This window comes from Kutzneria sp. NPDC052558, assembly GCF_044547355.1.
Lineage (GTDB): Bacteria > Actinomycetota > Actinomycetes > Mycobacteriales > Pseudonocardiaceae > Kutzneria.
This window is the reverse complement of the sequence record NZ_JBIUAG010000007.1, coordinates 1-56,175: the sequence shown is the minus strand read 5'-3', so window position 1 is coordinate 56,175 and position 56,175 is coordinate 1. Positions and strand designations below refer to the sequence as shown.

Here is a 56,175-nt window from a genome sequence, read left to right as displayed (position 1 = left end):
ATGCCGAGGACTTCTCCCCGCCTCAAGGTGAACGACACGTCGTCGACGGCGGTGACGGCGCCGTAGTTCACCTTGAGGTTGCGGACTTCGAGGATGACATCGGTGCTGTCCGCCGTGAACGGCGCGCCCGCCGGCCGTGGCGGCCGAGCCTGGGCCCGCCTGACCCGCTTGGTGCGTTTGCGGGACACCTGCGCCCGCTGCGCCTTCACCGTGGCGATGCCGGCCTGGCGCAGCCGGGGGTTGATGAACTCGTCGATACCGAAGTTGACCAGCGACAGCGCGGTGCCGATGAGCGCGATGGCCAGCCCGGCCGGCACGAACCACCACCAGGAGCCGGTCAGCAGCGCGCTGTCGGCCTGCGCCCAGTACAGGATCGTGCCCCACGACCACTGGGTGACGTCGGTCAGCCCGAGGAACGCCAGGCTGGCCTGGGTGAGGATGGCCGCGGTGACCGTGCCCAGGAAGGCCGCGGCGATCACGGCCAGCTGGTTGGGCAGGATGTCCCGCAGGATGATCTTCGACGTGCGCTCGCCGGTGGCCCGCGCCGCCTCCACGAAGTCCCGCTTGCGCAAGGAGAGCGTCTGCGCCCGCAGCACCCGGGCGCCCCAGGCCCAGCCGGTCAGGGAGATCACCAGGATGATGCCCAGCGACCCGCTGTGCGGCAGGTAGGCGGCCAGGATGATGGTCAGCGGCAGGCCCGGCAGCACCAGGAACACGTTGGCCAGCAAGGACAACAGCTCGTCGCTGGTGCCGCCCAGGTAGCCGGCGGTCACGCCGACCAGCACTGAGAGGACGGTGGTGATCACCGCCGAGCCCAGGCCGACCAGCATTGAGGCCTGCGCCCCGTAGAGCATCTGGGACAGGATGTCCTGGCCGTTCTGGGTGGTGCCCAGCCAGTGCTCGAACGACGGCGCGGCGGTGGCGGCGTCGCTGACCGCGGACGGGTCGTAGGGCGCGATCCACGGCCCGATCACCGCCAGCACAGCAAAAACCAGGGTGATGATGACGCCGGTGAGGGTCAGCGGCCGGCGCAGCGCGCGCAGCCACAGGCGGCCGGACTCCGGCTCGGCCGGCTCGGTCTCGGCGAGGACCGCGGGTTGGATGGCCATCCTCAGCTCTCCCTCGTCCTCGGGTCGAGGAACACGTAGACGACGTCCGCCAGCAGGTTGGCCACCAGCACCATGACGGTGATCAGCAGGAAGATGGCCGACATCAGCGGGTAGTCCGCGGCCTGCGCGGCCTTGAACAGCGTCGTGCCCAGGCCCGGGTAGTTGAACACCACCTCGGTGACGATCGAGCCGCCGATCACGAAGCCCAGCGACATCGCGAAACCCGACAGCGAGGGCAGCATCGCGTTGCGCGCCGCGTACTTGTACATGATCCGCCGCCGCGACAGCCCCTTGGCCTCGGCCAGCCGGACGTAGTCCTCGGACAGCGTGGTCACCATCATGTTGCGCATGCTGATCAGCCAGCCGCCGACCGAGGTGATCACGATCGTCGCCGCCGGCAGCACCGCGTAGTACAGGGCGCTGGCGATGAAGTCGCCGGTGAAGCCGATGGTGGTGTCGACCGAGTAGCCGCCGGACAGCGGGAACCAGTTCAGCGTGATGGCGAAGACCAGCACGATGATGATGGCGAACCAGAAGTACGGGATGGACGACAGGAAGGTGGTCACCGGTATCAGCGAGTCCAGCCAGGTGCCGCGTTTCCAGCCGGCCAGGATGCCCAGGCCGGTGCCGATCACGAAGCCCAGCACCGTGCACGCGGTGATCAGGCCCAGCGTCCAGTACATGCTCTGGCCCAGCACGGTGCCCACGTCGGCCGGGTAGTAGGCGTAGGAGATGCCGAAGTCGCCGGTCAGGATGCTGTGCCAGTAGTTGAGGTACTGGGTCCACAGGCTGGCGTCCGGCTGTCCGAACAGGACCCGCAGCGCCTGGATGGCCGCCGGGCTGAGCTTGCCGTGGAACTGGTTGATCAGGTGCGACGCCGGGTCGCCGGGCATGATCCGCGGGATCAGGAAGTTCAGGCTGATCGCGACCCACGCGGTGAGCAGGTAGAAGCCGAGCTTCCTGAGCACGGTGCGCATGGCTCGGCTCCCTTCACGCCCTGACGGACGACGTACCAGTTGCAGACCACGGCATACCAGAGTGGTCAGGCGGAACGCTACTGTCTAGCGGCCGAACAGAGTAGTGACGGTGCGGAAACGTGATGCGACCATCGTGGGCGGCGATCAGGGGTGCGGCAGGTCACCAATCCACCGCATACCACTTCAAACCACTCGGAGACGAGCATGAGACTCAGCCAGCTGGTCGGCCCACGCACCTCGAAGGTCGTCTCGCTGCCCGATCCCGTGCCGGCCCCGGACCAGGTGCTGGTCGAGGTGCTGGCCTGCGGGGTCTGCACCTCCGACCTGTCGGCCTGGCGACGCCACGACCCCGGGGCCGAACCCCTGCGCCTCGGCCACGAGATCGCCGGCCGGGTCGTCGCCGTCGGCGCCCACGCCACCCGCTGGGCCGTCGGCGACCTCGTCACCGGCCTCGGCGGCGAGGGATTCGCCGACCTGGCCGTCATGGACGCGAACGCGGTTCTCCCCGTCCCCACGGGCATCGAGCCCGCGCATGCCCTCGGCGAGCCCGTCGCCGTGCTGGAGGAAGCGCTTTCCCGATCGCCCGTCGCGACCGGTCTTCGGGTCGCCGTGGTCGGCCTCGGCTTCATGGGCCTCGGGCTCGTGCAGCTGGTCAACCGGCACGCCCCGGCCCGGCTGCTCGGCGTCGATCCCGACCCGGCGCGGCGTCGGAGAGCGCTCTCCCTGGGCCTCGACGAGGCTGTGGCCCCGGACGGGCTGCCGGCCGAGTACCAGGGCGACGGCCGCATGGATCTCGTGCTCGAGGCCACCGGTGTCACCCCGGGCCTGGCCACCGCCGGTTCCCTGGTCCGGCCCTTCGGCACGCTCAACGTGATCGGCTATCACCATGCCGGCGAGGCCAAGATGGACATGGACCTCTGGTACAAGGGCGTCACCGTGGTCAACGGCTTCTGCCCGGACCGCACGCGGGTCGTGGCGGCCATGGTCACCACGCTCGACCTCATTGCCCAGCGCCGATTCAGCTACGCCCCGCTGGTCACCCACCGGTACACCCTGGACCAGGTCGACGAGGCCTTCGCGTCGATGGAGGACGCCGGACCGGACTTCGTCAAGGGCGTGCTGGTGGCGTGAAGGCCGGTCAGGGATGGGCGCGGCTGAACGAGGTGCGCAGGCGGTAGCGCTCGCCGGCGTAGCGGATCGTCGACATGAACAGCGGGGACTGGTTCTGGTCGAGGGCGAGCTGGTGCATCACCAGCAGCGGCTCGCCCGGGTCGACCTCGAGGTGGCGGGCCGTGCGGTCGTCGGCCTTGGTGGCCTCGATGGTGGAGTCGGCCCGTGCCGGCTCGACGCCGGCCTCGGCCAGCGTGGCGTACAGAGAGCGCTCTCCGAAGTCGAGTTCCCCGATGCCCGGCACCAGGCCGAGGGGCACGCGGGTGAGGTCCAGCCCGATGGGCACGTCGTTGAGCAGGCGGACCCGTTCCAGCGTGTACAGCATCGTGCCGGGGGCGATGCCCAGCCGCTCGGCCTGGTCGATGGTCGCCGGGTCGACCCGGTTCTGGAGCACCTCCGACCGTGGCGTCAGGCCCATCCGCGCGGCCGTCTCGCTGAACGACTCCAGCGTGTTCGGCCATTCCTTGCGTGGTTGCGCCGCCTTGCTGACGTACCAGCCCCGGCCGCGGGACGCGCTCAGCACGCCTTCCTCGACCAGGTGGCCCAGGGCTCGGCGCAGCGTCACCCGGCTGATGCCGAGTTGCTGGCACAGCTCGCGTTCCGGGGCCAGGCGCATGCCCGGCTTCAGCACCCCGCGCTCGATCTCGCCCCGCACCAGCGCGACCGCCTGGATCCACAGCGGGTCCGGGTAGCCCGGCAGGACGGCGGACGAGTCGCTCATGCTTGGGGACCCCATGGTCGGCGGCGGAAACTGCGGGCGCTCCAGGATAGCGGCGGCTCCCGGGCCCTTCCAGCAGGCGCGCGGGTGGGCGGCGGTGGTTAGAGTCGGCCCGGTGACCATGATCTACGGCTGTATGGGGCTGGGCGGCGCCTGGGACGACACGCCGGTGACCGCGGCGGACATCGACCGGGCCGAGCGGGCGGTGCACGCGGCGGTGGAGATCGGCGTGACCTGGTTCGACCACGCCGACATCTACACCCGTGGCAAGGCCGAGCAGGTGTTCGGCGAGGTGCTGCGCCGCGACCCCGGGCTGCGCGACCGGGTGCGGCTCCAGACCAAGTGCGGGATCCGGCTGGGGGAGAGCGCTCTCCAGGCCTACTACGACCTGTCCAGGGCCGCGATCCTGGAGCGGGCCGACGCCAGCCTGGAGCGGCTCGGCGTGGACCGGGTCGACATCCTGCTGCTGCACCGGCCCGACCCCCTGATGGATCCGGCCGAGGTCGCCGACGCGTACGGCGAGCTCCACGCCGCCGGCAAGGTCGGCGCGCTGGGCGTGTCCAACATGTCCGCCGCCCAGATGTCCTTGCTGCAACGGCATCTCGACGAGCCGCTGGTCGCCAACCAGCTGGAGATGAGCCTGCACCGGCGGGACTGGCTGGAGTCCGGCGTGCTGGTCAACCACCCCGAGGGCAGCGGGCTCAGCTTCCCCGAGGGCACCGTCGAGTACTGCCGGGCCAACGACATCCGCATCCAGGCCTGGGGCTCCCTGGCCCAGGGCGTCTACAGCGGCGCCCCACGCACCGAGGCCGACAACGCCGCCTACGACCTGGTCGACGCCATGGCCAAGGAGAAGGACACCACCGCCGAGGCCATCGTGCTCGGCTGGCTGATGCGCCACCCGGCCCGGATCGAGCCGGTCATCGGCACCGCCAACCCCGACCGCATCCGCGCCTGCGCCGACGCCGAAGCCCAGGCCGCCGCCATGACCAACGTCGAGTGGTACGCGCTGTGGACCGCCGCCCGGGGAAAGCCCGTGCCGTAGCGGGCGGCGGCGTCATGATGGGGCCCTTCCTGACGTTGGACGGGAGGATCGGTCCCTTGATCTTGGGGAGGGTGACCGCCGCTCGGGGGAAGGCGAGGCCATAACGCTCCTCCCGGGCGGCCGGAGCTGGTAGCACAGGGGAGTGGACTTCGAGACGGTGCGGGGCAGGTTGCGGGCGCTGGGGCGGCCGGCGGGGTTTCGGGGTGGGGACCTGCTGTGCGTGGCCGGCGAGGACAGCGACGAGGTGCTGCTGATCGAGTCGGGTTCGGTGAAGGTGGTGCTGCCGGGCCTGAACGGAGCGGACTCGATTGTGGGCTTCTACGGCCCGGGAGCGGTGCTGGGGGAGATGGGGGTGCTGTCGGGCAGCCGGCGGTCGGCGACGATCGTGGCGCGGTCCAGCGGCCTCGCGGTGCATGTGGACGGCCCGAGGTTTCTGGCGCTGGCGAAGGAGAATCCGGAGGTGCTGAGGTTCGTCACGGACCTGCTGCGGCAGCGGCTGTCGCTGGCGGACCGGCGGCAGGAGTACCGGGCGTCGATGGACGTGCCGGCGCGGCTGGCGAGGCAGCTGCTGGATCTGGCCCACGAGCTGGGGGAGCGGGTGGGCCCGGGGTTCGTGGTGCGCGGGGTGACGCAGGCGGAGCTGGCGCAGTTGGTGACGGCGTCGCCGAAGTCGGTGGAGCACGCGGTGTCCCTGCTGCGCCAGGACGGGGTGCTGGTCACCGACCGGCGCTATTACCAGATCGTCGACGCCGATGCCTTGGAGCGCAAGCTGGCCGACCCGGGCTGGCGGCCCGGCACCCCTTAGACTCGGGCCGTTCCGCTGATGCTGACGGGAGTCCCGAATGCCCTACGTCGCCGATGGCGCGCGCTATGCCGCCATGCCCTACCGCCGCGCCGGTCGCAGCGGCCTGAAGCTGCCGGCCGTGTCCCTGGGCCTGTGGCACAACTTCGGTGACGTGAACCGGATCGACACCCAGCGGGCGGTGCTGCGCCGGGCCTTCGACCTGGGCGTCACCCACTTCGACCTGGCCAACAACTACGGCCCGCCGCCCGGCTCGGCCGAGCAGAACTTCGGCCGGCTGTTCGCCGAGGACCTCAAGCCCTACCGGGACGAGATCCTGGTGTCCACAAAGGCCGGTTACCTGATGTGGGACGGCCCGTACGGCGAGTGGGGCTCCCGCAAGCACCTGGTGTCCAGTGTGGACGCCAGCCTGCGCCGCATGGGCCTGGACCACGTGGACGTGTTCTACCACCATCGGCCGGACCCGGACACGCCGCTGGATGAGACGATGGGTGCGCTGCACTCCATTGTACAGCAAGGAAAGGCCCTCTACGTCGGCCTGTCCAACTACTCGGCCGAGCAGACCCGTGAGGCGGCGGCGGCGCTGAAGAGCCTGGGCACGCCGCTGCTGATCCACCAGCCGTCGTACTCGATGGTGAACCGCTGGGTGGAGGGCGGCCTGCTGGACGTGCTCGACGAGGTCGGCGCGGGCTCGATCGCGTTCTCCCCGCTGGCCCAGGGCCTGCTGACCGGCCGCTACCTCAACGGCATCCCGGAGGACTCGCGGGCGGCCGGCGACAGCCCGTTCCTGACCAGCGAAGGCGTTGCGGCGCAACTGGACCGGGTGCGGGCGCTGAACGAGGTGGCGCAGGGGCGCGGACAGACCCTGGCCCAGATGGCGATCGCCTGGGTGCTGCGCGGCGGGCGCGTCACCTCGGCGTTGGTCGGCGCGAGCAGCGTCCGGCAGATCGAGGACAGCGTCGGCGCGGCCGCCAACCTCGACTTCAGCGATGACGAGCTGGCGCTGATCGAGAAGCTGTTGGCCTAGCCCGGAATTGGGGCGTCTGGCCCATTCGCGGCGGCCCGGCGCCCCCTAGGCTGGCCATCATGGCGACCGTTCGGGATGTCACGCGCGAGCTGTTCCGGCACTGGGGAACCACGGTGGTCTTCGGCAATCCGGGCTCCACCGAGCTGCCCTTCCTCGCCGACTGGCCGGACGACTTCCGTTACGTGCTGGGCCTGCAGGAAGCCGCCGTGGTCTCGATGGCCGACGCCTACGCGCAGTACACCGGCAACGCGGCGGTGGTGAGCCTGCATTCGGCCGGCGGGCTGGGGCATGCGCTGGGCAGCCTGGTCACCGCCTACCACAACCGTTCGCCGCTGATCGTGATCGCCGGGCAGCAGTCCCGGCCGCTGCTGACCGGAGTGCCGTTCCTCGGCGCCGTCGACGCGGCGAACTTCCCACGCCCCTATGTGAAGTGGGCGGCCGAGCCGGCCAGCGCGGCGGAAGTCCCGGCGGCGCTGGCCCGCGCCTACCACACCGCCACGCAGCCACCGTACGGGCCGACCTACCTGTCGGTGCCGGCCGACGACTGGAATGCCGCAGCCACACCGATTCCGCTGCGTCCGCGGGTTCGCGCCGAGCACCCGCTCACCGCGGCGGCGGTCGCCGAGATCGCCGGCGCGCTGGACGCCAGCCAACGACCGGCGTTGGTGGTGGGGGCCGCGGTCGACGCCGACGGCGCGGTGGATTCCGTCATCGAGCTGGCCGAGCGCTGCCGGGCGGCGGTGTTCGCGAGTCCGATGTCGGGGCGGTGTTCCTTCCCGGAGGACCATCCGCTCTTCGCCGGCTTCCTGATCCCGTCCCGGCAGAAGGTCGCCGAGGCGCTGGCCCAACATGACCTCGTTGTCGTGCTGGGCGCGCCGGCGTTCACTTATCACGTGCACACGGAAGATCCCGGGCCCGCGCTGCCGGTGTTGTATCTCGTGCACGAGGACGAGACCACGCTGGCGTGGGCGCCGGAGGGCATCGGATTCCGTGCCACACCACGATTGGCGATCCGGCAGCTGACCGACGCCGTCGGGCGGACGCAGCGGGAGTTCCCGCGCCCGCTGGTCCGGCCGCAGCGGCCGGCCGCGTCGGAACCGATGTCCGGATCCTTTGTGATGCACACGATTTCGACGGTGTTGCCGGTGGATGCCGTGCTGGTGGAGGAGGCGCCGGGCAGCCGCAAGGACCTGCACGAGTTCCTGCCGATCCGGTCTCGCAGCGGCGGATTTCTCACGATGTCCAGCGGTGTGCTCGGATTCGGCCTGCCGGCGGCGATCGGCGTGGCGCTGGCCCAGCCCGGGCGTCCCGTGGTGGCGGTGGTCGGCGACGGGTCCAGCATGTACACGATCTCCGCTTTGTGGACCGCGGCCCAGGAACAGACTCCGGTCGTGTTCGTGATCCTCGACAACGGACAGTACGCGGCGGTGCGCGCGCATGCCGCCGGGGACGGCGTGAGCAAGTCGCCGGGCTGGAAGCTCGGCGGGCTGGACTTCGTCGCGCTGGCCACCGGAATGGGCTGCGCCGCGCGACGGGTGGAACGGCCGGAGGACCTCGAACCGGCACTGCTGGCCGCCCTCGCCGCCGATGTCCCGACGGTGCTGCACGTCAAGATCGACCCGTACTTCGAATACCCCTACTGAACCCGGCACAGCAGCCGGGCCACGTCCGATCGCAGGTGCACGAAGGCATCGCTGGCCCGGGTGGTGATCTGCTCACGGTCCCGGGGCAGGCCCACCTTGATGTCGTCCACGACGATCGCCGGCGAGGCCGACAGCACCAGCACCCGGTCGCTGAGGTAGACGCTCTCGTCGATGTCGTGTGTGACAAGCACGATCGTCATGTCGTGCTCGGCCCGCACCTGCAACAACAGGTCCTCCAGGTCGGCCCGGGTCTGGGCGTCGACCGAGGCGAACGGCTCGTCCATCAGCATCAGGGCGGGCCGGTAGGCCAGGGCACGGGCGATGGCCACGCGTTGCTGCATGCCGCCGGACAGCTGCCATGGGTACTTGTCGGCCACGTGGGAAAGTCCGACCGAGGCCAGCGCTCGTTCGACCCGTTCGCGCCGCGCCGACCTGTTCCGTTCGCGACTGTGCAGAGGAAAGCTTACATTGCCGGCAACGGTCTTCCAGGCGAGCAGCGAACGGCTGTAGTCCTGGAACACCACGGCGAGTTCGGCCGGCACGGAGTCGACGGCCTGGCCGCGCAGCCACACCGATCCCGAGGACGGGCGCTGCAGTCCGGCCATGCACCGCAACAGGGTCGACTTCCCGCAGCCGGACGGCCCGACGACGCACACGAGTTCGCCGGGATCGACCCGGAACGACACGTTCTCCAGCGCGACGCCGTCCCGGTAGCGATGACCGAGATCGACAACCTCCAGCATGTCAGCCTCCCTGGTGCCAAGCCAGCAGCCGACCCTGCGCGGCCACGAGCATCCGGTTGAGCGTGTACCCGAGCAGGCTGATCAACAGGATCCAGGCCCACGCGTCGGGCAGGTCGAAGTCGCCCTGGGCGGACACCAGCTGGTAGCCGATGCCGCTGGTGCTGCCGACGAGTTCGGAGACCACCATCAGGATGAGCGCGATCGACAGGCTCACCCGCAGGCCGGCGAAGATCTTGGGCGCCGCCGCCGGCAGCACCACGCCGAGCAGCCAGCGCCCGCGGCCGACGCCGAACACCCGGGCGGTGTGGATCAGCGTGGTGTCGATGGACCTGGCCCCGTCGATGGTGTTGAGCAGAACCGGCCACACCGCCCCGAAAATGACGGCGGCCACCTCCATCTGGTAGCCGATCCCGAACACCACCAGGAACACCGGGACGAGCAGCGGCGGCGGAATCGCCCGGGCCACCGACAGAACCAGGCCCAGGTAGTCGGCGACCACGGCCGACCGGCCGATCGCCACGCCCAGCGCGACGCCGATCACCACGGCGCACGCCCAGCCCGCGAGCAGCCGGGCCAGACTGGGCAGGATGTCCGTGGCGATCGCGTCGCTGAGGAACAGCCGCGAGGGCGGACCGGACAGCCACAGCTGTCGCGCGGCGTCGAGGATCTCCAGTGGTGGCGGGAAATACGGGTTCGCCGCCGCCTGTGCGGCCAGCTGCCACCCGACGAGGCAACTGACCACGAGGGCGACCCGCGAGAGCAGTCGGGTCATGTCGATCCCTCCGGGGGCGACCACGGCATCCACCGGCGTTGCACACCGAGCAGGGTGGCGTTGGCCAGTGCGCCGAACAGGCCGATGAACAGGGTGCCGGCCAGCACCACGTCCATCCGGCCGCCGGTGGTCCCGGAGACGTAGACGAACTGGCCGACGCCGATGCCGCCGCCGGTCAGGAATTCCGTGCTCACCAACACGATCAGCGTGACCGAGGCGGAGAACCGGATGCCGGTGAGCACGAACGGCGCGATCGAGGGCAGCACGACGCCGGACAGCAGCCGCCAGCCGGACACCTGGTGCGCGCGGGCCGCCGCGACCACCTGGGGGTCCACCTCGCCGAGGGCGTAGCTGGTGTTGACCATGATCGGCCAGGTGGCTGCGAACACCGCCAACGTGATCTTCGCCTGGGAATCGCTGCCCAGCAAGGAGATCACCAGCGGAATGAGGGCCACGCTGGGCAGCGGCCGCAGGAACTCCACGACCGGGCCGGCGACCGTGCGCAGCCCCGGCACACCCCCCAGCACCAGGCCGGTGAGCAGGCCGAGCGCGGAGGCGAGGCCGAGCGCGATGGCCCAGGACAACAGGGTCGACACCACGTCGGCGAGAAACTCCCTGTCGCCCGCCAACATCGCCAGTCGACTCAGCACGAGGGACGGCGGCGGCACGTAGCGGGCGTCGACCAGCCCCAGCCGGCTCGCGGCCTCCCACAACAGCAGGCAGGCCGCGAGACCGGCGAGACCTCGGGTGGTGCGCCGCACGGCCGCGTTAGCTGCTCGGCGTCGGCACGAGCAGATCCTTGGCCTGCAAGGGGGCCGTGAATCCGCCGTAGGTCTTCATCAGGGTGATCACGCGTTGCAGGCGGGTCGCGTCGACCGAGGTCGGGAAGACGCCGAGGTTGAGCAGCGACACGCTCTGCTTGTCCACGCCGGTCAGCTCGGGCAGCACCTGGGCCAGCATGGTGCGGTCGGCGGCGTCCTTCTGGGCCTTGATCATCGCCCGCTGGAAGGCGGCGATGGTCTTCGGGTTCTCGGCCGCGAACTTGGAGGTGGCGATGTAGCCGCTCAACGGGATGTCCGCGGTGGAGCCGGTGATCAGCTTGATCGCCGGCTGGGCGCCGACCTGCTGTTCGGCCTGGGTGATGTAGGGCTCGGTCTCGACGCCGGCGTCGATCTGGCTGCTGGCCAGCGCGGCCGGGATGTCCGGGAAGTGAACCTCCACTTCGGACACCGAGTCCGGGCTGACGCCGTTGTCCTGCAACGTGGCCTTCAGCAGCAGTTCGGCCACGGATCCCTTCTGGTGCACCGACACCTTCTTGCCGGCCAGGTCCTTGGCGCTCTTGATGCCGGAGCTGGGCTTGGCCAGCACCACGAAGGCGCTCGGGCTGCCCTGGTAGGCGTCGGCGATCACCTTGGCGTCGATGGTCTTCTTGGCCTCGGCCTGGTAGAAGCTGACGTAGTTGGCCAGTGAGACGTCGAGGTCGCCGCTGGCCAGCGCGGGCAGCGCCTGCGGGCCGGCCTGGAAGACCTTGACCTGGACGTTGAGCCCCTCCTGTTTGAAGTAGCCCAGCTTCTCGGCCAGCTTGACCGGCGCGAAGTCGATGTTGGCGATGATGCCGATCCGGATCGTGGGCTTCTCCACCGAGACCGCCGTGCCGGCGGCCGCCGTGTCCTGCGGGCCGGAGCCGTTCAGCAGGCTGCAGCCCCCGGTCAGCAGCGCGACCGCGGCCGTGGCGGCGAGCAGCGCCGAGGGCCGCCGGGAAGTGGGCGAGTGCGTGCCGTGGCGTCGTGCCATATCAGTGGCTCTCCTGGGCGAAGAAGACATAACGAGGTGACTGCCAACGGATCGGCAATGAGAACGGGCAGATCGAACACCCGGCGTCACCACAGTGTCAAGAAGCGTCCAGGCGTTTCACAGGAAAAGCATTTCACTCGACGTTCACGTCAATGTCGCGGTGAACACGAGGCCCCACAAGGGACCTTGGTCCCATCGCGGTCACGGGGGGCGGCCGTGAGAGCGTGACCACGAGGTTTGACCCGTGCTGGCGACTTTCGTATTAACTTGTTTTACGCCGATGGGTGTCATCAACAGCGGCCGCCTGGCGGTCATTTCCCGGCGGCGTTTCCTCCAGAATCGGCTGCTGGCGATTCGGGGTTAATTCCCCTCTCGACTTGTGGGGAGTGTGCCGAGGGTGCGGGAAGTGCACAGCCAGCCAGCCGGATCAGACGCGCCACCAGCCGGAGCCGACACGGGCACACACCGGGGCGCGCCGCCCCCACGACACAGACGCCGGCCGCGGCTCATTCGCAACTGGCGCCTGCGCACCAAGCTGTTGGTGGTGCTGATCGTGCCGACGCTGGCGATGCTGACGCTGGGGGCGCTGCGACTGAGCGGACAACTCCAGGACGCGGCGCAGCTGGGCAAGGTTCAGCGCGCGCTGGCGGTCAACGCCGCGGCCACCAAGGCCGTGGACGACCTCCAGCGGGAGCGCAGCGCCGTCATCTCCTATCTGGCCAGCGATCGCAAGGACGGACTTGCCGCGCTGGCCCCGACTTTCACCGCGGTGGACAATGATGTGAGCGCCTTCACCGACACGGTGAACGCGCCGGACATCATGGACGAGTCCGTGTCGACGTCAGCCCGCAAAGGGCTGGAGGCGCTGGGCGGCCTCGGGCCGCTGCGCAACAGCGCCCAATCCACGCAGTATCCCGATTCCGCGGCGTTCACGGCGTACACCCAGATCATCGGCGTGCTGTTGCAGGCCTGCCGGGTCGCGGCCAGCGGCGTGAGCGATCCTCAGATCGGCCCGGTGGCCGGCGCGGCGCAGGCGCTCAATGACGCAAAGGAGCAGCTGGCCCAACAGAATTCGCTGCTGATGTCGGCGGCCGAGCACCGCGCTTTCCCGCCGGGCGGCGAGGATTCGATGCGTTCGGCCCGGTCCGGATTCGACTCGGCCCTCACCGACTTCGAGACCATCGCCGGCCCGGACGACCGGCAGTTCTTCGCCGACACGGTCAGCGGCCCACCGGTCGACGAGCGCAACCGACTGGTGAACCTGTCCCTCGTGCAGGCGGACGCGGACCGGCCGGTCGAGATCGCGGCCGCGGACGTGGGACCGATCGCCGACCAGACCGACAAGCTGGTGCTCCAGGTCATGACCAGGCTGTCCGACCGGTCCGCGGCCGACGCGGCCGACCTTGCCGACACCGCGCGGCAGGCGGCGTTCCGCGACGGCGCGCTGGTGCTGGCCGCGCTGCTGGCGGCGCTGGCGCTGATGACGCTGGTGGCCGGCTCGATCCTGGCCCCGCTGCGGGTGCTCCGGGAGAACGCGCTGGACATGGCCCGGGTCCGGCTGCCGGAGGCGATCAGGAAGATCCTCACCACGGCTGACCCGATCGCCGCCGCGACCGACGCGGTGCCCCCGGTTCCGGTGCACACCACCGAGGAGGTCGGCCAGCTGGCCCGGGCCTTCGACGTGGTGAACCAGCAGGCGGTGCGGCTGGCGGCCGAGCAGGCGGCCCTGCGCGGCACCATCAACGACATGTTCGTCAACCTGTCCCGCCGCATCCAGGGGCTGGTGGAACGGCAGCTCGGCGTCATCGACAAGCTGGAGAAGGACGAGGAGGATCCCGACCAGCTGGCGCACCTGTTCGAGCTGGACCACCTGGCCACCCAGATGCGGCGCAACAGCGAGAACCTGTTGGTGTTGTCGGGAACCGGGCTGGTGCGGCGAATGGCCCGGTCGGTGCCGGTGTCGGACGTGCTGGGCGCGGCAGTGTCCGAAGTGGAGAAGTACGCCCGGGTCCAGGTGGTTCGTGCGCCGGATCTCGCGGTGCAGGGCACGATCGTCAACGACCTTGTGCACCTGGTGGCCGAGTTGCTGGACAACGCGACAGCGTTCTCCGCACCGTCCACAAAGGTCGCTGTGCGCAGCGCTCGCAACCGTGAGGGCGAGTTGGCCATCGAGATTCGCGACGTCGGCGTGGGCATGAAGGAGCACGAGGTCGCCCGGGCCAACGAGCGACTGTCCAACCCGCCGGACGTGGATGTGGCGGTGTCGCGGCAGATGGGCCTGTACGTGGTGGCGCGGCTGGCCAAGCGACACCACATCAAGGTGCGGCTGCGCAACAACGACGACATCGACGGCGGCACCACCGCGCATGTGCTCGTGCCCAAGAACTTGGTGTTGGAGCTCGAAGTCGGGGCGGACACCGTGATCGAGACCGCGTCGTTGGCCGCCGGCCGGCCCAGCGCCCGGCCGGCCCTGACCGCGCCGCCGGCATCGGCCGACCTGTTCGCGGAACGGCCGGGCAAGAAGCAGACGGCCGACGCGGCCGGCGACTACGAGCCGCCCGCGCTCCGCCCGGGCAAGGCCGCGAAGCCGCCGACTCCGCGACTGGAGCAGACCGAGGAGTTGGAGCTGCCGCGGTGGTTCCGTCCCGCCGAAGGCAGCGAACCCCTGGGGGAGAAGGCAACGCTGCCCGGCCGCACGCCGGCCAAGCCGGCCAAGGAGTTCGGGCCCGGCCGTCCGCGCGACGTCGACGCCCGGCCGCGGGCGGTCGCCGACTGGGAGTCGGCCGGCGATTCCGGTTGGCAGGCGGCGAAAGCGGCCGTGACCACCACGGCCGATGACGACGTCACCTCGGCCGGTCTGCCCAAACGGGTGCCCAAGGCGCGGCTGCTGCCGGGCTCGGCCGCGCCCCGGCCGCAGAAGCAGCAGGCGGTTTCCCATGGGGGACAACGCCGTTCCGCCGACCACACGCGCAGTCGGCTGTCCACGTACCAGCATGGTGTCCAGGTGGGACGCAAGTCCGACGCGGACATGCTGTCCGGTGAACTTCCGGTCCTTCCGGCCGGGACCGGCAAGGAGGAGCAGGAGTGACCAGCGAGACCACGATAGAGGATTTCAGTTGGCTGCTCGACGACTTCGTCGACCGCGTCGCCGGTGTCGCGCACGCGATCGTGGTGTCCACCGACGGCCTGCTGCTGGCCAGTTCGGCCGGCCTGCCCAGGGATCGCGCCGAGCAGCTGTCGGCCGTGTCCTCCGGGCTGGTCAGCCTGACGCTGGGCGCCGCCCGCTGTTTCGAGGCGGGTGAGGTGCGGCAGAACATCGTGGAGATGGAGCGCGGCTACCTGTTCGTGATGGCCATCGGGGACGGCTCCTGCCTGACCGTGCTGACCTCGCCGTACTGCGAGATCGGGTTGGTGGGCTACGCCATGACCAGGCTGGTCGAGCGGGTCGGCGAGGAGCTGACCCCGGCGGTGCGGGCGCAGCTGCACAGTCGGGTGGCCTCGCGTTGACGGGCCGTGGGCCGTCGAAGGTCTCGGCGAAGATCGTGGTGGCCGGTGGCTTCGGGGTCGGCAAGACGACTTTTGTCGGGTCGGTGTCCGAGATCGTGCCGTTGACGACCGAGGCGGTGATGACCGAGGCCAGCCTAGGGGTGGACGATCTGTCGGCCACGCCGAACAAGGTCACCACCACGGTGGCGATGGACTTCGGTCGGGTGTCGCTGGACAGCGATCTGATCCTCTATCTGTTCGGCACGCCCGGCCAGCACCGGTTCTGGTTCATGTGGGACGACCTGGTGCGGGGCGCGATCGGCGCGGTGGTGCTGGTCGACACCAGACGCCTGAGCGACGCGTTCGCCTCGATCGACTTCTTCGACGACCGGCAGCTGCCCTACGTGGTGGCGGTCAACTGCTTCGACGGCATGTTGCACCACCGGATCGACGACGTGCGCGAGGCGCTGACCATCGACGAGTCGGTGCCGATCATGCCGTGTGACGCCCGCAACCGGCAGTCGACCAAGCACACGTTGATCAAGCTGACCGAGCACGCCCTGCGCCAGCACGCCGCCGCGGTCAGGTGAACCGGACGCCGCTGATGTCGATCGACACCATCACCGGGTCCAGCAACGGCTTCCCGTCGGCGGCGCGCGAGTAGGCGCGCCGCCGCCAAGTCGTTCATGTCGGTAGATATGACCGGTCGTCTCAGAGGTCGACGGTGAGCGAGAGGGGCGGGGCTGGAGCGGAGGGGTGGTGATGGGATGAGGTGGTGAATGCGGGGGTTGGCGCGGGGGACGGGATGGGGGAGTGCGCATCTCGGTGCGCGTGTCGGATCGGGAAGTGCGCGTCTCGGTGTGTGTCCACGGACCGGGAGGCTTGCCCGTTCGCTCTCAGGGGTGAACCGCGGTGATCGGCTGGGGCCGGGTCACGATTGCTGAGCGTAGTAGCCGGCCAGGGCGAACAGGCCCTGCCTGCGCAAACGGGAGACGGGGGCGTTGACGGCGCTCACGGCGCGGTCGACGGAGCGCACGCCGTTGATTCCCCGAGTATATGAGCGCTGCTCGTCATATTCGGCGCGGCCGGCGGCGCCGGAGAGGGATCCGGGGCGGATGCGGAAAGCGGCGAGGCTTTCCGGTTGGCCGTGGAAGTCGCCGTGGTCGAGCAGCCGCAGCCACAGGTCCAGATCCATCGGGAAACGCAGGCGGTGGTCGAAGCCGCCGACCGCGTCGAAGTGCTCCCGGCGGAACAGCACCGAGCCGGCCTCGCCGACCGGATTTCCGCCGTCCCGCACGACCCGGCGGGCCACGGCGGTCCGATCGTGCGTGCCGATCAGTCCGCGCAGGCCCCGGCCGGCGACCAGCCGGCGACCGGCGTCGTCGACGAAATCACGCCGGCTGGCGGTCAGTGCGAGATCGGGCCGGCCGATCAGGGCCTGATGTTGCAACCGCAAACAATCGGGCCGCAGCAGGTCGTCGGCGCACAGAAGTTTCACCAGCGGAGCCCGGCTGTAATGCACGGCCAGGTTCCAGTTCTCGGCGAGCGGGAGCACCCGTGAGTTGCGTATCACCCGAATGCGGTAATCGTCGAAAGAACGTGCGACATGTTCGGTGTGATCGGTCGAAGCGTTGTCGAGAACGATCAGCTCGAGGTCCTCGAAATTCTGTGCCAACACGCTCCGCATCGTGCTACCCAGGAAGCGTTCCGCCTGGTAGGCGGGCACGCAGACCGACACCGCCGGCATCGCGGCCCTCATCGCGCCCTCACATCCGCCCTATCGGCTTCCTGGCTCAGACGTTACCCCGATCGATGTCATCCATGGCGTGAACAGGGTCACAACCACTGACAGTGTGCCCGAAAACCGGGCAGAGCTGCGGGTTCATTCATCGTTCACACGTTCGGGTGGTGTGTTACTTAACGTCACCTCTGGACGACACGTTCACTCGTCAGCATTATTCGGGACATGCCGAGCGAATCCACTTCGTCGAGGTTGGTTACGACATCATGACCCGTAGCGAACGCCCCACCGTGAGCATCGTCGTCCCGGCCCGCAACGAGGCCCGCAACCTGGAGGCGGTGCTGCCCGAGTTACCACCCGTGCACGAGGTCGTGCTGGTCGACGGGGACTCCGTCGACGACACCGTGGCCACCGCCCGTCGCCTGCTGCCGGGCGTGCGCGTGGTGCGCCAGACCCGTCGCGGCAAGGGCAACGCGCTGGCCTGCGGCTTCCTCGCGGCCAGCGGCGACGTGATCGTCATGTTCGACGCGGACGGCTCGGCCGACCCGGCGGAGATACCGGACTTCGTGGCCGCGCTGACCGCGGGCGCGGACTTCGCCAAGGGCACCCGCTACGGCGCGGCCGGCGGCAGCGAGGACATCACGCCGCTGCGCAACCTCGGCAACGCCGGCCTCAACGGCATGTCCAACGCGCTGTTCCGGACCCGGTTCTCCGACCTGTGCTACGGCTACAACGCCTTCTGGCGCGACATCGTGCCGGTGCTGGACCTGCCGGCGATCGAGCGCGTGGCGCCGGACGGCGGCCTGCTGTGGGGCGACGGCTTCGAGATCGAGACGGTGATCAGCTGCCGGGTCGTCGCGGCCGGGCTGCGGGTCACCGAGGTGCCGAGCGTGGAGCGGCGGCGGATCCACGGCGAGAGCAACCTGCGGACCTTCAGCGACGGCTTCCGGGTGCTCAAGACCCTGATCGCCGAGCGGAGACGGGCGACGCTGCTGGGCCGGGCCCGCAGAGCGGGCATCACCACCCTGCGGCCGCACCTGCCGGCGCCCCGGTTCGACCTGGCCGAAGACCGCGCGTCGTGACGGTCACGGTTGTCGTCTGCGCCTACACCGAGCGGCGTTGGCCCGACCTGGTCGCGGCCGTCGAATCCGTTGCCGCGCAGACAGTCCCGGTCGACCAGCTGCTGCTGGTGATCGATCACAACCCGGCGCTGGCCGAGCGGGCCGTCGCCGAGATCCCCGGCGTGACCGTGCTGGCCAACGAGAATCGGCGCGGACTGTCCGGCGCGCGCAACACCGCGCTGGCCCACGCCACCGGCGACATCGTGGTGTTCCTGGACGACGACGCGTCGGCCGCCGGCCCCGACTGGCTGTCGTCGCTGCTGGCGCCGTACGAAGATCCGCTGGTCATGGCGGTCGGCGGCGCGGCGACGCCGTTGTGGCCGGGCGAGCGGCCGGTGACTCTGCCGGTCGGGCCCGGGGAGGCGGCGCGCGGCGAGCTGGACTGGGTCGTGGGCTGCACTTACACCGGGCAGCCGGTTCGGCTGGCCGAGGTCCGCAACCTCATGGGCTGCAACATGTCCTTCCGCCGCAAGGTGTTCGACGAGGTCGGCGGCTTCACCGAGGACATGGGCCGGGTCGGCGCCGTGCCGGTCGGGTGCGAGGAGACCGAGCTGTGCATCCGGTTGCGGGGGCACGATCCGTTGGCGCGCATCGTGTTCGAGCCACGGGCCTTGGTGCGGCACCGGGTCAGCTCGGACCGGCTGACCTGGTCGTACCTGCGTCGGCGGTCGTGGGGCGAGGGCATTTCCAAGGCCGCCGTGTCCCGGCTGGTCGGGGCCGAGGCGGCGTTGTCGACCGAGCGGGCTTACACGTCGCGGATCATTCCCGCGGCGTTTTTCCGTGAGCTGCTGCGGTTGCACGTCGCCGGGGCGGCGGCGCTGGTCGTGTCGGTGCTGTTCGCGGCGGCCGGATACGCGCGGGGGAAGTTCGTGCGCACCACCCAGGAGCTTGGGCAGGTGTCGGTGGGGGAGTGGGATCGGTCCACTGAGGACCCTCCTCGGTTCCCTTACCCAGCACGGGTCTTGATTCGCGACGGGCTGACGGTGATCGGCGAGGTGATGGTGGCCGCCGGTGCGGAGCCGGACGAGCTGGCGGATGTGCCGGCCACGGAAGAAGAACGCCGGCTGACGCCGTCGGTGACGGTGGTCGTGCCCAGCGCCGGGCGGCCGGAGTTGGTGGCTCGGTGCGTGCGGTCGGTGCTGGCCACGCAGTATCCGCGGCTCGAGGTCATCGTCGTGGACAACCGGCCGGAATCGCCGGCCCTGCGGGAACTTGAGGCCTTGGACGCCCGCGTGCGCTATGTGCCGGAACCGGTGCGGGGGCTGAGCAACGCCCGCAACCGGGGCGCGGCCGAGGCCTCGGGGGAGATCGTCGCGTTCACCGATGACGACGCCGTGGTGGACCGGCTGTGGCTGGACCGGCTGGTCGCCGAGTTCGCCGATCCGGCCGTGGACTGCGTGACCGGTCTGGTGCTGCCGTACGCGCTGCAGACGCCGGCGCAGCAGTGGTTCGAGCAGTGGGGCGGGTTCGGCAAGGGCTTCCGCCGCACGCGGTTCGACGCCCGCGGCGCGTCCGGTTCGGACGATGTGCGCACCGGGCCGCTCTATCCGTTCGCCGCCGGGCTTTTCGGCTCCGGCAACAGCATGGCCTGGCGGGCCATGTCCTATCGGGAGCTCGGTGGCTGCGATCCGCTGCTGGGGGCCGGCAGCGCCACCAAGTCCGGCGAGGACCTGGAGCTGTTCATCCGGCTGGTGCGCAGCGGCGGCGTGCTCGTCTACACGCCGCATGCCGTGGTGCGTCACGAACATCGACGCTCCTTCGACGACCTTATCGGCCAGATGCGCGGCTACGGCAACGGTTTGCTGCCCCTGTTCGCCGTCTACGTGGGGCGGCGGCCCAAGGAGCTGCTCGCCGTGGCGCGGCGGGCTCGGGGCGGGCTTCGGCACCTGTTGGCCGGTGACTCGGCGCGCAACCGCAACCGGGCCAACGACTTTCCCCCGGAACTGGCCAAGGCGGAGCTTCGGGGCGTGCTGTCCGGGCCGTTCTCCTTGCTGCGGGGGCTGTTCACCGCGCCTCGGCGTCGCCTCGGTCTGCCGGAGCCGCTGGCGACCGCGGCGGTGCGCGAGGCTGAGGTGAAGGCCCCGACGCCCCTGAAGTTGTTGCGGGGTGGGCGATGACCGACCTCATCCTTCGCCGGCGGACCGCCTCGGTGATGCTGGTGGTGGCGGCGTGCACCGCGCTGTCGGTGCTCGTCGGCGTGGGCGGGACCTGGCGGCTGGTGCTGACGGTGGCGTTCGCCTTGGTGGTGCCAGGATGGGCGGTGGCCGCCTATGTCCGCCCGTGGCGGCAGTCGTTCGTCTGGACCGTGGCCGTGGCGGTGAGCCTGGCGTTGTCGATCCTGTTGAGCCAGGCGATGTTGACGCTGGGCTACTGGCACCCGGAGCGGGCGCTGCTGGTGTTCGCGTTGGTGAGCATGGTTCCGCTGACGCATCACCTGCTGCGAGGTGCGCGATGACGGCGGTGGCGGCGGACAACCGCATGGTGCGGGATGGTCTGGCGCTGTCGGCCGGGGCGGCCTTCACGTCGGTGGCTGGACTGCTGGGCTGGGTGATCTCGGCCCGCCTGGTGCCGACGGCCGAAGTCGGCCTGACCGCGGCCTTCACGAGCGGTTTCCTTCTGGTGTCAGGGGTGACGCAGGTCAGCCTCGGCCCGGCGGTGCTGCGGTGGCTGCCGCGGGCGGGCGGCCGCAGCGGCGCCTTGCTGCTCCGCACGTACGCGGTGGTGATGGCCGGGGCGGTGCTGGGATCGTTGGTGTTCCTGGCTTTCCCGTCCGGCCGACAGGCCGCGGCGGCGGTGCCGGGCTGGGGCGCGCCGCTGTTCGTGGTGGTGACGCTGGCCTGGGCGGTGTTGCAGTTCCAGGACCCGGTGCTGACCGGCCTGGACCGGGCCGGCGCGGTGCTGGTGAAGAACCTGGGCTTCGGCATCGGCCGGATCGGGGTGCTGCTGCTGGCGGCGTCCCTTGGCGCGCTGGGCATTCTGCTGTCGTGGGCGGTGCCGACGATCTTGGCGGTGCTGGGGGCGACGGTGGTGGTCGTGACGGCCTCGCGCCGCCGGGACCGGACGCTGCCCGGCGGTGTGCTGCCGGATCGGCGTGAGGTGGTGGGCCTGCTGGGCCCGACCTATCTGGCGTCGATCGGCCAGTCGCTGATGTACTACCTGGTGCCGCTGATCGTCACGGCCCGGTTCGGCCCGGCGCCGGGGGCCGTGTTCTTCGTGGTGTGGACGGCGGTCAACGCCGTGGACGTGGCGGCCACCGGGTTCGTCAACTCGCTGGTGGTCCGGATCGCCGGCGAACCGCACCGGGCCAAGGAGCTCGCGAAGCTGGCCGGCAACCGGCTGGTCGTCCTGTTCGGACCGATGATCGTCGTCGGCGCGCTGCTGGCGCACCCGTTGCTGACGATCTTCGGCAGCGACTACGCGGAGCTGGGCAGCACGGCGTTGGTGCTGGTGCTCATCGCTTTCGCGCCGCGCCTGCTGATCCTGCTGGCGGTGGGCGTGTTCCAGGCCGACGGCCGGGGCGTGCCGGTCGCGGCGTTCCAGCTGGCCGGCGCGGCGGTGATGCTGCCGGTGGCGGCGCTGCTGCCGACCGGTTCGCTGGCGCCGATCGCCGTCGGATTCCTTGTTGTGCAACTGGCGGTGGCCGCTGTCGCCGCCGTGACGCTACGCCAACGACTTGCGCGTCAGGAGAGCGCTGCGTGACCCAAACCACTCTTGAACAACGTCCGGTGGAGATCCAGGCGGAACGGTCCACAAGGGACTGGTGGCCGCTCGCGCTGACCGGCGCGGCGGTGCTGTGCTGGCTGCTCGGCTTCCGCCAGATCGACCCGACGACGCTGGGCAGCCTGGGGATCCTGCCGGCGCTGTCGCCGCTGCTGCTCCTGGCCTATCCGCTGCTGGTGGCGGCCTTCGTCACCGAGCTGTCCCGCAACCGACGCACCGCGGTGCTGACGGCGATCACCGTGGTCGCGGTGTTCGCGGTGTACGGATTGCAGCCGGCGGCGGAGCCGGTGGCCCGACTGCCGGTGGCGTGGCTGCACTCCGGGTTCGCCAACTACATCGGCGCGCACGGCGACGTGCTGCACGACTTCGACACCAGGTTCAGCTGGCCCGGTTTCTTCGCCCTGCTGGCGTTTCTGACCGAGGCCAGCGGCCTGCACGACACCTCGGTGCTGCTGAACTGGGCCCCGGTGTTGCTCTCCGGCCTGGCGGTGCTCGGCGTCCGCGCGATCGCGGTGGCCATCGTGGGCCCGGGCCGGGCGTCCTGGCTCGCGGCGTGGATCTTCCTGGTGGCCAACTGGACCGAGCAGGACTACGCGTCGCCGCAGGGAACGACGTTCGTGCTGCTGTTGGCCGCGCTGGCGATCACGTTCCAGCATCTGGTCGCCCCGAGCCCGTTGGCGGCCCGCCGGGCCGACGTCCGGCGACCGCCGGCCCCGAACAACTCGGCCGGCGACCGGCTGCGGGCCGAGGGACTTGTCGTCCTGTTGGCGATGGCACTCGCGCCGACCCACCAGCTGACCCCGTACCTGTTGGGCGGCCTGCTGATCGTGCTGGTGCTGTGGGGCCGGCTGTGGGCGCGGTGGCTGCCGGTCGTGGTGCTGGCCCTGGCCGTCGGCTGGTTCGTGTTGGCAGCGCGGGAGTTCTGGATCGGGCAGCTGAGCGTGATCACCGGGTCGCTGGGGGACCTCAGCTCCTCGGTGGACCAGGGCATCGGGCAGCGCTTCGTCGGCAACACCGGCCGACAGGCGATTCTGTTGGCCCGTATGGGCATCACCGGCGCGGTGGCGGTGTTGGCCGGCTGCGGGGTGCTCGTGCTGCGTCGGCGCGGCAGCAAGTCCTTGGTGCTGGTGGCGCTGGCGGCGGCCTCGTTCGGGCTGGCGGTGTTGCAGCCGTACGGCGGGGAGATCTTCATCCGCTGCTACCTGTTCGCGCTGCCGTTCTTCGCGGTGCTCGGCGGCATCGCCCTGAACGCGCTCACGAAACGCTTCTACCTCACGGGATTCGTGCTGGGGCTGGCCATACTGGCGACCGTCACGGTCCGCGGCGGCAACGACGCCTACGTGGCGTTCACCAAGGCCGACATCACTGTCGTGCAGAAGGCCTACGATCTCGCCAAGGACGGCCAGAGCATCGGCACCGTCGTGTCCTACGCCCCGCTGGAATGGCAACGGGTCGGGGACGTGCGCCAAGTGTCCGCGGAGGACAGTTGCGCCGTGTTCCCGAACACCGAATCCTGTGTGCTCAAGGCCAACCTGGACTACCTGGTGATCAACCACGCCCAGGACTCCTACGGCGCCGTCTACTTCGGAGCGCCACCGGGCTGGACCTCCCGACTGGCCGACCAGCTGGTCGCCGACGGCCGCTACGAGCGCGTGTTCACCGAGGACGGCAGCCAACTCCTGGCCCGGAAGGGGGCGCGATGAGCCTGGCCCGCCGACTGCTGCGCGAGGCCCGCATCGACCTGTGGGCGGCGACCCTGGGCGTGCTGGTGAACACCGTGCTCGGCAGCAACGTGGTGCCGAGGCCGCTGCGCTGGTTGGGGTACAAGGCTTTCGGGGCCCGGATCGCAACCCCGAACATCTTCCCCGGGGCCAAGCTGCTCGGGCCGATGCGGCACGTCCGGATCGGCCCCGGCACGTTCGCCAACCGCGAGCTCTACCTGGAGGCGGTGGCCCCGATCGAGATCGGCCGCGACTGCCAGCTCGGCCCACAGGTGATGATCGTGACCTCGCACCACGACCGCACGCCCGACGGCGGCGTGTCCAAGGCGCCGCGCGGTCGGGCCGTGCGCATCGGCGACCGGGCGTGGATCGGCGCGCGGGCGATGATCCTGCCCGGGGTGACCGTCGGCGACGACGTGGTGATCGGGGCCGGTAGTGTCGTGACTCGCGACTGCCTCGAACCCGGCGTCTACGTCGGGTCGCCGGCACGGAAGGTGGGGCCATGACGGAAGCGACTTTCGTGGTGTTGGCCGCGATCCTCGGCCCGATCTGGCTGGCGGTCATCGTCGTCCGGACGGTGCTGGCCGAGCGGGCGGCCGAGCCGGGCGCGCCGTTGGTCCGGCCCCGCCCGGTGCGGTTGCTGGACCTGGCCGGCCTGGTGCTCGGGGCCGTGCTGTTCGCGGTGCTGATGGGCCGGATGATCGCCGCCCTGGGATGATCCGGCTGCTGGTGGCGCTGATGCTGCTCGGGTCGACGCTGCCGCCGGCCTCGGGCTGGCAGCTCGTGGCCCGCGACGACTTCGACGGGCCGCTGCCGGCGCACTGGTCGGCGTACGACGGCGATCCGACCTGTTGCGCCGCCACGTTCTGGCGGCCCGGCCAGGTGACGACCGAGGGCGGCGACCTCAAGGTCACCTCCAGCCGGCAGGCCGACGGCAGCTGGCTCAGCGGCGGCCTCAGCGCCGCCGGCTGGCCGGATGCCGTCCGCACCTACGGCCGCTACGAGGCGCGGATTCGGCTCGACCGGGGCACCGGTGTCAGCGGCGTCGCCCTGCTGTGGCCGGTGGCCGACCACTGGCCGCCGGAGATCGACTACTTCGAGGTGTGGGGCAAGGATCCCGGCCGTGGCACCGACACCATGACCACGCACCGCGCCGGCGACAACGTCCAACAGGCCGACGTCTATCACGGCGATCTCAGCGGCTGGCACACGATCGCCGTCGACTGGCTGCCGACCTCCATCCAGTACGAAATGGACGGTGCCGTCGTCGGCACCGTCACCGACCGCTCGCTCATCCCCACCGAGCCGATGTGGCCGGCGTTCCAGACCCACGTCGAGCTGTGCCGGGACGTGTGCCCGAACGCCAGCACGCCGTCGTCGGTGAGCCTCTGGGTCGACTGGATCGCCATCTATCGCCCGATCGGGTCCCCTTCGACCAGCACGACCACACCGCCCCCGACCACGACAACACCGCCGCAGACCACGACCGGACCACCCACGACCACCCCGTCGACCAGCGTGCCGACCTCGCCGCCGCCGGTCGTCGCCGCGCCGCCGCCGAGCCCCGACTGGGTGCCGCCCTTCCTCGGCCTGATCGCCGCGAGCGCCGCCGGCGGGCTGCTCGTGCTGTGGCTTCGCCGGCGACGCTTATGATCTGTTGTCGTGGCAACGGCTTCGACGTGCGAATGCGGTCATGCGCTGGCAGCGCACGAGCACTACCGGCCGGGAAGCGACTGCGCGCTATGCGACTGCCGGCGCTTCCGTGACGCCGACCAGACCCACGACACGTGGCTGACCCGCCTGGCCAAGGTTTTCCGCCGCTAGCCCCGACACCTCTCCGCCAAGATCAAGGGACCGGTCCTGGCATGAGGGGGCGCTAGCCGCAGACGGCGGCTTCGGCCCGGCGGATGTCCCAGGCGGCCCCGAATCCCCGGTACAGGTCGAGGCAGGTGGCCAGCACGTCCTCGGCCTCGTCCCGACGGCCGGCGGCGGCGAGCAGGATGGCCCGTTCCTCCAGGGTCTGGGCCAGCTCGAACACACGGCCCACGGCCCGGTAGTGCGCGGCCACGGGAACGAGGGCGTCGGCGTCACGGTTGATGACGGCCCGGCAGCGCGCGGCGGCGGCGTCGGCGCGGGCGGCGGTGGTCTCACGGTGGGCCTCGGCCTCGCACGCGGCGGCGGCGTCGCGCGCGGTGGCCATGTCCCCGTTGTCGATGGCCATGCGCACCAGCTCGGGCAGCCACTGGTGCCGCAGCATCATGCCCTCGTACCGGGGGTCGAGGATGATGCCCAGCTCGGCGATGGCGTCGGACAGCCGCCCGGCCCGCGCGGCGGCCATCGCCTTGGCCGCCACCAGGAAGTCGCAGTTCTCCCGGTCGGCCTCGCTGACCACGGGCAGGTTCAGCCCCGCGTCCAGGTGCCGGTCCAGCCGCACGACGTCGTCACGGTGCGCGGCGATCAACGCCCCGACGCCGTGCAGCAGCAGCACGGGACCGCCCTCGCGCAGCCCGTAGCCGGTGAAGTCGGGGGAGTCGCCGAGCGCGGCGGCCAGGTCCCGCTGCGCCTCGTCCCACTGCCCCAGCCAGTACCGGTGCACCGCGCCGGCGACGTGCAGGCCGGCCAGCGGCGTGCTGTGTCCGGCGAGCTCGAACGCCATGCGCAGGTCCTCGCCGGCCTCGTCGAGGCGGTCCAGGCACTGGAGCGTGAACATGCGGTTGTCCAGCAGGACCAGCCGCAGGTCGGTGAGGCTGATGTCGGTGCCGACGATGTCCATGGCACGGTTGAGGAATTCGACCCCACGGGCGTAGTCCCGCCGCACGGCCTCGACCTGCCACAGCACCTCCAGCGACTGCCCCACGGTGAAGGCGTCGCCGACCTCCTCGCCCAGATCGACGGCCCGCTGCGCCGTCACCTGCGCGATCTGCATCTCGCCCACGCCCGCGCGCTGCACCAGCGCCAGCAGCGACATGAGCCGGGCCCGCCACAGCTGCGGCAGCCCCGTGTCGGCGAGCGCCTCCTCCAGCATCGCCAGCGCGCGTTCGGGCTGCGACGCCCGATACGGCACGTAGGCCAGCACCCAGCGGATCTCCGCCGCGAGGTCCGCGTTCTTGAGGTGCGGCAACGCCTTTCGGCCCCACTGCTCGGCGTCGACGTCACGGCCGAGCCGGAACAGCACTCTCGACAGGTGCGCCATCAGCGGCGCCCGCCGCGCGTCGTCGATGGACACGGTCTCCAGCACGCGCTGGAGCAGCTCGACCACAACCAGCGGCGCACGGTGGTGCAGCACCGGGGCGGCCTGCGCGAGCCACTTCGCCGCCCACGGCCCCATGCCGGCCTCGGCGGCCAGCAGCTGCTCGGCGACGTGCTCCTCGGGCACGCCGGCGTCGGCCAGCGCCTGCGCCGCCTGGTAGTGCAGGGCCACGCGCAGCGCCGACGGCGTGCCCTCGTACAGGGACTGCCTGATCAGCGGATGCCGGAACGCCAGCCGCAGGCCGGCGTCGCGCAGCACCCCGGCGGCGATCGCCTCCTCGAACGGCTGCACCAGCGAGGACACCGGCTTGCCCACCACCACCGACAGGTCGACCACGCCGAACTCGCCGCCGAGCAGCGCCGCCCACCGCAGCACCTCACGCGTGGCCTCGGACAGGAAGCCGAGCCGGCCGGTCACCGCCGACACCAGCGATCCCGGCACCCGCTCGAACGCCTCCGCCGGCACCTCCGCGGTGTCGGCCTCGACCCGCACGACCCGCTCCCGCATGAGGGCGTCGGCGATCTCCCGCACGTACAGGGGATTGCCGCCGGCCCGGCCGGCGATCTCCCGCAGTCTCGGCCCCGGCGGCGCGCCGATCAGCTTGCCGACCATGCCGGCCACGGCGTCCAGGTCCAACGGGGTCAGCCTCAGCACAGCGCCGCCGAGGCTCTCCGTGTCGCGGCGCAGCTGGTCCACCTCGGGACGCTGGTGCGCCGGCCGCGTCACGCCGACCAGCAGCAGCGGCAGCTTGTCGGTCAGCTGGCACAGCCGGTGCCACACCTCGAGACTGGACTCGTCGGCCCACTGCACGTCGTCGAGTCCGACCGCGAGCGGGCCGCCGGCGCACAGCTCCTCGACCAGCGCCACCAGTCGGTCGATGGTGCTGAAGATGCTGTTGCCGCCGCCGACGATGGACTGACTGGCCTCGCCCTCACGCAGCGAATGGGCCAGCGCCACGCGGCGCGGATCCGTGGACTGCGGCGTCACGTCCAGGCAGTCGAGCATCGCTCGCAGCGGGAAACGTTGCCCCAGCGTGTCAGCGACGGCGTGCAGCACCTGGCAGCCGGCCCACTGGGCGTGCGCGAGACCGGCGGCGAGCAGGGCGGACTTGCCGATGCCCATCTCACCCTCGATCCACACGGTCCGCCCGCGGCCGGCGCTGACCTCTGCGACGGCCGTGCGCAGCGTGTCCATCTCGGCGTCGCGGCCGACAAGAGCGGGCGTCGGGGGAGGCGTGGTGGGCGTCGGCACGCGCACGGAGATCGCCGGGGCGTCGTCCAGTTGCAGCGACGGATCGTTGGCGAGGATGCGTTCGTGCAGCTCCTGGAGCTCCCGCCCCGGCTCCACGCCCAGCTCGTCGATGAGCACCTGCCGGGCGTCACGGAACGCCGCGAGCGCCTCGGCCTGGCGGCCGCAGCGGTACAGCGCCAGCATCAGCAGCGAGCGCGGCCGCTCACGGATCGGGTACTCGTGCACCAGCGCCGCGATGTCGGCCACGGCGGTCGTGTGCTGGCCCGTGGCCAGCGCCGCTTCCGAGCGCAGCTCACGCGCCACCACCCGCAGCTCCGCGAGGCGGCTGCGCTGCGCGAGGGCGTACGGACCGGTCACGCCCGACAGCGCCTCGCCCTGCCACAGCGACAGCGCCTCGTCCACCGAGCGCAGCGCGCCGGCCGGGTCACCGCCGGCCAGCTGGTTCTCGGACCGCTGCCGCAGCCGATCGAACCGCACCACGTCCAGGTTGTCCGGCGCGAGCTGCAACCGGTAGCCCGCGCCCTCCGACGCCAGCAGCCCCGAGGAGTCGCGGCGGCCGCGGTCGGGTTCCAGGGCCTTGCGCAGCGACGAGACATACGTGTAGAGACTGCCCTCGACGGTCGCCGGCGGGTTCTCACCCCACACGCCGTCGATCAACTCCTCCCGGGACACGACCGTCGACGTGCGCATGGCCAGCATCGCGATGACCGCCCGGGGCAGCGGCGACCCGAGGGTGACTTCCCTGGTCCCGGCCCACAGCCGCACCGGCCCGAGCAGCTTGGCCCGCAGCTCGGGTGTCGGTTGACTCGTCATCAGGAATCACTCCGCCGGCTCGCCTGTCACGATCACCGCACAGTGTCACTTATCGGGCACCGCACGTGCCACAACCGGTTCTGGAGACGGTGTTGAGAACGTTTGAAGACCGGTCCTCAACCCTGTCCAGGTGGGTGGATGTGGATTGTGCGTTGAGGTGGGCGGCGGGGTGGACGACTCCGGCGCGTGGCGGTCGGACGGGCACGCATTTGTGACCGCCCGTACGACGCTCGGGGACGTGGTGGGCTTCTCCACCGCCTGCTTCACGCCGTCCGAGTTCACGGTCGCGGCCCTGGCCTGCCAGGCCTACGGAGGCAACGCCGTGGAGATCGAGTGCGGGGAGTCGGCGTGGACCGACGCGCTGGTGCACGCATGTGAACAGCTTCGGGTCCACGGGCTGCGGGCCTCGCTGCGCGCGCGGTGCGCGGTCGAGCCGTTGCTGCGGCTGGCCGTGCCGGTGACCGTGGCCGCCGACCTGCCACTGGGCGACGCCCCGCTGAGCCATCTGGTGCAGCTGCGCAACACCGCCGACGCCGACCTCGTGGAGAAGGCGCTCGACGCGCACCCCGAGACGTCGTTCTGCCTGGACGCTTCGCTGGCCTTCGCGCACGGCGGCTTCACGCGGCTGCGGGCGTTGGCCGGAGACCACGCCGACCGGCTCACGCAGGTCGCCGTCGGCGCCGTGGACGACGACCCGCACCTCCATGACCTCGTGCAGGCCTGCTTCGACGCCGCCGGCCGGGCCGTTCCGGTGCTGGTGGAACGGCCCGGGCCGATCTGGTCGAGCACCCTGTCCGACGAGATCGGCCGCCTGCGGGCGCTGTCGCGACGCTTCCTCACGCCGTACCGGTGACGGCCTTTCGGGCGCGCAGCACGTACGTGTCCAGGGCCAGCGGGATCGTCGCCGTGAGCTCGAAGCCGGCCGCCGCCAACAGCTCGCGGTAGTGCGACTCGGTGCGCTCCCGGCCGCCGACGTTGCACAGCATGTGGATGTCCCACGGCACCGCGAGCGACTCGGTGTCGTGCCCGGCCGGCAGCAGCCGCTCGATCACCATCAGCTCGGCGTGCTCGGGCATGTCCGCCGCCAGGTTGGCCAGGATGCCGTGGCACTGCTCGTCGTCCCAGTCGTGCAGGATGCGGGACAGCAGGTAGGCGTCGCCGGTCGAGGGCACGCCCTCGGTGAAGTCGCCGGGCGTGAGCGTGCAGCGGTCGGCCACGGGGGCCAGGGTCGACTCGGCAGCCGCCAGCGCGTGCGGACGTTCCAGCAGCACGCCGTGCGTGTTCGGATTGGCGGCCAGCACGCGGCCCAGCAGCTCGCCGTTGCCGCCGGCCACGTCGACGACCGTCTGCATCTCGGTGAAGTCGACGACGCGCACCAGGTCCGCGAACACCGCGTTGCTGGCCGCCATGGACTGGTGGAACAGCTCCGCCAGCTCGGGGTCGGCGGCCATGTGGCGGAAGTGGTGCTGGCCGAAGACCTTCGCGTACGACTCCTCGCCGGTGCGCACGGCGTCGGTGAGCGCGGCGAACGAGCGGTAGAAGGGGCCGCCGTACATCAGCGCGAGCGCCCGCAACGAGCCGTCGACGTCCGTCCGCAGCAGCGCGCCCAGGTCGGTGAGCGCGTGACCGTCGCCGGCCGTGCGGACCAGGCCGAGCGTGGTCAGGTAGCGCAGCAGGCGGCCGAGGCTGTCCTCGTCGGCCCCGGTCGCCGCGGCCAGGCCCGGTAGGTCAGACCTCGTCACGAGGTGGTCGGGCAGGTTCAGTTCGACGGCGGCGTTGATCGCCTGCGTCGCCCACGCGCCGGTCATCAGGCGCAGCAGCCGCGTGCCGACCGCCGACTCGCGCTGGTGCGTGGCCAGCAGCCCGGGATACCGGCCGGCGCTGATCAGCTCCAGGCGGCGGTAGGCCGGGCCCGGGTGGTGGGCGTCGCGGAAGTACAGGACCGTGTTGTCCTCGTGCTCGTTGTAGCCACCCCCGTCCGGCTGCATGCGCGTGGCCACCGCGGTGCGCAGTCCGGCCAGCAGCACCGGGTCGGCGTGCGGCACGGCCAGCGCGAAGTGGTTCTCCCGGCCGTGCCGCCGCTCGTCGGCGGCGACGTGGGCCAGCTCCGGCGGCGTGATCATGGCGAAGATCTCCAGCTCGGCCGGGCTGCCCAGCCGGTCGGTCAGCCGCGCCCGCAGGATGCCCACGGTCAGATCGGGCAGCGGCACGCCGTAGCGGGTGCTCAGCCGCTGGCGCACCACCACGCTGGGAAACATCGGCCCGACTTGGAGGCCGTGGTGTGTCAGCTCCTGCCGCAGGCCCTTGAACGTGCTGGGAAACACCAGCACGGCCGCGTGGGTGAACCGGGTGTACCGGGTCAGGGCGGCCCGGTCGGCCGCGTGCAGCTGGGGCATGGCCTTGCTGATGACCGATTCCGTGTCATTGGTGCGGATCAGCGCCGTCACCATGTTCAGGCGGTCGAGGTCCTCCGGGGCGAGCGCGGGCGCGATCGTCGCGGTCATGTTGTGCACTCCAACTGGTCAGATACCGACGTAGTTCTCAGCGAAGAAGTCCTGGTGGGCGCGGGAGTCCCGGAGGCTGTCCAGCCGGGCCCGGCGCAGTAAGCGCTGGAACTGCGCGTCGGGGCCGTCGGCCGGCCCGTGCAGCAGGGTGATCATCCAGTGCGAGAACTCCTGGGCCCGCCAGATGCGCGGCCGGCAGGTCGTCGAGTACGCGGCCAGGGCGCGTTCGTCGTCGCGGGCCAGCGCGTCGGTCAGGGCCCCGGCCAGCAGCTCGGCCTCCATGATCGCCAGGTTGGCGCCCTTGGCCGCGGACGGGCTGATCAGGCTGGCGGCGTCGCCGGCCAGGAACAACCGCCCGTGCTGCAACGAATCCACGACATCGGAGCGCAGCCGCACGATCCGGCGCTCGGTGACCGGGCCCTCGCGCAGCGGCCCGAACCGGTCGACCCGCATGCGCAGCCGCAGCTCGGCCCAGATCCGTTCGTCGGGCCAGGCCGCGGGGTCCTCGTCCGGCTCGACCTGGAGGTAGTAGCGGGTGACGTGCGGGCCGCGGGCCATGTGGCCGGCGAATCCGTTGTCGTGCATGGCGTACGTGGTGGTGCCCATGCTCGGCGGGGCCTGCGCCAGCACGGCCAGCCAGGCCACGCCGTGGTCCCGGGCGTGCCGGCCGGCCGGCACGGCCCGGCGGCTGATCCCGTTGCTGCCGTCGCAGCCGACCACGAAGCGTGCCTGGGCCTCGCCGCCGTTGTAGCTGACGGTAGCCGTCTGGGGGTCGATGTGGGTGACGGGCACCTCGAACCGGATCCGGCCGCCGCGGTCGAGGTACTCGGCGATCAGGTCGGTGACGAGGTGCTGCTGCGGGTAAACGGTGTGCACCTCGCCGCGGCCCAGTCGGCTGTAGTCGAGCTCGAATTGCCCGTTACCGTCACGAAAAGCGCAGGTTGCGTGCAGATGTCCATTGTGGAGCATGCCGGCGTCGAGACCGTGCTCGGTGAGCACCCGGGCGCTGTTGGCGCCCAGAAACCCGGCCCTGGCACGGGTCTGCACCCGCGCGCGGCTGCCCCGCTCCAGGATGAGGGTGTCGACCCTGTTGGCGCGCAACAGGTTTCCCAGCACAAGCCCCGCCGGCCCCGCGCCCACGATGAGCACGGTCGCCCGTTCGGCCATGATCGCCCTTGTCTGTCGGATGGTGCACGGGCATCACTGACCGTGTTTGCGGTGACAACTATCGGTGAGTCTTCATGATCTTCCGGGGCGAGAGCTAACAGCGCCGGCCGTGGGGTTGTCCAGTGGGAGCGGGACCCCTCACCTGACCGAGTAATACCCGCCGGTACAGGTCACAGTTGAGCACTCCTGACAGGCCTGTGCATACGGTATACAGTAGCCGGTAGGTGCGAGTGAACGGAGGCCCGCGGTCCATGTACACAGTCACCAATCCCGCCACCGGCGAGCTGGTCGAGCAGCTCCCCAATGACACCGACGCCGAGGTCCAGGCGGCGATCGCCCGGGTCCACGGGGCGTTCGCCGACTGGCGACGACGGCCGGCGACCGAGCGCGCCAAGATCGTGCTGCGGGCCGCCGAGCTGTTCGCGGAGCGCGCCGACGAGCTGGCCGCGATCATGACCCTGGAGATGGGCAAACGGATCAACGAGGGGCGCGGCGAGATCGGCGTGGTGGTGGACATCTTCACCTACTACGGCCAGCACGGCCCGGAGCTGATCGCCGACCAGCCGCTGTCCATCCGCGGCGGCGAGGCCGTCATCCAGAAGACGCCGCTCGGCGCGCTGCTGGGCGTCATGCCGTGGAACTTCCCGTGCTACCAGGTGGCCCGTTTCGTCGCGCCGAACCTGGTGCTGGGCAACACGATCCTGCTCAAGCACGCGTCCATCTGCCCGCGCTCGGCGCTGGCCATCGCCGAGATCCTGCACGACGCCGGCGTGCCGGAAGACGTCTACGTCAACACCTTCGCCGCCAGCCGGCAGGTGCCGGCCATCCTCGCCGACCCCCGGATCCAGGGCGTTTCCCTGACCGGGAGCGAACAAGCCGGCATCAGCGTGGCCGCCGAGGCCGGCCGTAACCTGAAGAAGGCGGTGCTCGAACTCGGCGGCTCCGATCCGCTGATCGTGCTCGACACCGACGACATGGACGAGACCGTCACCAGAACGGCCACGGCCCGGATGCGCAACTGCGGGCAGTCCTGCAACGCGCCCAAGCGGATGATCGTGCTGGCCGACATCTACGACGAGTTCGTGGACAAGCTGACCCGGCGCGTCGCCGAGTACTACCGGCCCGGCGATCCGGCCGACCCCGCCACCACACTGCCGCCGCTGGCCTCGGTCGCGGCCCGGGACGAGGTGGCCGAGCAGGTGGCCACCGCCGTGCGGCAGGGCGCGACGCTGCGGGCCGGCGGGCGACCGGTTGACGGGCCCGGCGCCTACCTGGAGGCGACCGTGCTCACCGACGTCACGCCGGAGATGAACGCCTACTACGAGGAGATCTTCGGTCCCGTGGTGCTCGTGTTCCGTGCGGACAGTGAGCAGGAGGCCATCGCCATCGCCAACGACTCGCCGTTCGGGCTCGGGGCCAGCGTCTGGGGCACCGATGCGGAGCGCATGCGCCGGGTGGCCGAACAGATCGAGTCCGGAATGGTGTATCTCAACAGCGCCGGCGGCTCACAGGCCGATCTGCCGTTCGGCGGCGTCAAACGGTCCGGCATGGGCCGTGAGCTGGGGCCGGCCGGAATCATGGAGTTCATGAACCAGAAATCCATTCGGCTGTAGACCGTTCGGGTAACAACGGTGGCACTTGTGTCCGGACACAGACCCGTTTCGCCGTTTTCTGCGTGAGTCATGGCATCCGCACTTGGGAGGGTGCCATGACCGCCGTCACCGAACGTCGCAGTTTCACCAGCCGCCAGGTATTCCGGCTGCACGCCCTTTTCCGCCGCGAAGTGGGCCGCAACGTCGACCTGGTGCGCGCCGTCGCCCCGGACGACGTCGAGCGCGCCCAGGTCGTCGCCGCGCGGGTGCGGCTGGTCGACAACGCCGTCTACCGGCACCAGTGCGCCGAGGACATCCTGCTGTGGCCGCGGCTGGTGGGGGACAAGCCCAGCGAGGCCGACATCATGGTCGACGTCATGGTCCGCCAGCACCGGGCCCTGGACGCCATGTCGCTGGCCGTGCAGGCCGCCATCCTGGCCTGGGAGGACGAGGCCACCGCCGAGCGCCGCGACCAGCTCGTGGACATCCTGGAGCGCTTCGCCAACGCCCTCGGCGAGCACATCTGCGCCACCGAGCTGTTCGTCGTGCCCCTGCTCGAACGCTTCCTCTGCGCCGCCGACTGGTCCGGTGTCATCCGCTTCGGCCTAGCCGCCTGCGACCCCGACACCGCCCACCACCTCACCGCCCTCCTCCGCGAACCCCGTGAGTCCCGCTGAGCGACATACCGAACTGCTGAAACAGTTTCAGCAGTTCGGCATGTCTGTGGGCGGGACTCGCGAGGGTCAGCGCAGGGCGCCGTCGTAGTCGGGGAGCTTGAAGGTGCGCTCGGCGTGGCCGCCCTCCAGGTCGGTGGTGTTGTTGCCGATGTTGGCGACGATGGTGAAGCCCTGGGCCTCGATCGCCGCGCGGGCGTTGGTCTTGTTGACCTGCACCGGGTCGGTGTTGAAGTTCGGCCGCAGCGACAGGCCGTCCACCGGGTAGCCGACGGCGGTCAGGCTGCTCTGGGTCACCGAGCGGAACAGCTCCGGGCGGTCGGTGATGAAGAAGATGCTGGCGCCCTTGGCCTTGGCCTGCTGGATCATGGCCAGCACCGGCGGGATGGCCGGCATGGTGATCGGGTGGTAGTGCGTCTCCAGCGAGGTGTTGTCGATGTCCAGCACGATGGCGAGCTTGCCGGGGCTGGACAGCCGCTGCTGGAGGTAGGGCGACGCCTGGTTGGTCACGGCGGTGACGTCGGACAGCCACTGCGCCTCGCTCGGCGCGGCGGCCGGGGCGGCGTTCGCGATGCCGGCGCTCAAGGTGAGCAGGCCGGCGGCCAGGCCGACGACGGCCAGCCGGAGAGTGATCTTCATAGGTGGAAGTTGAACATTGAACCGCCCCCGGGGGCAGGGCTGAGGGCGTGAACTCTATCCATATCGCCAGTGTCAGCAGTGCCCCGGCCGGGCCGCGGCCAGCAGCGGGGCGTTCAGCTTGGGCGCGGCCGGATCCTGGTTGAGCAGACCGCCGGACGGCGCCGGATGGCTCTGGTACCAGGCGGTCAGATCGGTCAGGACCTGGTGCGCGGCAGTGGTGACGACCAGCCCGTTGAAGCCGGTGCCGATGGCGAAGTCGACGGTCTGGTCGGTGCGGTCGTCCCGCACCAACTGGGCGCACGGCACCAGCATGCTCAGCATCCGCGCCCCGCTCACACCCTGCGCGCCGAACCGGATCTGTCCGACGCAGTTCATGTTGCCCAGCGGGTAGGCCGGGTCGGTGGCCGGCGGCGCGGCCGGCTGGAAGCCGAGATCGGTCAGCTCCGCCGACATCAGGCTGGCGGCCCCGCGCGCCGAGCTGGCGTTGATCACGCGCACCGCGACCTGCCCGGGCGGGGCCGGCGCGACCTGGTCCAGATCGTGGTAGCCGACCACCGAGACGCCCGGTTTCATCGGAGTGCAGCCGACGGACTGGTCGATCGTGGGCACGCTCTGGAACACCCGCACCCAGACCACCGTCGAGGCGATCAGCAGCAGGCTGAGCAGCACCAGCGAACGAGTCCGCCGCCAGCGTTTCGACCGCACGTCACCACCCTCGCCCCGCCGACGCGTGTGCCGTCGGATCCTAGTGCCAGATGATCACTATCGGGTGACGATCCGGGGAGGTCGAGCCGAACTCGCGCGCGCAGGTTTCCGCTGTCACGTCAGTGCGGGTCGAAATCGACCATACCTCGCCAATGTGACAAGCGGACCTGCGGGAACTTCCAACCTGTCCGGGTACCCACGGCGGAGAACCGAGAAACCCTCCGATCGCAGGGTGCCAGCCGACCGGGCGTTCGGTCAGAGTCGACGCACCGGCGGGGCCACTCGGCCCCAACCCTGCATCCGGAGGTTCTGCACTATGCGAGCACGTCTTCTCGCGTTCGCCGCGGCCGGCGCCGCCACCCTGCTGACCGGCGCCGTCCCCGCAACCGCGAGCGCGTCGGCCGGCTTCGCGCCCCAGCACTCCGCCCCCACCGCCCACGCCCGTCCCCTGGTCGGCGGCAACTTCAACGAGGACGGCGGCAACTGGTCGGGGTGGGTGTCCACCGGCAGCGGCTTCAGTTCGGTCAGCGCCAGCTGGAACGAGCCCGAGGTCACCTGCAACTCGTCCAACGACCTGTACGCGCCGTGGGTCGGCATCGATGGCTACGGCAGCCAGTCGGTGGAGCAGACCGGCGTGGCCACCGACTGCTCGTCCGGCTCGCCGCAGTACCAGGCGTGGTACGAGATGTACCCGGCCTCGCCCGTCTACTACAACGACCCGGTCAGCCCCGGCGACAACTTCACCGCCAGCGTGCAGCGCAGCGGCACCAGCTACACGCTCACCATCAGCGACACCACCAAGGGCTGGACCGAGCACGTCACCAAGTCCTACCCCGGCGCCAACGCCTCGGCCGAGTTCATCCTGGAGTCGCCGACCGGCGCCTACCCGGACTTCGGCACCGTGCACTTCAGCGGGGCCACCGTGGACGGCGCCACCTACACCGGGGCCAACGGCCACGCCCTCGACGCCAGCAACAGCTCCGGCTTCGAGGACCACACCGGCTCGCTGTCCAACGGCTCGTTCGACGTGACCTACACCCAGGAGTGACCTACACCCAGGAGTGATCTGCCGTTGACCCGAGCGGTCCGTTCGCTGTCGCGGACGGGCCGCTCGTCGGCATTTCGGACAGTTGTCGACGGTCGGAGCCGCCCACCTCGCACCGCGATTTTCGGTCGGGTGGGAACCGGATCGGGAAAGGGCGGGCCGTTCGGGTTGGCGGTGGGCGACGATGGGACGGATCTGAACGAATTCTGAACTGAATCGTATAGTTTGGTTCGCCGGTGGTGCGGCGGATCGACGGGCGGAATCGTGGAGTCGGCCTTCTGGTGGACGGTGCTGGGGCCGGTGCGCGGGCGGCGGCAGGGGCGCGAGGCGGGGCTGGGATCGCCGCAGCGGAGGGCCCTGATGGCCTTGTTGCTGGCGCGGGCGGGCCGGCCGGTGACGATGGGGGAGATCACCGGGGCGCTGTGGCGCGGGGACCCGCCGGAGTTGGCGGCGAACGTGGTGCAGGGCCACGTGGGGGCGATCCGGAGGATGCTGGAGCCGGAGCTGCCGCGCCGGGCGACGGGGAAGTGGCTGCTGCCGACGCCAGGCGGCTATCGGTTGGCGATGACCGCGCAGATGCTGGATCTGCTGCGGTTCCGGGAGTTGACGGCGGGACGGCCGACGCTGGGCCACCTGGTCGAGGCGTTGTCGTTGGTGGGCGGGGAAGTCGCGGAGGATGTGCCGGCCGAGGTGCGTTCGCATCCGGTGTTCACGGCGGTGAGCGAGGAAGTCGACGCGGTGCTGCGCACGGCGGCGGACCGGGCGTTGGCGGAGGGCATGGCGGCGGCGGTGTTGCCGATGGTCCGAGCGGCGGCGGCGCGGCGGCCGCTGGACGAGGAGCTGCACGCCCGGCTGATGTTGCTGCTGCACGCGGACGGCCAGCAGGCGGCGGCGCTGGAACTGTTCGGTGAGACAAGGGATCGGCTCCGGCTGGAGCTGGGTGTGCACCCGGGGGCACGGCTGCGCGAGGCCTACCAAAGCGTGTTGATCGACGTGGAGCCGGTGGCGTTCGTAGGCCGGGACGAGGAGCTGAAGGCGTTGCTGGAGCGGCTGCCGCAGCCCGACGAACCGGCGGCGGTGCTCGCGGTGACGGGCATGGCCGGCGCGGGCAAGACCGCCTTGGCCCGGCATGCGGCGCGGTTGGCGGCGGACCGTTTCCCGGACGGCGTCCTGGAAGTCGATCTGAACGGCTCGGTACAGGCGCTGACCACGAGCGAGGCGGTTCGGGCCTTGTTGGGCGTGCAGGACGTCTGCGATCCGGCGGCGCTCTACCGCAGCTCGCTGTCCGGCCGGCGGGTGTTGGTGCTGCTGGACAACGCCCGCGACGCCGAGCAGGCCCGGGAGCTGCTGCCCGGCTCCGACGGCTGCGCGGCGATCGTCACCAGCCGGGACGATCTCTCGGGCCTGGTGGCCTTCAACGACGCCTACCCGATCCGGCTGCGCCCGCCGGCCCGGACGACCCTGACCGAGGATGTGCGGACCTCGTTCTCCCGTTCGTACGAGGCGTTGTCGCCGGCGGCCGCCCGCCTGTTCCACACCCTCGCGCTGCACCCGACCCGGGAGATCGGGCCGATCGAGGCGGCGAGCATGATCGGCGCGCCGCCCGAGCGGACCCGGCCGCTGCTGGCCGAACTGGCCTCGGCGCAGCTGGTCGACGAGTACCGGCCGGGCCGGTACAGCTGGCCGGGAATCGTGCGGGACTACGGCATCGAGTTGGCCACGGCGCTGTCGGCCGGCGAACGGGACCTGGTGCGCCGGCGGCTGTTCGACCACTACCTGTTCAACAACCGGCAGACCACCCGTGTGAAGGTGGCGGTCGTGCCACCGGAGGCGCCGGTGCGGCCGGCCTGCCCCGGCTACGAGGCCGAGCGCCGGATGCTGCGGATGTTGATCACCGAGGCGCTGGCCGAGGGCTACGGCGACTACGTCTGGCGGTTCGCCGGCGTGATCGGCGACCACCTGGACCGCGCCCGGCTGTGGCCGGAGCTGTTGGCCGCCGGGGCCGAGGCGCTGCGGACCGCTGAGCGAAAGGGCGATTTGGCGCAGACGGCCCAGACCATGCGCGGCCTCGCCCGTGTGCACGCGGGGCTGCGCGACTACTCGACGGCCATCGAGCTGATAACCGCCGCGATGCCGATGTTCGTGCAGCTGGACGACCGGAAGTCCTTGGCCGGACTGCATTTGGGGGCGGCTTGGCTCCGGGCCCGGGTCGGGCGGCCGGCGGCCGGCGCGGTGCACGCCGACCGGATGCTGACCCTCGTCCGCCAGGGCGCCGACCCGGCGGAGACCGCGTCCGCGCTGAACGCCGTCGGCTGGTTCGAGGCGCGGCAGGACCGCTACGACGCCGCCGTCGCGCACAGCCGGGAGTCGCTGCGCATCCTCGCCGATCTCGGCATGCGGCGGGCGCAGGCCGACACGTGGGACACCCTCGGTTTTGTCCATCGCCGACTCGGCCGATGGCGGGAGGCGCTGCTCAGCTACCGCCGGGCGCTCTCGCTGCACCGCGAGTTCCACGCCCGGGCCGCCGAGGCCGCCACCCTGCGCCGCATCGCGCGGGTCGCGCCGGACGGTCCCACCGCGCGCGAGGCGCTGGCCGAGGCCGCCGACATCCGGCGGGAACTGGGCGTGCCAGAGGTCCCGAACGCTGACCGTCAGCGTCCCTGACGGTCGGTCGTCCTGGTGTGTGCGATGATCACCCGAAGCACGGATTCGGGAGGCGCGGGTGGGCACGCGGACGGAGCGGAACCAGACCAACCCGGATCTCGGCGTGCTCGCCGGCCGGCTGCTGTTCGCCATCCAGCAGGAGCTGTTCGCCACGCTGGCCACCCAGGGCTTCGACGATCTCCAGCCCCGGCACGGGGCCGTGCTCGCCTACCTCGACGTGGAGGGCGTGCGGGCCACCGACCTGGCCCGGCTGTCCGGCCAGCACAAGCAGGTCATCGGCACGATGGTCGACGAGCTCGAGTCACTCGGCTACGTGCGCCGCAAGCCCGACCCGGCCGACCGCCGAGCCAAGCTGGTCTGCCCCACCGAGCGCGGCCAGGCCCAGATGCGGGCCGCCGACAAGATCATGGCCGCCATCCAGGACCGTCATGCCCGGCGCCTCGGCCGTGACGCGTTCGCCCAGTTCAAGGCCGCTTTTTTCGACGTCAGCGAGCACCAGCGGCGCCGTCGTTTCCCCTGATCGGTCAGCGGCGCGCGGCCATTTTGGCCAGCTCGCCCTCGAAGTCGACCTGGTCCCACTCCGAACCCGGCGCGACCTGCTCGTAGGTCAGGTCGAGGAACTCGGCCAACTCCTCGGCCGGCGCCTCCATGACCGCCGCGCCGTCGGGGCTGTTCAGCACGAACAGCACCAGGTCGGCGTCGAAGACGGGGTTGAGGTGCAGGTCGCCGTCCCCGGCCGGGGCGATCAGGCCGTCGGCCAGCAGGTCCCGGGCGAAGATCCAGGTGACCTCGCCCAGGCCGTGGTGGAACGTCGCGGTGACCGCGTACGGGTCGGTGGGGTCGTAGCTCAGCTCGGCCGGCACCGGGACCGGGCCGCCCAGCATGCCCCGCAGGCCCAGGGTGATGTCGACCTTGACGGTGACGGGTGCGTCGCTCATGGCCCTCGCTCCTTCGGTTGGCGCTCCATCGTTGTGACGCGCCAACTGGCCACTCAGGACGCGACTGAGGCTCAAATCACGCGACCGAGTGAGGTCCGGGTCTCAGATCAGGCCGGTCTGGAGGGCGTGCGCCACCACATGGGCGCGGTTGCGGGCGTCGTAGCGCTGCATCAGGTCCCGGACCAGGCGTTTGACGGTGTGACTCGAGCAGTGCAGGTCCCGGGCGATGGCGGCGGTGTCGGCGCCGTCGGCCAGCAGGGCGAGCAGGCGCGCCTCCCGCTGGTCGAGGCCGCGAGGGCGGCCTTGGTCGCTCAAGTCGGCGAGCAGGCGGGTCAGATGTGACGCCGGCGAGTCGGCGATGGAGCGCTCGGCGGCGATGCGGTGCAGCAGGACGGCGATGCCGGCGGCGGTGGCGTCGCGGCGCGGCAGCAGGTGCACGGGACCGGAGGCGAGGGCCCGGTCCAGCGGGTGGCCGCCGACGGACGCGGTGACGACGAGAACCGCCGGCCGGCGGCGGGAAGCGGCGGCCTGGAGCAGGGCCGCGGCCAACTCGTCGGTCAGGTCGATGGTCACCGCGAGCAGGGCGTCGGCCTGGTCGTGACCGCCCGGGGCGAACCGCAGCCGGGCGCCGGCGGCGGCGATGCCCTCGGCGGCGAGCACGTCGTCGCCGAACAGCGTGAACCACACCGTCGGATCCTCGCGCAGCACGGTTCTCACCACTCCTTCTCGGCCACCGCCCGGACGTTAGTCAGTGGAACTGACGATCGAGTGACCGTCCTGCACCACGAGTGTCGAATCGGTGACCCGTTGGTCGTGCGCGCTGTCCGAGGCCGCCTCGGCTGTGGCCTGATCGGAGACGGAACACGGGAGGAGCCGATGGAGTCGGTCGAACGGCGCTCCGGCCTGGACGTGCTGCGCACGACCCCGCACCCGCCGGTGCCGGCGGGCGGCCGGCCGCGCTGGGTGTGTGTGGAGGAGGGCGATGTGGTGATCGCGGCGGTGCCCCGGGCCACCCTCGCGCTGGCCGGGCTGATCGAAGCGGTGCTGGGCTTCGCGGTCCGCAGCACGCTTCGCCCCGGCGGCGACTACGTGCTGCTCGACCTGCGGGTCAGCTATCTGCGCGCGGTCTCGCCGGCCGTCGGCGAGGTGTACGTGCGCGGCTGGATCCGGGAGTCCGGTCCGCGGGTCCACTTCGCCGAGGCCGACGTCTGCGACGCGGCCGGCGGGGTGCTGGCCACCGCGTCCACCACCTGCCTCGTGGTGTCCCCGGAGGAGAGGACCCGATGAACACGATCACGTCGATGCCGCTGGCCCGGCCCGCGAAATGCCCGTTCGACCCGCCGCCCGAGCTGGCCCGGCTGCGCCGGGAGGACCCGGTGTCGCTGGTGATGACGCCGGCGGGTGCGCCGGCCTGGCTGGTCACCCGGCACGAGGACGCGTGCCGCGTGCTCGCCGACCCGCGGTTCACCGCCCACGGGCCGGACGGGGGCGGGCCGAGCCACCGGGGGACGGTGCGGGACCTGGCCGGCGACGAGCACGCCCGGCTGCGCCGGCTATTGGTCCCGGAGCTGACGATCAGGCGAGCTGACGGTTGGCGGCCGCGGGTCCGGGCGATGGCCGAGGACCGGTCCGAGGCCCTGGAATCGCCGTCCGACCTCGTCGCCGACTACGCCCGGCCGCTGGTCGCCCAGGTGCTGGGCGAACTCGTCGGCCTGCCCGAGGGATTTCCGCCGGACGCCGCCGCGCTGCGGCCGAGGCTGGCCGAAGTCCTCGAGCAGCGCCGCCGCACGCCGACCACCGACCTGATCAGCGGGTTCCTGCGGCAGGCGGCCGTGCTGGCGCAGCCGCCGACGACCACGGAGATGATCGAGCTCGCCACGACGGTGCTGTTCGCCGGCTACGAGACGTCGATCGGCATGTTGTCGCTGAGCGCTGTGGTTTTGCTGGAGGACCCGCGCCGGGTGGAGTCGCTGACCGAAGGCGACGTCGAGGTGACGGTCGCGGTCGAGGAGCTGCTGCGCTACCTGTCCGTGGTCCAGCACGGCGTCGTCCGCCACGCCACCGAGCCGGTGCGGATCGGGAATCATGTGGTGCGGCCGGGGGAGTGCGTGGTGGTGTCGGTGAGCTCGGCCAACCGCGACCCGGAGGTCTTCCACCATCCCGACGAGCTCCGCCTGGCCCGGCCGAGTTCCCGAGCCCACCTCGCCTTCGGCTACGGGCCGCACCAGTGCGCCGGCAGCCAGTTCGCCCGGGTCCTGCTCCAGGAGGGCCTGTCCGCGCTGTTCGGCCCGCGCCCGCACCTGGGGCTGGCCAAGCCTCGGTCGGAGCTGGTGTTCACGGACCGGTCGCCGGTGCACGGTCTGCGGGCGCTGCCCGTGCGGTGGTGAGGATCGTCAGCGGCGCTGACAATCCCGGCGGGTGACCGTCCTAGAATGGCGTGAGTGTTGACGTTCACGGTGCTCGGTCCGGTGACGGCGCGGCGCGACGGCGAGCCCGTGGAGCTGGGCCCGCCGCAGCAGCGCGCCGTGCTGGCCCTGTTGCTGGCCAAGGCGGGCAAGCCGGCCGGGCAGTCGGAGCTGATCGATCTGGTCTGGGGCGAACGGGCCCCGACCAGCGCGGCCAACCTCGTGCACCGCTACGTGGGCACGCTGCGCCGGGCCCTGGAGCCGGGGCTGACGACCCGCCGCCAGGGCGAACTGTTGACCCGGCAGGCCGGCGGCTACGAGCTGCTGATCGACGCGGACGCGTCCGACCTGTCGAGATTCCGTGCACTTGTCGCGCGGGCCAGCATGGCGGCCGATCTCGACGACCACGTCGCCGCCCTGGAGCTGGTGCGGGGCCGGTGCGCCGCCGAGCTCGGCCGGCCGCATCCGGTGTTCGCCGAAATCGATCACGAGGTCGCCGACGCCGCCCGGGCGGCCGCCGACCGCGCGCTTGCCCTGGGCAAGCCCGAGGTCGTGCTGGCCGGGGTGCGGCGGATCGCCGGCTGGATGCCGCTGGACGAGGCGCTGCACGTGCGGCTGATGCGGCTGCTGGTGGCGATGGGCCGGCCCGGCGCCGCCGAGGACGTCTATCGGGACATCGCGCAGCGGCTCGTCGAGCAGCTCGGCATCGACCCCGGCAAGGATCTGCGGGCCGCGCTGCGGATGGCCGACGTGCGGGCCGCGGTGCTGCGGCCGGCCCAGCTGCCGGCCGACGTGCGGTCGTTCGCCGGCCGGGGCGGCGAGCTCGCGGACCTGGACCGCTGGGCCGACGAGAAGGTGGAAGTCCTGTGCCTGGAGGGAATGCCCGGCGCGGGAAAGTCCACTTTGGCCGTTCACTGGGCCCGGCGCAACCGCCTGCGCTTCCGTGACGGCCAGCTCTACGTGAACCTGCACCACGCCGGCCCCGACACGGCCGTGCCGATGCTGAGGTCGTTCCTGCGGGCCCTGGGGCTGCCGGCCGACCAGGTGCCGGAGAGCCCGGACGAGCTGGCGGCCGAGTACCGGCGGATGATCGCCGGCAAGGAACTGCTGGTGCTCGTGGACGGTGTGTGCCGGGTGGACCAGATCCGCGGGCTCACGCCGACGCCCGGCGCGCTGGTGGTGGTGACCAGCAAGCGCAGGTTGCCGGGCCTGTCCGAGGTTGGCAAGGTGGGTGTGGTGTCCGTCGGCATGCTGGACCCCGAGCAGTCGCGGGAGTTGCTCTCCCGCCGCCTCGGGGCCGGGCGGATCGACGCGGAACCGGTTGCGGCGGAACGGATCGTGCAGGCCTGCGGCGGGCTGCCGCTGGCGTTGTCGTTGGTGGCGGCGCGATTGCTGATGAATCCCGGCTTCACGTTGGCCTCGGTGGTCGACGACCTGACGACCGTGTTCGGCGGCAGCGGCCTGCGGACCGTGTTCTCGTGGTCGTACGACCGGCTGGGCGGGCCCGCGGCCCGGCTGTTCCGGCTGCTGAGCCTGCATCCTCTCGACGGATTCTCCGCCCCCGTCACCGCTCGGCTGCTCGACGTCGACCAGCCGACCGCCGAGGCCGCGCTGGCCGAGCTCGTCGACTCGTGGCTGGTCGATCAGCCGAAGCCGGGCCGGTACCGCGCGCACGAGCTCGTGATGGCGTACGCGCACGACCTCAGCGAGGAGATCGACTCCGAGGCCGACCGCACCGCCGCGACGGCCCGCATGGTGCAGCACTACGTGCAAGGCACCCAGTGGGCGCACGACAGCCTTGCCGCGGAACAGAACGAGCGCGAGGCCGTCGCCTGGTACACCGCCGAGCACGAGGTGGTGGAGACCCTCATCCGGCAGGTCGACGAGCCGTGGCGGCTGACGATTCCCATGCAGCGCTTCTACTTGCGGCGCGGGCTGTTGCAGGACTGGGAGGACAGCGTCCGGATCAGCCTGGCCAAGGCCGTCGACCCGGCCCCGCGGGCCCGCCTGCTGATGGGCCTGGCCGGCGTCTCCCAGGTCACCGGCCGCCTCGACGAAGCCGTGACGCTGTACCGGGAATCGCTCATCGTCGGCAAGGACGTGGACGATCCCAAGCGGGTGATCATCACGCTCATCGGCCTGGCCGGCGTGGAGGAAGCCCGTGGGGACAGGAAAACCGCCGGCATCGTGCTCAAGCAGGCCTGGGAGATCGTGGAATCCCGGCTCGGCGTCGAGGGCGGCCCGCTGCCCGAGGACACCAAGATCCTGCTGCGCTACCTACTCGACACCGGCGACGAGCTGGGCCTGTTCGAGTCCGAAGTGGTCCGCGCCCACCTGGCCGCCGCCCTGAACTGACCCCAAGATCAAGGGACCGATCCTCTCGTTCAACGCCAGGAAGGGCCCCTTCATGACACCAGACGTCAGTATGGGGCCCTTCATGACATCAGATGGCGCCGATTTTCAGGGCGTAGGCGACGGCGTGGGCGCGGTTGCGGAGGTTGTGGCGGCTGAGCAGATCCTTGAGGATGCGCTTGATGGTGTGCTCGGAGTAGCGCAGTTCGCGGGCGATGTCGGCGTTTTCCCGGCCCTGGGCGACCAGGCGCAGCACGGCGACCTCGCGGGTGTCGAGGCCGGCGGCGCCGTAGCCGGTGGTGGTGATGAGGACCTGGTCGATGCGGCGCAGGTGGTCCACCAGCAGCCGGGCCACCGACGGCGGCAGCACGGAGCGGCCCTCGGCGGTGGTGACCAGCGCCCGGGCGATGGTGGCCAGATCGGTGGAGCGGCGGGGCAGGAAGCTGACCACGCCGGCGTGCAGGCTGCGCAGCAAGTGCCGGCCGCCCAGGCGATCGGCGACCAGCAGCACCGGGGGAGCGGCCTCGCCAGTGATGGTGGCCAGCAGCTCGTCGGTGACCTCGGTGGTGATCGCCAGCAGCACCTCGCCCGGCCCGGGGCGCTCGGTCAGCCGCAGCCGCGGATGCTCGGCGACGGCCTGCGCCACCGCGTCCCGCGTCAGCGCGTCCTCGACGGCCAGGCGCACCGGGAAGACCTGCTCGGCGCGCGACCCGATCGCGGCCACGGTGGCGAGTGCGGTGTTCATGTCACCGAACGCTAGGCGGCGGCACTGACGAAAGAGTGACCGTCGCGGTGTTGTCGGTCCACGCGCACAGAACTGTCACACAGCCGGGAGCCGGCCGGCCCACTCCGCGCGCACGGGGTGGGCCGGGCCGCTCAGCGGCGTCTCCACCACAGGTGCCAGACGGCTAACGCCGGGAACCCGGTGGCCAGGGCGGCGCCGATCACCACCGTGACCGGCGAGCCGATCTCCGCGCCGGACACGGCGATCACGATGCCGCTGGCGTGCATGGCCACGCAGCCGGCGAGCATGGCCAGCACCGTGCCGAGGGTGAGTGGACGGAGCTCGGCCAGGCGCCGGGCCAGGCGTGGATCGGTCTCGGTGAGCGATCGTTCGATCTGCGCGAGCGATCGCAGCTCATCGTCACGCAGCGTCATGGCTCCCCCTGCCTGTTGATCGGCTGACTACTGCCATTCTTCCAGGCTGCGGCGGCTGTGTCGAACATGTTTTCGACTTTGCTCCAGGTTGGGGTGTGAACGACCATGTCTTGACGGTGATCGGCAGCCGTCGCTATGGTCTGAACCACATTTCGTTGTTTTCTCGTCCGCTCCCGCCCCTTCGGCGCTCGCGACGCCACTTTCGGGGCAACCCTGCAAGGAGTCGGCATGAACATGCATCGAAGGCTGGTCGCTGCCCTCATCGGCGCGATCGCGGCGCCCCTGATCGTCGTGGTCGGCCCGGCGGCACTGGCCAGTGCCCACGGATACGTCAACTCACCCGCCAGTCGGCAGGCCCAGTGCGCGGCCGGCACGGTGTCCTGCGGCGACATCAGGTACGAGCCGCAGAGCGTGGAGGGCCCGAAGGGCCTGCGCAGCTGCAATGGCGGCGTGGCAAGGTTTGCTGACCTCAACGACAACAGCAAGCCCTGGCGTGCGGCCGCCGTCGGCCGGTCCGTGACGTTCAACTGGACGTTCACGGCCAGGCACCGCACCACCAACTACGAGTACTACGTCGGCAGCAGCAAGGTCGGCGACTTCAGCGGCAACAACCAGGTCCCGCCGGCGACCGTCCAGCACACCGTCAACCTCAGCGGCCACACCGGGCGCATCACGGTGCTGGCCATCTGGAACATCGCCGACACGTCGAACGCCTTCTACTCCTGTATCGACCTGCAAGTGAGCTGACACAAGGCGGTTCGGGCGTCCACTGTGGACGTCCGAACCGTCATTGCCGGCCCAGGAACAGCTCCACGCCGTCCAGGATCCGCTCCAGGCCGAATTCCAGGCCCTGCTCCCGGGATTCGTGCCGTGCGGCCGAGGTCAGCGCGGCCACGACGTGCGGAAACCGGTCGGCCCGGGTCGCCAGCACCTCGGCCCAGCCGGCGGCGATCTGCTCCTCCGAGTTGTTGGCCGTCTGCTCGACGATCAGCCGGACGTGCCCGGTCAGGGTGACCACGACGTCGAGCATCTGGCCGCCGTCGAGCGCCACGCCGTCCAGCGCGGCCAACGCCTGCTCGACCCAGCCGAGCTCGTTGGGGCCGGTGACCCTGGGACCCGTGGTCGCGCTGAGCGCCCACGGGTGCTTTCGCATGCGCTCATACATGGCCAGCGTCCAGGTCCGCAGCTTCGGCCGCCAGCCGCCCTCGATGTCCTCAAGGGACGGCGGCTCGCCCATCGCGGTGTCGGCCATCAGCGCGACCAGCTCGTCTTTGCCTGGCACATAACGATATGTGGCCATCTTTGTCACGCCCAGCGCCTCGGCCACCCGCTGCATTGTCACGGCCGTGAGGCCCTCGGCGTCGGCCAGGTCGATGCCCGCCCGAGCGAGGTCGCCGACCGTGAGCGTCGGCTTCGGCCCGCGGCGCGGCCCGCCCGGCTCGCCCCACAGCAGCTCGACCACGTCCATCCAGACTCCCGCTTGCCCTCGGCGCCAAACTGTGTCTATCGTACACTGTGTCTGAGGGACGCAATTAAGGGGAGGACGTCATGCGGGCTTTGATCTCAGGGGCGGGCGTGGCCGGGCCGGCGCTGGCCATCGCGCTCGGGCGGCACGGCATCGGGGCGACGGTGGTGGAAACCGCCGAGAAGCTGCGGACCAGCGGCTTCGCCGTGGATTTTCGGGGCGCGACCCACAAGTCGGTGCTGACCGAGCTCGGCGTGCTGGACGAGCTGAAGGCGGTGCAGACCCACGGCGGGGCCATGCGGTCCGTCGACGAGCACGGCCGGGAGATCTACCGGCTGCCGGAGGAGTTCGCCGGCGGCGAGGTGGAGGTCCGGCGCAGCGACCTGTCGCGGATCCTGTACGAGCGCAGCCTGGCCGACGCCGAGTACCGGTTCGGCGACAGCATCGCGGGTCTCACCGAGACGGCGGACGGCGTGCGGGTCGACTTCGCCAAGGGGGAGTCGCGCACGTTCGACATCGTGATCGGCGCCGACGGCCTGCACTCGAACGTGCGGCGGCTGGCCTTCGGGCCGGAGCGCGACCACGTCAAGCACCTCGGCTACTACATCGCCGGCTGGGACCTGCCCAACGACCGCGGCTACGGCACGACCGCCGTGCAGTACAACGTGCCCGGTCGGATGGCCAGCGTCGGCGCGGACTTCCGGGACCCGGGCACGGCCGGCACGCTGTTCGTGTTCCGGGGCGAGCGGCAGGACGTGGACTGGCGCGACCTGGGCCGGCAGAAGGCGATGATCACCGCGGCGTTCGCCGGGATGCGTTGGCACGTCCCGTATCTGCTGGACACGCTGCGCGATGTGGACGAGATGTACTTCGACTCGATCAGCCGGGTCCGGGCGCCGCGGTGGACCCGGGGGCGAGTCGCGCTGCTCGGCGACGCGGCCTGGGGTGTGACTCTCGGCGGCATGGGGGTGGGCACCGGTGTGGTCGGCGCGTACGTGCTGGCCGGGGAACTCGCGCTGGCCAAGGGGGATCACCGGACGGCCTTCGCGGCGTACGAGCGGCGGATGCGCTCCTACGCCGGCCGCTGGCAGAGGGGCGCGAGCCCGGGCCAGTTCCTCGCGCCGTCCAGTGCGGCGCTGTTGTGGCTGCGCAACACCATGTTCGCGACGAAGACCGTGCAGAAGATGATGGTCGCCGGCACCACCAGGTTGGCCGCCGACATCGCGCTGCCGGCCTATCCGACCGAGCAGGTCTCGGGTTGACGGCGCCGGCGGCCGGGTCTACCCTCCCGGGATTAGGAAGGTAACTTTCCTAACCCGTCCGATGTGAGGCGGCCTCGGCCGTCGCGCCGGAAATCACTGCCGCCACAGGGGTTTCTGCTCCACCCTGCGGAGGATCCCCATGCTCAGAAGAGTATTGCTCGCGCTGACCGCCGTCGTGATGGGCGCGTCCCTGGCTGTCGCCTCGCACGCCTCGGCCGCGCCCGCGGACAACCACCTGGCAACCGTCAAGGTCCAGCCCCGGTCGGACGACGGCAATCCCACCGCCGATCAGCTTCTGGCCAAGACCGCCCACTGCGACCAGGTTTCCAACGGCACGTACTCCGACAAGAACGGCGGCCAGACCCCGATCTGCGGCGCCGGCGACGCGTACTTCTGGACGTCGGGCATGGCCGTTGACTGCGACGGTCAACGCACGGCCACCTGCAACGAGAACACCGACTGCTGCTTCTACGACGACACGTCGTTCCACCAGTCCGACGGCAAACCCTTCGACGCCGCCCAGGTTCCCTACGTCGTCATCCCGCTGCCCAGTTCCCGTTGGGACTACGGCAATGCCGGCGTCGAGGGCGGCGACGTGCTCGCGGTGATCTACCACGGGCACGTCGAGTACGCCGTGTTCGCCGACGAGGGGCCGGACGACAGCATCGGCGAGGCCTCCTACGCCACCGCCAAGTCGCTGGGCATCAACCCCGATCCGAAGAACGGCGGCACGTCCGACAAGGTCACCTACATCGTGTTCAGGAACTCCAAGGTCTCGCCGGTCGAGAATCACCAGAGCGCCGTGACCCAGGGGCGCCAGTTCGCCCAGCAGTTCATCGACGGCAACTGAGATCCCCTCAAGATCAAGGGACCGATCCTCTCGTTCAACGCCAGGAAGGGCCCCTTCATGACACAAAAAACGCCAGGAAAGGTCCTTTCACTGCGCCAGTGTCGGGCCTTTTCTGGCGTTAGAGGGGGGTGATCAGGGCGTCGGTGAAGTCGCGGGAGACGGGGGCGCCGGTGACCAGGACGCGGTAGTGCACGGCGCCGACGAGGCGTTCCACCAGGGCGTCGATGTCGGTGTCGGCGGGGAGTTCGCCGCGGGCGACGGCGCGTTCGAAGGGGAGGCGGTCGCGGGCGTGCTGGGCCGCGAGGTGGGTGTCGCGCAGCCGCGCGGCCAGCGCCGGGTCGTGTTGGGCCTGGCCGATGAGGGCGCGGTAGACGGCGCCGGCGTCGGACGTGGTGAGGAAGTCGGCCATGGCGGCCAGGTGCTCGCGGAGGTCGGCGGCCAGCGAGCCGTGGTCGGCCGGCGTGAGGGCCTCGGCCTGGTCGTCGCCGAAGGCCTCCAGCAGGATGTCCACTTTGGACGGCCACCAGCGGTAGATGGTCTGCTTGGCCACCCCGGCCCTGGCGGCGATCTTCTCCACGGTCAGGCCGGCGAAGCCGTGCTCCACCAGCAGGTCGTCGGCGGCCTCGAGCACGGCCTGCCGCGCCCGCTCGCTGCGCCCGTACCGGTTGCCGTGATGATCGGTGCCCACGGCCGCACAGCCTACCGAGTTCTAGACAAGACGCAACGTTGCGTCTAGGGTAGCCGGCATGACATCGACCCTGCACGACCCGACCGTGCGCACCCTGCTGGAGCGGCTGTTCGCGGAAGCGGCCAAAGACGACGAAAGACCGGAAAGGGAGGTGCCCCAGGACATCCGGGGGCGCTCGGACGCGCTGGCCGATCTCTACCTGCCGGTGTCCGAGGCCGGCGGCCGGCTGCTTTACGCGTTGGCCCGGGCGGCAAAACCGGCAAACGTGGTGGAGTTCGGCACCTCCTACGGCATCTCCACCCTGCACCTGGCCGCCGCGGTCAAGGACAACGGCGTCGGGCACGTGTACGGCACCGAGCTGAGTGCGACCAAGGTCACCGCCGCGCGGGCGAATCTGGCGGCGGCGGGACTGGCCGACCGTGTGACGATCCTTGCCGGGGACGCCCTCGACACGCTCGCCGACGTCCCGGGGCCGGTCGGCCTGCTGTTGCTGGACGGGTGGAAGGAGCTCACGCTGCCGGTGTTGCGTCTGCTCGAACCGCGACTGGCGCCCGGGGCGCTGGTCGTGGCCGACGACATCGGCCTGCCGTCGATGCGCCCCTACCTCGACCACGTCCGCGACCCGGCCAGCGGCTACCTGGGCGTCGAGTTCCCGGTCGAGGACGGCATGGAGATCAGCTGCCGCCTGTGAGCGGCGGGGGAGAGGGGGACCACGATGTGCGCCACCTGCGGCGTGCCGACCCATGTGCCGGCGGACGTGCCGCCGGCGCCGCGCAAGTTCGCGGCCCTGCGCAACGCCGACTGCCGCACGTACCTGATCGGCGCGGCCCTGGCGATGATGGCCGACAACATCGAGCACGTCATCACCTACTGGGTGCTGTGGGAGAAGTTCCAGTCGCCGGCGCTGACCGGCTTCGAGGTGATCAGCCACTGGGTGCCGTTCCTGCTGGGCTCGGTCTACTTCGGTGGCCTGGCCGACCGCTACGACTGCCGGCGGGTGATCCAGGCCGCGCAGGTGCTGTTCATGCTGGTCTCGGTGGCCTGGGGCGTGCTGTTCCTGACCGGGAGCCTCCAGGTCTGGCAGGCCTGCCTGCTGCTGGTGCTGCACGGCTGCGCCGGCGCGATCTGGGGCCCGGGCGAACAGCTGATGCTGCACGACTTCGTCGGCGAGCGGGAGCTGCCCAGCGCGGTCCGGCTCAACGCCACGTTCCGCAGCCTGGGCATCCTGTTCGGCCCGGTGGTCGGTTCGGTGCTGCTGCTGGGGCTGGGGCCGGTGGCCGGCATCTTCGTCAACGTGTTGTTCTACCTGCCGCTGACGCTGTTCCTGTTCCGCACCAAGTTCACCGGCCACACCCGTGACGGCGGCGCGGCCAGGACCCGGCTCGGCCTGGTGGACTCGATCCGGGTGTTCAGGGAGGTCCGCTCGGACCGGACCATCGTGAGCATGATCATCCTCGGCGGGCTGGGCGCGTTTTTCGTCGGCGCGTCGCTGCAGACATCGATGCCGATCTACGCCCAGGATCTCGGGGCCGGCAACGCCGGCACCGCCTACGGCGTGCTGCTGTTCGCCAACGGGGCCGGCGGGGTGATCGGCGGCATCCTGCTCGAGGCCACCGGCCGCATCAAACCCAGCGTGAAGGCGGCCGTGATCAGCACCGGGATATACGGCCTGACCAGCCTGTTCTTCGCCACCACCGGCAGCTACGCGCTGGCCGTGGTCGCGCTGCTGATCGGCGGCGTGGCCAACCTGGCCTCGATGTCCATCGGCCAGACCGTCGTGCAGCTGCGGGCCAGACCGGCCGACCGCGGCCGGGTGATCGGCGTCTACGGCGTCGCCGCCAACGGCCTGCGCGCCGGCAGCGGCTTCACCGTCGGCCTGCTCGGCGCGGCCGTCGGCGTGCACTGGTCGCTGGGCCTGTCGGCCGCCGCCCTCACCGCCGGCACCGGCATCGCCGGCTGGCACGCGCTGCGCAAGCGCTGACAATTCCGGACCCCGTTGTGGCGTAAAAGTTTCCGGTTTCCGACGGGCCGGCCACGCGTACCGTGGTGCGGGGCCGGCCCGTCGGCGACCGGGGGGAACAGTGATCGAACTTCGCGTGCTCGGACCAGTCGAGGCGTACCAGGACGGCCGCCAGGTCGCCCTCGGCGGTCCGAAACCGAAGAACCTGCTCGTCGCGCTGCTGCTGGCCGAAGGCCACGTCGTGTCGGTGGAACGGCTGGTCGACGTCATCTGGGGCGAACAGCCGCCGGCCAGCGCCGCCGCGCTGCTCCAGACGTACATGTCGAGCCTGCGGCGGGCCTTGGCGCGGCCAGCCGGTGGCCTGCTGCTCACCAAGCCCCGCGGCTACCAACTCGAACCCAGCCACTGCACCGCCGACCTCATCGCGTTCACCACGTCCCTGCGTGCTGGCCGCGAGGCGGCGACGGCCGGTGAGCACCGCGTGGCCCGAGACCATCTCCGCGCGGCGCTGGGCAACTGGCGGGGGACCGCGCTGGGCGGCCTGACCTCCGAGTTCGCGCGGAGCGAGGCCGAACGGCTGGCGTCGCTGCGACTGGCCGCGGTCGAGGAGTTGTTCGACGCCGAGCTGGCGCTGGGTGCGGCGGTCGAGGTGGTCGGCGAGCTGACCTCGCTCGTCGCCGAGCATCCGCTGCGTGAGCGCCTGCGCGGGCACCTGATGACCGTGCTGCACCGGATGGGGCAGCGCGCCGAGGCACTGGCCTGCTACCAGGCCGGACGCCTCCTGCTGATCGACGAGCTGGGGCTGGAGCCCGGGCCGCAGCTGCGGGCCGTGCACCAACGGATCCTCTGCGAACAGGAGGAACGGCCGGTCGCCACGTCGGCCCGGCGGCCGGCGGTCGTCCCGCACCAGTTGCCGCCGGACACCAGCGACTTCATCGGCCGGGTCGCCGAGGCGGACGTCATCCTGCGCGCCGCCACGTCCGTCGTGATCGTGACGGGCAAGCCCGGCGCCGGGAAGAGCGCGCTGGCCGTGCACGTCGGGCACCAGCTGACCGAGCGGTGTCCGGACGGCCAGCTCCACCTGAACCTGCGTGGCGCCGGCAACGTGCCGGTGGAGCCGGCCGACGCGCTGTTCCGGTTCCTGCGCGCGCTCGGCGTGGACGAGGCCGCCGTGCCGACCGGTGTCGAGGACCGGGTCGCGCTGTACCGGACCATGGTCGCCGACCGCAGGCTGCTGGTGGTGCTCGACGACGCCGCGGACGAACGGCAGGTCCGGCCGCTGCTGCCGAGCGGCCGGGACTGCCTCTGCCTGATCACCAGCCGGGGCGTGCTGGGCGGGCTGGAGGGGGCGCGGCGGGTCGACCTGCCGACCTTCGACGAGGACGACGGCCGAGCCCTGCTGGCGAAGATCGTCGGCGACGAGCGGCTGGCCGCCGAGCCGGAACACGCGCGAACCCTCGTCGAGCTGTGCGGCCGGCTGCCGCTGGCTGTGCGCATCCTCGGCGCCCGGCTCGCGGCGCGGCCCGACCGCACGCTCGACAGCATGGTGGGGCGGCTGCGCGACCAGCACCGCGTGCTCAACGAGCTGGCCATCGGCGATCTGGAGGTCCGTGGCAGCCTCGCGCTGAGCTACGACGTCCTGGCACCGGCCGAACGGGCACTGCTGCGTGGGCTCGGCTGGCTCGGCGTGCCGGACTTCGCCCCCTGGCTCGCCGACGCGGTGCTCGACGACGCCGGCCAGGACGTGGACGACGTGATGGACGGCCTGGTCCGGGCCCAGCTGCTCGACGTGGCCGGCGCCGACGAAGCCGGCGCCACCCGATACCGCCTGCACGACCTGACCCGGGTCTTCGCCTGGGAGCGGGCCAACTCCGAGGACGGCGCGGCCGTGCTCGGCGGGGTCGCCGAGCGCGTGGCCAGGACCAGCCTGGCCCTGGTGGAACTGGCCTCGGACACGACGCCCATGAAGGTCCTGCGCCCGGCGCCGTCGCGGTCCGATCCCGGGGCGATCGCCGACCAGGTCAGGGCCAAGCCGCGCGCGTGGTTCGACGCCGAGCAGTCCGTGCTCGTGCACGTCGTGGAGCGGGCCAGCGAGCTGGGGCTGGTCGAAGTGGCCGGCCGGCTGGCGACGGCGCTGTGCGCGTCCTGCTTCACCGCGGACAACCGGTTCCAGGAGTGGTGGCGGACCCATTCCGCCGCGCTGGCCGCGGCGGTCCGGGCCGAGGACCACTCGACGGCCGGCGTGCTGCTGGTCGGCCTCGGCTGGTTGCGCGGCGAGCAGGACCGGCACAAGGAGGCGGTCGCCTACTATCGGCGCGCGGTCATCGCCTTCGACCTCGTGGCCGACGTGCGTGGCGCCTCGATCGCGCGGCTGTCGCTGAGCAGTTCGCTGCGTGAGCAGGGGCGGCTGGCCGAGTCGTGCCGGCTGCTGGACGACCTGCTGGGGCTGATGGGGGAACTGGACGACCTGGCCGCGCTGGCCCGGGCCCACCACGGGCGGGGCATGGTGCTGACCGAGATCGGGCGGCTGGACGAGGCGCTCGTGGAGTGCGAGCGGACCATCGCCGTGTACCGGGAGCTCGGCGACGACCACGGGGTCGCGTTGGCGACGCGGTCGGCGGCGATCGCGCACCGGGCCGGTGGCCGGCTGGACGAGGCCGAGGCGGCCGGCACGGCCGCGCTGACCGGGCTGCGGGCCTCCGGCGACCGGTTGATGACCGCCTATGCGGTGCAGGCCCTGGCCAAGGTCCGGATCCGGCAGGGCAGCGGCGACGCCGTGCGGCAGGACCTGGCCGTCGCGCTGGAGACCTGCCGGTCGATGCAGGACGGGTTCGGTCGGGCGCTGATGCTGCGCACCCTCGGCGAGCTGGAGTTGGCGGTCGGGCGGGTGGACGTGGCCGACGGGCACTTCGCGCAGGCGGTGTCGTGGTGGGAGGCGCTCGCGTTGCCCTTGTGGCGGGCCAGAACCCAGCGGGACATGGCCGCCGCGCACCACCTGCGCGGCCGGCACGAACTGGCCGTGCGCGCGGCGACGGAGGCGATGTCCGTCTTCCGCGCGCACGGCAGCCGTGAGGCCGACGAGCCGTTGCTCAGTGGCCTGGGGTGAGCATCGGTCAGATTGTGGTCCAGGGGCCGAAGGCGGTGCCGGGGTGGCCGGCGTTGCCGGTGGCCTGGAGGAGGCCGGTGGTGGTGTGGACGTAGATG

At 71.1% G+C, this 56,175-nt stretch carries 50 protein-coding genes (1 of these 50 only partly in view); 31 read left to right on the top strand and 19 right to left on the bottom strand.

The features are described from left to right. A protein-coding gene (locus ACIG5F_RS14545; protein ID WP_396518160.1) for a dipeptide/oligopeptide/nickel ABC transporter permease/ATP-binding protein crosses the window boundary here: on the bottom strand, positions 1-1,109 show its 5' portion. 889 nt of this gene lie to the left of the window's left edge; 1,109 of the gene's 1,998 nt are visible here — the first part of the coding sequence; its start codon is at positions 1,107-1,109; its stop codon lies off the left edge, out of view. A 2-nt stretch (positions 1,110-1,111) separates the two neighbouring features. Next, complete coding sequence (locus ACIG5F_RS14540; protein ID WP_396518159.1) at positions 1,112-2,086, bottom strand: ABC transporter permease; 975 nt, start codon at positions 2,084-2,086, stop codon at positions 1,112-1,114. 204 nt (positions 2,087-2,290) lie between these two features. Here ACIG5F_RS14540 and ACIG5F_RS14535 point away from each other — a divergent pair, with 204 nt between their 5' ends. Continuing rightward, positions 2,291-3,217 carry a zinc-binding dehydrogenase gene (locus ACIG5F_RS14535; RefSeq protein WP_396518158.1) on the top strand — a complete coding sequence of 309 codons (927 nt, stop codon included), beginning with the start codon at positions 2,291-2,293 and terminating at the stop codon, positions 3,215-3,217. Between the two features lie 7 nt (positions 3,218-3,224). Here the strand turns inward: ACIG5F_RS14535 and ACIG5F_RS14530 are convergent, their stop codons facing one another. After that, on the bottom strand, positions 3,225-3,977 hold the full coding sequence (locus ACIG5F_RS14530) for a GntR family transcriptional regulator (RefSeq protein ID WP_396518157.1): 753 nt from the start codon (positions 3,975-3,977) through the stop codon (positions 3,225-3,227). 118 nt (positions 3,978-4,095) lie between these two features. Between ACIG5F_RS14530 and ACIG5F_RS14525 the strand changes: the two genes are divergently transcribed. The 4 genes from ACIG5F_RS14525 (at position 4,096) to mdlC (ending at position 8,491) form a co-directional block, all read left to right on the top strand. Beyond that, positions 4,096-5,019, top strand: coding sequence for an aldo/keto reductase family oxidoreductase (locus tag ACIG5F_RS14525; protein WP_396518464.1), 924 nt, complete (start codon positions 4,096-4,098; stop codon positions 5,017-5,019). Positions 5,020-5,161: 142 nt separating this feature from the next. Continuing rightward, the gene (locus ACIG5F_RS14520; protein WP_396518156.1) at positions 5,162-5,824 is read left to right on the top strand and encodes a Crp/Fnr family transcriptional regulator; all 663 of its coding nucleotides are present in this window, start codon (positions 5,162-5,164) and stop codon (positions 5,822-5,824) included. 37 nt (positions 5,825-5,861) lie between these two features. Continuing rightward, positions 5,862-6,848 carry an L-glyceraldehyde 3-phosphate reductase gene (mgrA, locus tag ACIG5F_RS14515; protein WP_396518155.1) on the top strand — a complete coding sequence of 329 codons (987 nt, stop codon included), beginning with the start codon at positions 5,862-5,864 and terminating at the stop codon, positions 6,846-6,848. Positions 6,849-6,907: 59 nt separating this feature from the next. Then, positions 6,908-8,491, top strand: coding sequence for a benzoylformate decarboxylase (mdlC, locus tag ACIG5F_RS14510; RefSeq protein WP_396518154.1), 1,584 nt, complete (start codon positions 6,908-6,910; stop codon positions 8,489-8,491). On the opposite strand, the gene ACIG5F_RS14505 is transcribed toward mdlC, so the two are convergent. Genes ACIG5F_RS14505 through ACIG5F_RS14490 form a run of 4 tightly spaced genes read right to left on the bottom strand, consistent with a single transcriptional unit; the run spans position 8,485 to position 11,800 of the window. Continuing rightward, entirely contained in the window at positions 8,485-9,234 is a 750-nt protein-coding gene (locus tag ACIG5F_RS14505) for an ABC transporter ATP-binding protein (protein WP_396518153.1), read from the bottom strand. The genes mdlC and ACIG5F_RS14505 overlap by 7 nt on opposite strands. Position 9,235: 1 nt before the next feature. Beyond that, on the bottom strand, positions 9,236-10,006 hold the full coding sequence (locus ACIG5F_RS14500; protein ID WP_396518152.1) for an ABC transporter permease: 771 nt from the start codon (positions 10,004-10,006) through the stop codon (positions 9,236-9,238). Further along, positions 10,003-10,767, bottom strand: a complete 765-nt coding sequence (locus ACIG5F_RS14495; RefSeq protein WP_396518151.1) for an ABC transporter permease — start codon at positions 10,765-10,767, stop codon at positions 10,003-10,005. The genes ACIG5F_RS14500 and ACIG5F_RS14495 overlap by 4 nt, the downstream gene beginning before the upstream one ends. 7 nt (positions 10,768-10,774) lie before the next feature. After that, positions 10,775-11,800: an ABC transporter substrate-binding protein gene (locus ACIG5F_RS14490; protein ID WP_396518150.1), complete on the bottom strand. Its 1,026-nt coding sequence runs from the start codon at positions 11,798-11,800 to the stop codon at positions 10,775-10,777. Positions 11,801-12,344: 544 nt separating this feature from the next. Between ACIG5F_RS14490 and ACIG5F_RS14485 the strand changes: the two genes are divergently transcribed. Genes ACIG5F_RS14485 through ACIG5F_RS14475 form a run of 3 tightly spaced genes read left to right on the top strand, consistent with a single transcriptional unit; the run spans position 12,345 to position 15,876 of the window. Then, positions 12,345-14,888 (top strand): nitrate- and nitrite sensing domain-containing protein, encoded by a 2,544-nt coding sequence (locus tag ACIG5F_RS14485; RefSeq protein ID WP_396518149.1) that lies wholly within the window; start codon positions 12,345-12,347, stop codon positions 14,886-14,888. After that, positions 14,885-15,307 carry a roadblock/LC7 domain-containing protein gene (locus ACIG5F_RS14480; RefSeq protein WP_396518148.1) on the top strand — a complete coding sequence of 141 codons (423 nt, stop codon included), beginning with the start codon at positions 14,885-14,887 and terminating at the stop codon, positions 15,305-15,307. Before ACIG5F_RS14485 ends, ACIG5F_RS14480 begins: the two co-directional genes overlap by 4 nt. Next, positions 15,304-15,876, top strand: coding sequence for a GTP-binding protein (locus ACIG5F_RS14475; protein WP_396518147.1), 573 nt, complete (start codon positions 15,304-15,306; stop codon positions 15,874-15,876). Before ACIG5F_RS14480 ends, ACIG5F_RS14475 begins: the two co-directional genes overlap by 4 nt. Before the next feature lie 341 nt (positions 15,877-16,217). On the opposite strand, the gene ACIG5F_RS14470 is transcribed toward ACIG5F_RS14475, so the two are convergent. Next, a complete protein-coding gene (locus tag ACIG5F_RS14470; protein WP_396518146.1) occupies positions 16,218-17,033 on the bottom strand; it encodes a glycosyltransferase family 2 protein in 816 nt (271 codons plus the stop codon). Positions 17,034-17,293: 260 nt separating this feature from the next. On the opposite strand from ACIG5F_RS14470, the gene ACIG5F_RS14465 reads away from it, so the two are divergent. The 8 genes from ACIG5F_RS14465 to ACIG5F_RS14430 are packed head-to-tail and all read left to right on the top strand — an operon-like array spanning position 17,294 to position 25,242. After that, positions 17,294-18,109, top strand: coding sequence for a glycosyltransferase family 2 protein (locus ACIG5F_RS14465; RefSeq protein WP_396518145.1), 816 nt, complete (start codon positions 17,294-17,296; stop codon positions 18,107-18,109). Then, a complete protein-coding gene (locus ACIG5F_RS14460; RefSeq protein ID WP_396518144.1) occupies positions 18,106-20,265 on the top strand; it encodes a glycosyltransferase in 2,160 nt (719 codons plus the stop codon). The genes ACIG5F_RS14465 and ACIG5F_RS14460 overlap by 4 nt, the downstream gene beginning before the upstream one ends. Then, entirely contained in the window at positions 20,262-20,603 is a 342-nt protein-coding gene (locus ACIG5F_RS14455; protein WP_396518143.1) for a hypothetical protein, read from the top strand. The genes ACIG5F_RS14460 and ACIG5F_RS14455 overlap by 4 nt, the downstream gene beginning before the upstream one ends. After that, positions 20,600-21,847: a lipopolysaccharide biosynthesis protein gene (locus ACIG5F_RS14450; RefSeq protein ID WP_396518142.1), complete on the top strand. Its 1,248-nt coding sequence runs from the start codon at positions 20,600-20,602 to the stop codon at positions 21,845-21,847. The genes ACIG5F_RS14455 and ACIG5F_RS14450 overlap by 4 nt, the downstream gene beginning before the upstream one ends. Beyond that, entirely contained in the window at positions 21,844-23,571 is a 1,728-nt protein-coding gene (locus ACIG5F_RS14445; protein WP_396518141.1) for a hypothetical protein, read from the top strand. The genes ACIG5F_RS14450 and ACIG5F_RS14445 overlap by 4 nt, the downstream gene beginning before the upstream one ends. After that, positions 23,568-24,095: an acyltransferase gene (locus tag ACIG5F_RS14440; RefSeq protein WP_396518140.1), complete on the top strand. Its 528-nt coding sequence runs from the start codon at positions 23,568-23,570 to the stop codon at positions 24,093-24,095. The genes ACIG5F_RS14445 and ACIG5F_RS14440 overlap by 4 nt, the downstream gene beginning before the upstream one ends. Further along, positions 24,092-24,307, top strand: coding sequence for a hypothetical protein (locus ACIG5F_RS14435; protein ID WP_396518139.1), 216 nt, complete (start codon positions 24,092-24,094; stop codon positions 24,305-24,307). Before ACIG5F_RS14440 ends, ACIG5F_RS14435 begins: the two co-directional genes overlap by 4 nt. Beyond that, complete coding sequence (locus ACIG5F_RS14430; protein ID WP_396518138.1) at positions 24,304-25,242, top strand: family 16 glycosylhydrolase; 939 nt, start codon at positions 24,304-24,306, stop codon at positions 25,240-25,242. The genes ACIG5F_RS14435 and ACIG5F_RS14430 overlap by 4 nt, the downstream gene beginning before the upstream one ends. Positions 25,243-25,465: 223 nt before the next feature. Here the strand turns inward: ACIG5F_RS14430 and ACIG5F_RS14425 are convergent, their stop codons facing one another. Continuing rightward, positions 25,466-28,903 carry a BTAD domain-containing putative transcriptional regulator gene (locus ACIG5F_RS14425; RefSeq protein ID WP_396518137.1) on the bottom strand — a complete coding sequence of 1,146 codons (3,438 nt, stop codon included), beginning with the start codon at positions 28,901-28,903 and terminating at the stop codon, positions 25,466-25,468. A 169-nt stretch (positions 28,904-29,072) separates the two neighbouring features. Here ACIG5F_RS14425 and ACIG5F_RS14420 point away from each other — a divergent pair, with 169 nt between their 5' ends. Next, on the top strand, positions 29,073-29,756 hold the full coding sequence (locus tag ACIG5F_RS14420) for a hypothetical protein (protein WP_396518136.1): 684 nt from the start codon (positions 29,073-29,075) through the stop codon (positions 29,754-29,756). Here ACIG5F_RS14420 and ACIG5F_RS14415 read toward each other — a convergent pair. Then, positions 29,740-31,407, bottom strand: coding sequence for a methyltransferase (locus tag ACIG5F_RS14415; RefSeq protein ID WP_396518135.1), 1,668 nt, complete (start codon positions 31,405-31,407; stop codon positions 29,740-29,742). The genes ACIG5F_RS14420 and ACIG5F_RS14415 overlap by 17 nt on opposite strands. A gap of 18 nt (positions 31,408-31,425) precedes the next feature. Next, entirely contained in the window at positions 31,426-32,574 is a 1,149-nt protein-coding gene (locus ACIG5F_RS14410; RefSeq protein WP_396518134.1) for a 4-hydroxybenzoate 3-monooxygenase, read from the bottom strand. Positions 32,575-32,825: 251 nt separating this feature from the next. On the opposite strand from ACIG5F_RS14410, the gene ACIG5F_RS14405 reads away from it, so the two are divergent. Beyond that, positions 32,826-34,187, top strand: coding sequence for an NAD-dependent succinate-semialdehyde dehydrogenase (locus ACIG5F_RS14405; protein ID WP_396518133.1), 1,362 nt, complete (start codon positions 32,826-32,828; stop codon positions 34,185-34,187). Between the two features lie 95 nt (positions 34,188-34,282). Next, positions 34,283-34,843, top strand: coding sequence for a hemerythrin domain-containing protein (locus tag ACIG5F_RS14400; protein ID WP_396518132.1), 561 nt, complete (start codon positions 34,283-34,285; stop codon positions 34,841-34,843). 66 nt (positions 34,844-34,909) lie between these two features. Here the strand turns inward: ACIG5F_RS14400 and ACIG5F_RS14395 are convergent, their stop codons facing one another. Continuing rightward, positions 34,910-35,479 (bottom strand): HAD family acid phosphatase, encoded by a 570-nt coding sequence (locus ACIG5F_RS14395; protein ID WP_396518130.1) that lies wholly within the window; start codon positions 35,477-35,479, stop codon positions 34,910-34,912. Between the two features lie 72 nt (positions 35,480-35,551). Beyond that, entirely contained in the window at positions 35,552-36,184 is a 633-nt protein-coding gene (cei, locus tag ACIG5F_RS14390; protein ID WP_396518129.1) for an envelope integrity protein Cei, read from the bottom strand. Positions 36,185-36,500: 316 nt separating this feature from the next. Between cei and ACIG5F_RS14385 the strand changes: the two genes are divergently transcribed. From ACIG5F_RS14385 to ACIG5F_RS14375, 3 genes are all read left to right on the top strand, one after another. Continuing rightward, on the top strand, positions 36,501-37,232 hold the full coding sequence (locus tag ACIG5F_RS14385) for a G1 family glutamic endopeptidase (protein WP_396518128.1): 732 nt from the start codon (positions 36,501-36,503) through the stop codon (positions 37,230-37,232). Positions 37,233-37,493: 261 nt separating this feature from the next. Beyond that, the gene (locus ACIG5F_RS14380) at positions 37,494-39,893 is read left to right on the top strand and encodes a BTAD domain-containing putative transcriptional regulator (RefSeq protein ID WP_396518127.1); all 2,400 of its coding nucleotides are present in this window, start codon (positions 37,494-37,496) and stop codon (positions 39,891-39,893) included. 58 nt (positions 39,894-39,951) lie between these two features. After that, positions 39,952-40,413, top strand: coding sequence for a MarR family winged helix-turn-helix transcriptional regulator (locus ACIG5F_RS14375; protein ID WP_396518126.1), 462 nt, complete (start codon positions 39,952-39,954; stop codon positions 40,411-40,413). Between the two features lie 4 nt (positions 40,414-40,417). On the opposite strand, the gene ACIG5F_RS14370 is transcribed toward ACIG5F_RS14375, so the two are convergent. Together ACIG5F_RS14370 and ACIG5F_RS14365 are read right to left on the bottom strand one after the other, a co-directional pair. Next, on the bottom strand, positions 40,418-40,831 hold the full coding sequence (locus ACIG5F_RS14370) for an SsgA family sporulation/cell division regulator (protein ID WP_396518125.1): 414 nt from the start codon (positions 40,829-40,831) through the stop codon (positions 40,418-40,420). A 102-nt stretch (positions 40,832-40,933) separates the two neighbouring features. Further along, positions 40,934-41,548, bottom strand: coding sequence for a LuxR C-terminal-related transcriptional regulator (locus tag ACIG5F_RS14365; RefSeq protein WP_396518124.1), 615 nt, complete (start codon positions 41,546-41,548; stop codon positions 40,934-40,936). Positions 41,549-41,707: 159 nt separating this feature from the next. Here ACIG5F_RS14365 and ACIG5F_RS14360 point away from each other — a divergent pair, with 159 nt between their 5' ends. Genes ACIG5F_RS14360 through ACIG5F_RS14350 form a run of 3 tightly spaced genes read left to right on the top strand, consistent with a single transcriptional unit; the run spans position 41,708 to position 45,591 of the window. Next, a complete protein-coding gene (locus ACIG5F_RS14360) occupies positions 41,708-42,118 on the top strand; it encodes a PaaI family thioesterase (RefSeq protein ID WP_396518123.1) in 411 nt (136 codons plus the stop codon). Continuing rightward, positions 42,115-43,218 (top strand): cytochrome P450, encoded by a 1,104-nt coding sequence (locus ACIG5F_RS14355; protein WP_396518122.1) that lies wholly within the window; start codon positions 42,115-42,117, stop codon positions 43,216-43,218. The genes ACIG5F_RS14360 and ACIG5F_RS14355 overlap by 4 nt, the downstream gene beginning before the upstream one ends. Before the next feature lie 54 nt (positions 43,219-43,272). Continuing rightward, positions 43,273-45,591: a BTAD domain-containing putative transcriptional regulator gene (locus tag ACIG5F_RS14350; protein WP_396518120.1), complete on the top strand. Its 2,319-nt coding sequence runs from the start codon at positions 43,273-43,275 to the stop codon at positions 45,589-45,591. 88 nt (positions 45,592-45,679) lie between these two features. Here ACIG5F_RS14350 and ACIG5F_RS14345 read toward each other — a convergent pair whose 3' ends face one another. Both ACIG5F_RS14345 and ACIG5F_RS14340 read right to left on the bottom strand, forming a co-directional pair. Next, positions 45,680-46,333 (bottom strand): LuxR C-terminal-related transcriptional regulator, encoded by a 654-nt coding sequence (locus ACIG5F_RS14345; protein ID WP_396518119.1) that lies wholly within the window; start codon positions 46,331-46,333, stop codon positions 45,680-45,682. A gap of 131 nt (positions 46,334-46,464) precedes the next feature. Continuing rightward, complete coding sequence (locus tag ACIG5F_RS14340) at positions 46,465-46,746, bottom strand: DUF3040 domain-containing protein (RefSeq protein WP_396518118.1); 282 nt, start codon at positions 46,744-46,746, stop codon at positions 46,465-46,467. A gap of 234 nt (positions 46,747-46,980) precedes the next feature. On the opposite strand from ACIG5F_RS14340, the gene ACIG5F_RS14335 reads away from it, so the two are divergent. Next, entirely contained in the window at positions 46,981-47,493 is a 513-nt protein-coding gene (locus ACIG5F_RS14335) for a lytic polysaccharide monooxygenase auxiliary activity family 9 protein (RefSeq protein ID WP_396518463.1), read from the top strand. 40 nt (positions 47,494-47,533) lie between these two features. Here ACIG5F_RS14335 and ACIG5F_RS14330 read toward each other — a convergent pair whose 3' ends face one another. Continuing rightward, positions 47,534-48,214, bottom strand: coding sequence for a TetR/AcrR family transcriptional regulator (locus tag ACIG5F_RS14330; protein WP_396518117.1), 681 nt, complete (start codon positions 48,212-48,214; stop codon positions 47,534-47,536). A gap of 80 nt (positions 48,215-48,294) precedes the next feature. On the opposite strand from ACIG5F_RS14330, the gene ACIG5F_RS14325 reads away from it, so the two are divergent. Further along, on the top strand, positions 48,295-49,473 hold the full coding sequence (locus ACIG5F_RS14325) for an FAD-dependent monooxygenase (RefSeq protein WP_396518116.1): 1,179 nt from the start codon (positions 48,295-48,297) through the stop codon (positions 49,471-49,473). Between the two features lie 139 nt (positions 49,474-49,612). Next, positions 49,613-50,323: a glycoside hydrolase family 75 protein gene (locus ACIG5F_RS14320; protein ID WP_396518115.1), complete on the top strand. Its 711-nt coding sequence runs from the start codon at positions 49,613-49,615 to the stop codon at positions 50,321-50,323. Between the two features lie 118 nt (positions 50,324-50,441). Here ACIG5F_RS14320 and ACIG5F_RS14315 read toward each other — a convergent pair whose 3' ends face one another. Beyond that, on the bottom strand, positions 50,442-51,011 hold the full coding sequence (locus tag ACIG5F_RS14315) for a TetR/AcrR family transcriptional regulator (protein WP_396518114.1): 570 nt from the start codon (positions 51,009-51,011) through the stop codon (positions 50,442-50,444). 58 nt (positions 51,012-51,069) lie between these two features. Here ACIG5F_RS14315 and ACIG5F_RS14310 point away from each other — a divergent pair, with 58 nt between their 5' ends. From ACIG5F_RS14310 to ACIG5F_RS14300, 3 genes are all read left to right on the top strand, one after another. Then, on the top strand, positions 51,070-51,702 hold the full coding sequence (locus ACIG5F_RS14310) for an O-methyltransferase (RefSeq protein WP_396518113.1): 633 nt from the start codon (positions 51,070-51,072) through the stop codon (positions 51,700-51,702). Positions 51,703-51,726: 24 nt separating this feature from the next. Continuing rightward, positions 51,727-52,992 (top strand): MFS transporter, encoded by a 1,266-nt coding sequence (locus ACIG5F_RS14305; protein WP_396518112.1) that lies wholly within the window; start codon positions 51,727-51,729, stop codon positions 52,990-52,992. Between the two features lie 100 nt (positions 52,993-53,092). Next, positions 53,093-56,077: a BTAD domain-containing putative transcriptional regulator gene (locus ACIG5F_RS14300; protein ID WP_396518111.1), complete on the top strand. Its 2,985-nt coding sequence runs from the start codon at positions 53,093-53,095 to the stop codon at positions 56,075-56,077. Positions 56,078-56,175 lie beyond the last annotated feature (98 nt).

What these genes read in the sequence shown, in the direction of transcription:
- ACIG5F_RS14540 (WP_396518159.1), bottom strand. Translation starts at nt 2,086, where the DNA reads ATGCGCACCGTGCTCAGGAAGCTCGGCTTCTACCTGCTCACCGCGTGG.
- ACIG5F_RS14535 (WP_396518158.1), top strand. Translation starts at nt 2,291, where the DNA reads ATGAGACTCAGCCAGCTGGTCGGCCCACGCACCTCGAAGGTCGTCTCG.
- ACIG5F_RS14530 (WP_396518157.1), bottom strand. Translation starts at nt 3,977, where the DNA reads ATGAGCGACTCGTCCGCCGTCCTGCCGGGCTACCCGGACCCGCTGTGG.
- ACIG5F_RS14525 (WP_396518464.1), top strand. Translation starts at nt 4,096, where the DNA reads ATGATCTACGGCTGTATGGGGCTGGGCGGCGCCTGGGACGACACGCCG.
- mgrA (WP_396518155.1), top strand. Translation starts at nt 5,862, where the DNA reads ATGCCCTACGTCGCCGATGGCGCGCGCTATGCCGCCATGCCCTACCGC.
- mdlC (WP_396518154.1), top strand. Translation starts at nt 6,908, where the DNA reads ATGGCGACCGTTCGGGATGTCACGCGCGAGCTGTTCCGGCACTGGGGA.
- ACIG5F_RS14505 (WP_396518153.1), bottom strand. Translation starts at nt 9,234, where the DNA reads ATGCTGGAGGTTGTCGATCTCGGTCATCGCTACCGGGACGGCGTCGCG.
- ACIG5F_RS14500 (WP_396518152.1), bottom strand. Translation starts at nt 10,006, where the DNA reads ATGACCCGACTGCTCTCGCGGGTCGCCCTCGTGGTCAGTTGCCTCGTC.
- ACIG5F_RS14490 (WP_396518150.1), bottom strand. Translation starts at nt 11,800, where the DNA reads ATGGCACGACGCCACGGCACGCACTCGCCCACTTCCCGGCGGCCCTCG.
- ACIG5F_RS14470 (WP_396518146.1), bottom strand. Translation starts at nt 17,033, where the DNA reads ATGCCGGCGGTGTCGGTCTGCGTGCCCGCCTACCAGGCGGAACGCTTC.
- ACIG5F_RS14465 (WP_396518145.1), top strand. Translation starts at nt 17,294, where the DNA reads ATGACCCGTAGCGAACGCCCCACCGTGAGCATCGTCGTCCCGGCCCGC.
- ACIG5F_RS14455 (WP_396518143.1), top strand. Translation starts at nt 20,262, where the DNA reads ATGACCGACCTCATCCTTCGCCGGCGGACCGCCTCGGTGATGCTGGTG.
- ACIG5F_RS14450 (WP_396518142.1), top strand. Translation starts at nt 20,600, where the DNA reads ATGACGGCGGTGGCGGCGGACAACCGCATGGTGCGGGATGGTCTGGCG.
- ACIG5F_RS14440 (WP_396518140.1), top strand. Translation starts at nt 23,568, where the DNA reads ATGAGCCTGGCCCGCCGACTGCTGCGCGAGGCCCGCATCGACCTGTGG.
- ACIG5F_RS14435 (WP_396518139.1), top strand. Translation starts at nt 24,092, where the DNA reads ATGACGGAAGCGACTTTCGTGGTGTTGGCCGCGATCCTCGGCCCGATC.
- ACIG5F_RS14430 (WP_396518138.1), top strand. Translation starts at nt 24,304, where the DNA reads ATGATCCGGCTGCTGGTGGCGCTGATGCTGCTCGGGTCGACGCTGCCG.
- ACIG5F_RS14425 (WP_396518137.1), bottom strand. Translation starts at nt 28,903, where the DNA reads ATGACGAGTCAACCGACACCCGAGCTGCGGGCCAAGCTGCTCGGGCCG.
- ACIG5F_RS14415 (WP_396518135.1), bottom strand. Translation starts at nt 31,407, where the DNA reads ATGACCGCGACGATCGCGCCCGCGCTCGCCCCGGAGGACCTCGACCGC.
- ACIG5F_RS14410 (WP_396518134.1), bottom strand. Translation starts at nt 32,574, where the DNA reads ATGGCCGAACGGGCGACCGTGCTCATCGTGGGCGCGGGGCCGGCGGGG.
- ACIG5F_RS14405 (WP_396518133.1), top strand. Translation starts at nt 32,826, where the DNA reads ATGTACACAGTCACCAATCCCGCCACCGGCGAGCTGGTCGAGCAGCTC.
- ACIG5F_RS14400 (WP_396518132.1), top strand. Translation starts at nt 34,283, where the DNA reads ATGACCGCCGTCACCGAACGTCGCAGTTTCACCAGCCGCCAGGTATTC.
- ACIG5F_RS14395 (WP_396518130.1), bottom strand. Translation starts at nt 35,479, where the DNA reads ATGAAGATCACTCTCCGGCTGGCCGTCGTCGGCCTGGCCGCCGGCCTG.
- ACIG5F_RS14385 (WP_396518128.1), top strand. Translation starts at nt 36,501, where the DNA reads ATGCGAGCACGTCTTCTCGCGTTCGCCGCGGCCGGCGCCGCCACCCTG.
- ACIG5F_RS14370 (WP_396518125.1), bottom strand. Translation starts at nt 40,831, where the DNA reads ATGAGCGACGCACCCGTCACCGTCAAGGTCGACATCACCCTGGGCCTG.
- ACIG5F_RS14360 (WP_396518123.1), top strand. Translation starts at nt 41,708, where the DNA reads ATGGAGTCGGTCGAACGGCGCTCCGGCCTGGACGTGCTGCGCACGACC.
- ACIG5F_RS14355 (WP_396518122.1), top strand. Translation starts at nt 42,115, where the DNA reads ATGAACACGATCACGTCGATGCCGCTGGCCCGGCCCGCGAAATGCCCG.
- ACIG5F_RS14345 (WP_396518119.1), bottom strand. Translation starts at nt 46,333, where the DNA reads ATGAACACCGCACTCGCCACCGTGGCCGCGATCGGGTCGCGCGCCGAG.
- ACIG5F_RS14340 (WP_396518118.1), bottom strand. Translation starts at nt 46,746, where the DNA reads ATGACGCTGCGTGACGATGAGCTGCGATCGCTCGCGCAGATCGAACGA.
- ACIG5F_RS14335 (WP_396518463.1), top strand. Translation starts at nt 46,981, where the DNA reads ATGCATCGAAGGCTGGTCGCTGCCCTCATCGGCGCGATCGCGGCGCCC.
- ACIG5F_RS14330 (WP_396518117.1), bottom strand. Translation starts at nt 48,214, where the DNA reads ATGGACGTGGTCGAGCTGCTGTGGGGCGAGCCGGGCGGGCCGCGCCGC.
- ACIG5F_RS14325 (WP_396518116.1), top strand. Translation starts at nt 48,295, where the DNA reads ATGCGGGCTTTGATCTCAGGGGCGGGCGTGGCCGGGCCGGCGCTGGCC.
- ACIG5F_RS14320 (WP_396518115.1), top strand. Translation starts at nt 49,613, where the DNA reads ATGCTCAGAAGAGTATTGCTCGCGCTGACCGCCGTCGTGATGGGCGCG.
- ACIG5F_RS14310 (WP_396518113.1), top strand. Translation starts at nt 51,070, where the DNA reads ATGACATCGACCCTGCACGACCCGACCGTGCGCACCCTGCTGGAGCGG.
- ACIG5F_RS14305 (WP_396518112.1), top strand. Translation starts at nt 51,727, where the DNA reads ATGTGCGCCACCTGCGGCGTGCCGACCCATGTGCCGGCGGACGTGCCG.